This is a genomic window from Pseudomonas sp. KCJK8993, assembly GCF_046230915.1.
In the GTDB taxonomy this organism is placed as follows: domain Bacteria; phylum Pseudomonadota; class Gammaproteobacteria; order Pseudomonadales; family Pseudomonadaceae; genus Aquipseudomonas; species Aquipseudomonas piscis.
In genome coordinates this window covers 54,103-107,398 of sequence record NZ_JBJJLO010000005.1, presented here as the reverse complement: position 1 = coordinate 107,398, position 53,296 = coordinate 54,103, and the positions used below count along the sequence as shown (strand labels likewise).

The 53,296-nt window shown below is 63.9% G+C and carries 51 protein-coding genes (1 of these 51 cut by a window edge); 33 read left to right on the top strand and 18 right to left on the bottom strand.

Annotation, left to right across the window (positions count from 1 at the left end; translation table 11 throughout):
* Positions 1-91 precede the first annotated feature (91 nt).
* Positions 92-1,312, bottom strand: a complete 1,221-nt coding sequence (locus ACK6AU_RS03485) for a CaiB/BaiF CoA-transferase family protein (protein ID WP_185696656.1) — start codon at positions 1,310-1,312, stop codon at positions 92-94.
* 13 nt (positions 1,313-1,325) lie between these two features.
* A complete protein-coding gene (locus tag ACK6AU_RS03480) occupies positions 1,326-2,507 on the bottom strand; it encodes an acyl-CoA dehydrogenase (protein ID WP_022642742.1) in 1,182 nt (393 codons plus the stop codon).
* Between the two features lie 157 nt (positions 2,508-2,664).
* Between ACK6AU_RS03480 and ACK6AU_RS03475 the strand changes: the two genes are divergently transcribed.
* From ACK6AU_RS03475 to ACK6AU_RS03420, 12 genes are all read left to right on the top strand, one after another.
* Complete coding sequence (locus ACK6AU_RS03475; protein ID WP_185696657.1) at positions 2,665-3,564, top strand: LysR family transcriptional regulator; 900 nt, start codon at positions 2,665-2,667, stop codon at positions 3,562-3,564.
* Between the two features lie 447 nt (positions 3,565-4,011).
* Positions 4,012-5,133, top strand: a complete 1,122-nt coding sequence (locus ACK6AU_RS03470; RefSeq protein WP_185696658.1) for a Re/Si-specific NAD(P)(+) transhydrogenase subunit alpha — start codon at positions 4,012-4,014, stop codon at positions 5,131-5,133.
* Between the two features lie 15 nt (positions 5,134-5,148).
* Positions 5,149-5,469 (top strand): NAD(P) transhydrogenase subunit alpha, encoded by a 321-nt coding sequence (locus tag ACK6AU_RS03465; protein WP_003233786.1) that lies wholly within the window; start codon positions 5,149-5,151, stop codon positions 5,467-5,469.
* Entirely contained in the window at positions 5,469-6,905 is a 1,437-nt protein-coding gene (locus ACK6AU_RS03460) for an NAD(P)(+) transhydrogenase (Re/Si-specific) subunit beta (RefSeq protein ID WP_263013848.1), read from the top strand. Before ACK6AU_RS03465 ends, ACK6AU_RS03460 begins: the two co-directional genes overlap by 1 nt.
* 179 nt (positions 6,906-7,084) lie before the next feature.
* Entirely contained in the window at positions 7,085-8,578 is a 1,494-nt protein-coding gene (locus tag ACK6AU_RS03455; protein ID WP_185696660.1) for an acetyl-CoA hydrolase/transferase family protein, read from the top strand.
* A 320-nt stretch (positions 8,579-8,898) separates the two neighbouring features.
* Entirely contained in the window at positions 8,899-9,114 is a 216-nt protein-coding gene (locus ACK6AU_RS03450) for a DUF1127 domain-containing protein (RefSeq protein ID WP_022642737.1), read from the top strand.
* Between the two features lie 278 nt (positions 9,115-9,392).
* Positions 9,393-9,581, top strand: a complete 189-nt coding sequence (locus tag ACK6AU_RS03445) for a DUF1127 domain-containing protein (protein ID WP_409297749.1) — start codon at positions 9,393-9,395, stop codon at positions 9,579-9,581.
* Between the two features lie 159 nt (positions 9,582-9,740).
* Positions 9,741-10,061 (top strand): DUF2388 domain-containing protein, encoded by a 321-nt coding sequence (locus ACK6AU_RS03440; protein WP_185696662.1) that lies wholly within the window; start codon positions 9,741-9,743, stop codon positions 10,059-10,061.
* Between the two features lie 103 nt (positions 10,062-10,164).
* Positions 10,165-10,473, top strand: coding sequence for a DUF2388 domain-containing protein (locus ACK6AU_RS03435; protein ID WP_185697245.1), 309 nt, complete (start codon positions 10,165-10,167; stop codon positions 10,471-10,473).
* A 27-nt stretch (positions 10,474-10,500) separates the two neighbouring features.
* A complete protein-coding gene (locus ACK6AU_RS03430; protein ID WP_022642733.1) occupies positions 10,501-10,821 on the top strand; it encodes a DUF2388 domain-containing protein in 321 nt (106 codons plus the stop codon).
* The gene (locus ACK6AU_RS03425) at positions 10,818-12,779 is read left to right on the top strand and encodes a DUF4105 domain-containing protein (RefSeq protein WP_185696663.1); all 1,962 of its coding nucleotides are present in this window, start codon (positions 10,818-10,820) and stop codon (positions 12,777-12,779) included. The genes ACK6AU_RS03430 and ACK6AU_RS03425 overlap by 4 nt, the downstream gene beginning before the upstream one ends.
* Positions 12,780-12,876: 97 nt before the next feature.
* Complete coding sequence (locus ACK6AU_RS03420) at positions 12,877-13,251, top strand: DUF2388 domain-containing protein (protein ID WP_409297746.1); 375 nt, start codon at positions 12,877-12,879, stop codon at positions 13,249-13,251.
* A gap of 71 nt (positions 13,252-13,322) precedes the next feature.
* Here the strand turns inward: ACK6AU_RS03420 and ACK6AU_RS03415 are convergent, their stop codons facing one another.
* Positions 13,323-13,724, bottom strand: a complete 402-nt coding sequence (locus ACK6AU_RS03415) for a GFA family protein (RefSeq protein ID WP_409297744.1) — start codon at positions 13,722-13,724, stop codon at positions 13,323-13,325.
* Between the two features lie 318 nt (positions 13,725-14,042).
* Here ACK6AU_RS03415 and ACK6AU_RS03410 point away from each other — a divergent pair, with 318 nt between their 5' ends.
* The 9 genes from ACK6AU_RS03410 to ACK6AU_RS03370 all read left to right on the top strand — a co-directional run bounded on the left by ACK6AU_RS03410 (position 14,043) and on the right by ACK6AU_RS03370 (position 24,271).
* Positions 14,043-15,350 (top strand): CitMHS family transporter, encoded by a 1,308-nt coding sequence (locus ACK6AU_RS03410; protein ID WP_185696665.1) that lies wholly within the window; start codon positions 14,043-14,045, stop codon positions 15,348-15,350.
* 68 nt (positions 15,351-15,418) lie between these two features.
* Positions 15,419-16,183, top strand: a complete 765-nt coding sequence (locus ACK6AU_RS03405; protein ID WP_185696666.1) for a TerC family protein — start codon at positions 15,419-15,421, stop codon at positions 16,181-16,183.
* 224 nt (positions 16,184-16,407) lie between these two features.
* Entirely contained in the window at positions 16,408-18,066 is a 1,659-nt protein-coding gene (locus ACK6AU_RS03400) for a Na/Pi cotransporter family protein (protein WP_409297741.1), read from the top strand.
* 58 nt (positions 18,067-18,124) lie between these two features.
* Positions 18,125-19,528 (top strand): M16 family metallopeptidase, encoded by a 1,404-nt coding sequence (locus tag ACK6AU_RS03395; protein WP_409297739.1) that lies wholly within the window; start codon positions 18,125-18,127, stop codon positions 19,526-19,528.
* Positions 19,529-19,667: 139 nt separating this feature from the next.
* Positions 19,668-20,711, top strand: a complete 1,044-nt coding sequence (locus tag ACK6AU_RS03390) for a DUF5924 family protein (protein WP_185696669.1) — start codon at positions 19,668-19,670, stop codon at positions 20,709-20,711.
* Between the two features lie 54 nt (positions 20,712-20,765).
* Positions 20,766-21,914, top strand: a complete 1,149-nt coding sequence (locus ACK6AU_RS03385; RefSeq protein WP_185696670.1) for an ABC transporter permease — start codon at positions 20,766-20,768, stop codon at positions 21,912-21,914.
* Positions 21,911-22,714, top strand: a complete 804-nt coding sequence (locus ACK6AU_RS03380) for an ATP-binding cassette domain-containing protein (protein ID WP_185696671.1) — start codon at positions 21,911-21,913, stop codon at positions 22,712-22,714. Before ACK6AU_RS03385 ends, ACK6AU_RS03380 begins: the two co-directional genes overlap by 4 nt.
* Before the next feature lies 1 nt (position 22,715).
* Positions 22,716-23,654, top strand: a complete 939-nt coding sequence (locus ACK6AU_RS03375; protein WP_185696672.1) for an MlaD family protein — start codon at positions 22,716-22,718, stop codon at positions 23,652-23,654.
* Entirely contained in the window at positions 23,651-24,271 is a 621-nt protein-coding gene (locus tag ACK6AU_RS03370; RefSeq protein ID WP_409297735.1) for an ABC-type transport auxiliary lipoprotein family protein, read from the top strand. Before ACK6AU_RS03375 ends, ACK6AU_RS03370 begins: the two co-directional genes overlap by 4 nt.
* Before the next feature lie 30 nt (positions 24,272-24,301).
* Here ACK6AU_RS03370 and ACK6AU_RS03365 read toward each other — a convergent pair whose 3' ends face one another.
* The 5 genes from ACK6AU_RS03365 to ACK6AU_RS03345 all read right to left on the bottom strand — a co-directional run bounded on the left by ACK6AU_RS03365 (position 24,302) and on the right by ACK6AU_RS03345 (position 28,722).
* Positions 24,302-25,531 (bottom strand): nucleoside recognition domain-containing protein, encoded by a 1,230-nt coding sequence (locus tag ACK6AU_RS03365; RefSeq protein ID WP_185696674.1) that lies wholly within the window; start codon positions 25,529-25,531, stop codon positions 24,302-24,304.
* Between the two features lie 123 nt (positions 25,532-25,654).
* Positions 25,655-26,986: a glutamate/aspartate:proton symporter GltP gene (gene gltP / locus ACK6AU_RS03360; RefSeq protein ID WP_409297733.1), complete on the bottom strand. Its 1,332-nt coding sequence runs from the start codon at positions 26,984-26,986 to the stop codon at positions 25,655-25,657.
* Positions 26,987-27,713: 727 nt separating this feature from the next.
* Positions 27,714-28,178, bottom strand: a complete 465-nt coding sequence (locus tag ACK6AU_RS03355; RefSeq protein ID WP_053137930.1) for an inhibitor of vertebrate lysozyme family protein — start codon at positions 28,176-28,178, stop codon at positions 27,714-27,716.
* Between the two features lie 2 nt (positions 28,179-28,180).
* Positions 28,181-28,345 (bottom strand): DUF1328 domain-containing protein, encoded by a 165-nt coding sequence (locus tag ACK6AU_RS03350; protein WP_003170804.1) that lies wholly within the window; start codon positions 28,343-28,345, stop codon positions 28,181-28,183.
* Between the two features lie 92 nt (positions 28,346-28,437).
* Positions 28,438-28,722 carry a hypothetical protein gene (locus ACK6AU_RS03345; protein WP_185696676.1) on the bottom strand — a complete coding sequence of 95 codons (285 nt, stop codon included), beginning with the start codon at positions 28,720-28,722 and terminating at the stop codon, positions 28,438-28,440.
* Positions 28,723-29,156: 434 nt separating this feature from the next.
* Between ACK6AU_RS03345 and algB the strand changes: the two genes are divergently transcribed.
* Together algB and ACK6AU_RS03335 are read left to right on the top strand one after the other, a co-directional pair.
* Positions 29,157-30,503, top strand: coding sequence for a sigma-54-dependent response regulator transcription factor AlgB (gene algB, locus ACK6AU_RS03340; RefSeq protein WP_409297730.1), 1,347 nt, complete (start codon positions 29,157-29,159; stop codon positions 30,501-30,503).
* A 10-nt stretch (positions 30,504-30,513) separates the two neighbouring features.
* The gene (locus ACK6AU_RS03335) at positions 30,514-32,292 is read left to right on the top strand and encodes a KinB sensor domain-containing domain (protein WP_409297728.1); all 1,779 of its coding nucleotides are present in this window, start codon (positions 30,514-30,516) and stop codon (positions 32,290-32,292) included.
* A gap of 3 nt (positions 32,293-32,295) precedes the next feature.
* On the opposite strand, the gene ACK6AU_RS03330 is transcribed toward ACK6AU_RS03335, so the two are convergent.
* The 7 genes from ACK6AU_RS03330 to ACK6AU_RS03300 form a co-directional block, all read right to left on the bottom strand.
* The gene (locus ACK6AU_RS03330) at positions 32,296-33,918 is read right to left on the bottom strand and encodes an EAL domain-containing protein (protein WP_260497881.1); all 1,623 of its coding nucleotides are present in this window, start codon (positions 33,916-33,918) and stop codon (positions 32,296-32,298) included.
* A gap of 73 nt (positions 33,919-33,991) precedes the next feature.
* A complete protein-coding gene (locus tag ACK6AU_RS03325; RefSeq protein WP_409297726.1) occupies positions 33,992-34,774 on the bottom strand; it encodes an N-acetylmuramoyl-L-alanine amidase in 783 nt (260 codons plus the stop codon).
* Between the two features lie 86 nt (positions 34,775-34,860).
* Positions 34,861-37,059: a diguanylate cyclase gene (locus tag ACK6AU_RS03320; RefSeq protein WP_409297724.1), complete on the bottom strand. Its 2,199-nt coding sequence runs from the start codon at positions 37,057-37,059 to the stop codon at positions 34,861-34,863.
* Positions 37,056-37,934, bottom strand: coding sequence for an endonuclease/exonuclease/phosphatase family protein (locus ACK6AU_RS03315; RefSeq protein ID WP_185696681.1), 879 nt, complete (start codon positions 37,932-37,934; stop codon positions 37,056-37,058). The genes ACK6AU_RS03320 and ACK6AU_RS03315 overlap by 4 nt, the downstream gene beginning before the upstream one ends.
* 11 nt (positions 37,935-37,945) lie before the next feature.
* Positions 37,946-38,575, bottom strand: a complete 630-nt coding sequence (locus ACK6AU_RS03310; protein WP_185696682.1) for a thiol:disulfide interchange protein DsbA/DsbL — start codon at positions 38,573-38,575, stop codon at positions 37,946-37,948.
* A 196-nt stretch (positions 38,576-38,771) separates the two neighbouring features.
* Positions 38,772-39,377: a c-type cytochrome gene (locus ACK6AU_RS03305; RefSeq protein WP_409297721.1), complete on the bottom strand. Its 606-nt coding sequence runs from the start codon at positions 39,375-39,377 to the stop codon at positions 38,772-38,774.
* 45 nt (positions 39,378-39,422) lie between these two features.
* Positions 39,423-39,713 (bottom strand): cytochrome c5 family protein, encoded by a 291-nt coding sequence (locus ACK6AU_RS03300; RefSeq protein WP_068575391.1) that lies wholly within the window; start codon positions 39,711-39,713, stop codon positions 39,423-39,425.
* A 192-nt stretch (positions 39,714-39,905) separates the two neighbouring features.
* Here ACK6AU_RS03300 and yihA point away from each other — a divergent pair, with 192 nt between their 5' ends.
* Positions 39,906-40,547: a ribosome biogenesis GTP-binding protein YihA/YsxC gene (yihA, locus tag ACK6AU_RS03295; protein WP_185696685.1), complete on the top strand. Its 642-nt coding sequence runs from the start codon at positions 39,906-39,908 to the stop codon at positions 40,545-40,547.
* A 409-nt stretch (positions 40,548-40,956) separates the two neighbouring features.
* Here the strand turns inward: yihA and polA are convergent, their stop codons facing one another.
* Positions 40,957-43,743 carry a DNA polymerase I gene (gene polA, locus ACK6AU_RS03290; protein WP_409297718.1) on the bottom strand — a complete coding sequence of 929 codons (2,787 nt, stop codon included), beginning with the start codon at positions 43,741-43,743 and terminating at the stop codon, positions 40,957-40,959.
* 74 nt (positions 43,744-43,817) lie between these two features.
* Here polA and ACK6AU_RS03285 point away from each other — a divergent pair, with 74 nt between their 5' ends.
* Together ACK6AU_RS03285 and ACK6AU_RS03280 are read left to right on the top strand one after the other, a co-directional pair.
* Positions 43,818-44,105, top strand: coding sequence for a DUF2782 domain-containing protein (locus ACK6AU_RS03285; protein WP_185696687.1), 288 nt, complete (start codon positions 43,818-43,820; stop codon positions 44,103-44,105).
* Positions 44,106-44,170: 65 nt separating this feature from the next.
* Positions 44,171-45,121: a homoserine kinase gene (locus ACK6AU_RS03280; RefSeq protein WP_185696688.1), complete on the top strand. Its 951-nt coding sequence runs from the start codon at positions 44,171-44,173 to the stop codon at positions 45,119-45,121.
* 85 nt (positions 45,122-45,206) lie between these two features.
* Here ACK6AU_RS03280 and ACK6AU_RS03275 read toward each other — a convergent pair whose 3' ends face one another.
* Positions 45,207-46,136: a zinc ABC transporter substrate-binding protein gene (locus ACK6AU_RS03275; protein ID WP_409297715.1), complete on the bottom strand. Its 930-nt coding sequence runs from the start codon at positions 46,134-46,136 to the stop codon at positions 45,207-45,209.
* A gap of 57 nt (positions 46,137-46,193) precedes the next feature.
* Between ACK6AU_RS03275 and zur the strand changes: the two genes are divergently transcribed.
* Genes zur through ACK6AU_RS03255 form a run of 4 tightly spaced genes read left to right on the top strand, consistent with a single transcriptional unit; the run spans position 46,194 to position 48,996 of the window.
* The gene (zur, locus tag ACK6AU_RS03270; protein WP_185696690.1) at positions 46,194-46,676 is read left to right on the top strand and encodes a zinc uptake transcriptional repressor Zur; all 483 of its coding nucleotides are present in this window, start codon (positions 46,194-46,196) and stop codon (positions 46,674-46,676) included.
* Complete coding sequence (gene znuC / locus ACK6AU_RS03265) at positions 46,676-47,446, top strand: zinc ABC transporter ATP-binding protein ZnuC (RefSeq protein WP_185696691.1); 771 nt, start codon at positions 46,676-46,678, stop codon at positions 47,444-47,446. The genes zur and znuC overlap by 1 nt, the downstream gene beginning before the upstream one ends.
* Positions 47,439-48,227, top strand: coding sequence for a zinc ABC transporter permease subunit ZnuB (gene znuB / locus ACK6AU_RS03260; RefSeq protein ID WP_409297712.1), 789 nt, complete (start codon positions 47,439-47,441; stop codon positions 48,225-48,227). Before znuC ends, znuB begins: the two co-directional genes overlap by 8 nt.
* Before the next feature lie 37 nt (positions 48,228-48,264).
* On the top strand, positions 48,265-48,996 hold the full coding sequence (locus ACK6AU_RS03255) for a PA5502 family lipoprotein (RefSeq protein WP_409297710.1): 732 nt from the start codon (positions 48,265-48,267) through the stop codon (positions 48,994-48,996).
* A 36-nt stretch (positions 48,997-49,032) separates the two neighbouring features.
* On the opposite strand, the gene katE is transcribed toward ACK6AU_RS03255, so the two are convergent.
* Entirely contained in the window at positions 49,033-51,228 is a 2,196-nt protein-coding gene (gene katE / locus ACK6AU_RS03250) for a catalase HPII (RefSeq protein ID WP_409297755.1), read from the bottom strand.
* Between the two features lie 213 nt (positions 51,229-51,441).
* Here katE and ACK6AU_RS03245 point away from each other — a divergent pair, with 213 nt between their 5' ends.
* The 3 genes from ACK6AU_RS03245 to ACK6AU_RS03235 form a co-directional block, all read left to right on the top strand.
* Positions 51,442-52,449, top strand: coding sequence for a methionine ABC transporter ATP-binding protein (locus tag ACK6AU_RS03245; protein WP_409297708.1), 1,008 nt, complete (start codon positions 51,442-51,444; stop codon positions 52,447-52,449).
* Positions 52,449-53,123 carry a methionine ABC transporter permease gene (locus ACK6AU_RS03240; protein WP_085593931.1) on the top strand — a complete coding sequence of 225 codons (675 nt, stop codon included), beginning with the start codon at positions 52,449-52,451 and terminating at the stop codon, positions 53,121-53,123. The genes ACK6AU_RS03245 and ACK6AU_RS03240 overlap by 1 nt, the downstream gene beginning before the upstream one ends.
* Positions 53,124-53,184: 61 nt before the next feature.
* Positions 53,185-53,296, top strand: the 5' portion of a protein-coding gene (locus tag ACK6AU_RS03235; protein WP_185696696.1) for a MetQ/NlpA family ABC transporter substrate-binding protein. It continues 662 nt past the right edge of the window; 112 of the gene's 774 nt are visible here — the first part of the coding sequence; it begins with the start codon at positions 53,185-53,187; the stop codon falls past the right edge of the window.

The window sequence follows — 53,296 nt, the reverse complement described above, 5'->3', positions numbered from 1 at the left end:
CCATGAATAACGCCCGGAACGCCTTAAAAGGCTGTCCCGGGCAGCGTTACATGGAACGCAAAGCGCTTCTCTATATATAAGAAGGAAAGCCCTACAACACTCCCGACCGCTTCAAGCTATCCACGGCCTCGGCCTGCATGCCCAGCACGCGCTGCAGAACTTGCTGCGTATGTTCGCCCAGCAGAGGAGGGGCCTGACGATATTCCACCGGCGTCTCGGAGAGACGAATAGGACTGGCCACCTGGGGCACCCTCCCCGCCAAGGCATGCGGCAACTCCACGGCCAGGCCACGGGACACCACCTGCGGATCGGCGAACACCTGGGCCAGGTCGTTGATCGGCCCACACGGCACCCCAGCCTGCTCCAGCTGGCTGACCCACTGCGCCGTAGTCTTGAACACCGTCGCCTGGCGGATCAGCGGAATCAGCACCGCGCGATTGGCCACCCGCAGCTTGTTGGTGGCGAACCGAGGGTCATCCGCCCACTGCGGCTGGCCCGCCACTTCGGCAAACTTGCGAAACTGCCCGTCATTACCCACGGTAAGGATGAAGTCGCCATCCGCCGTCGGAAAATCCTGATAGGGCACTATATTAGGATGGGCATTACCCAGGCGCTTGGGCGCGACTCCCGTCGTCAGGTAGTTCATCGCCTGGTTCGCCAGGCAGGCGACCTGGACATCCAGCAGCGCCATGTCGATATGCTGCCCGCCACCGCCCTGGTCCCGGTGAGCCAGGGCAGCCAGGATCGCCACCGTCGAATAGAGCCCTGTCAGGATGTCGGTCAAGGCCACGCCGACCTTCACCGGCCCGGCACCTTCATCACCCTCGGGGCGACCGGTCAGGCTCATCAGCCCACCCAGCCCCTGGATCATGAAGTCATAACCCGCCCGCTTGGCATAAGGCCCCGTCTGGCCGAACCCGGTGATCGAGCAATAGATCAGGCGCGGATTGATCGCCTTCAGCGACTCATAGTCCAAGCCATAGGCCGCCAGGCCGCCCACCTTGAAGTTCTCGATGACGATGTCCGACTTGGCCGCCAGTTCGCGCACCAGTTGCTGGCCCTCCGGGCGAGTGAAGTCGATGGTCACCGATTGCTTGTTACGGTTGGCCGACAAGTAATAGGCAGCCTCCGTGGTGTTCTCGCCATAGGCGTCCTTGAGGAAGGGCGGGCCCCAGGCGCGGGTGTCGTCACCGTTGCCCGGGCGCTCGACCTTGATGACCTCGGCCCCCAAGTCCGCCAGGATCTGGCCGGACCATGGCCCGGCCAGGACGCGCGATAAATCCAGTACCCGCAGATGCGATAACGCGCCCATGGCCGCTCTCCTATCAATAGAACGCCTGGATACCGGTCTGCGCGCGCCCCAGGATCAGCGCATGCACGTCATGGGTGCCCTCATAAGTGTTGACCACCTCCAGGTTCACCAAGTGACGGGCGATGCCGAACTCGTCGGAAATACCGTTGCCGCCCAGCATGTCGCGGGCCATGCGGGCAATCTCCAGGGACTTGCCGCAGGAGTTGCGCTTCATGATCGAAGTGATTTCCACCGCCGCAGTACCTTCATCCTTCATCCGGCCCAGGCGCAGGCAGCCTTGCAGGGCGAGGGTGATCTCGGTCTGCATGTCCGCCAGCTTCTTCTGGATCAGCTGGGTCGCCGCCAGGGGACGGCCGAACTGCTGGCGATCCAGGGTGTACTGGCGAGCGGTGTGCCAGCAGAACTCGGCGGCGCCCAGGGCGCCCCAGGAAATACCGTAGCGCGCCGAGTTCAGGCAGGTGAAAGGACCTTTCAGGCCACGCACATCAGGGAAGATGTTTTCTTCCGGCACGAACACGTTATCCATGACGATCTCGCCGGTGATCGACGCCCGCAGGCCGACTTTGCCATGGATAGCCGGGGCGCTCAGGCCCTTCCAGCCTTTCTCCAGGACAAAGCCGCGGATATCGCCGGCATCGTCCTTGGCCCAGACCACGAACACATCGGCGATCGGGCTGTTGGTGATCCACATCTTGCTGCCGGTCAGGCTGTAGCCGCCATCCACCTTGCGCGCCCGGGTCACCATGGCCCCCGGATCGGAGCCATGGTTAGGTTCGGTCAGGCCGAAGCAGCCGATCCACTCACCGGAAGCCAGCTTCGGCAGGTACTTCTGCTTTTGCGCCTCGGTGCCGAACTCGTTGATCGGCACCATCACCAGGGACGACTGCACGCTCATCATCGACCGGTAACCGGAATCCACGCGCTCCACTTCACGGGCGATCAGGCCGTAGCACACGTAGTTCAGGCCACTGCCGCCGTATTGCTCGGGAATGGTCGCGCCCAGCAGGCCCACTTCACCCATCTCGCGGAAGATCGCCGGATCGGTCTGCTCATGGCGGAAAGCCTCCAGGACCCGCGGCATCAGCTTGCCCTGGGCAAACTGCTCGGCGCTATCACGCACCATGCGCTCTTCTTCGGTCAGTTGCTGATCCAGCAGAAGGGGATCGATCCAGTTGAAGCTTGCTTTGCCGCCCATGGGAGAGTCCTCGTGAAGTAGGCCAACTATCGTGAATTGATCCTAGGCCTGGTCGTCGCCCCGGGCAAACGAGGATTTCGCATACTGTTGTGCTAATTTCTCACTTCGAAATGGCGACAAGTGCCATTTACAGCATTCATTAGTGAGATTGCCGTACATGCGCAGAAAAATCCCCAGCACCGCCGCGCTCATCAGCTTCGAAGCCGCCGCTCGTCACGAGAGCTTCACCAAGGCCGCCCTGGAGCTTTCCCTGACCCAGGGCGCGGTATGCCGCCAGATCGCCAGCCTGGAGGAGTTCCTCGGCGTCGAGCTGTTCCGCCGCTCCCGACGCGGGGTCAAGCTGACCGAGGCCGGCCTGTCCTATAGCCGCCGGGTCGCCACCCAGCTGGATGCGGTGGAACGCGACACGCTATCAGTGATGGGGCAGCAGGGCGCCAACGTCATCGAACTGGCCGTGGTCCCGACCTTCGGCACCCAGTGGCTGCTGCCACGTCTCAAGGACTTCCAGCAACGGCACCCGGACGTCACGGTCAACCTGACCAACCGCACCCGGCCGTTCCTGTTCGCCGATACTCCCTTCGACGCCGCCATCTACTTCGGCGACGCCGACTGGTCCGGCACCCAGTCCCACCGTTTGATGGATGAACACCCCATGCCGGTATGCAGCCCGGCCCTGTTGGGCGGACTTCAACAGTTATCCCCCGAAGCCATTGCCGAGCTGCCCTTGCTGCAGCAGACCACCCGACCTTACGCCTGGCGCCAATGGTTCAACTCCCAACAGTTGAACGTCCCCCGCGACATGACAGGCCCACGCTACGAGCTATTCTCAATGCTCGCCCAGGCCGCCATGCATGACATGGGCATCGCCTTGATCCCGCCGTTCCTGATCCAGCGTGAACTGGCGGAGAAGCGCCTGGTGATCGCCAACCCCAAGGCCCTGTCGAGCATCAAGGCGTATTACCTGATGATTCCCGAGCGGAAGGTCGAATCAGCCTCGCTACGGGCATTTCGCGATTGGCTGGTACACCAGGCACACAGCTACACCCTGGAAAACTAAGGCCTCCAGCCTTACTTGACTTCGTAGTCAGAAAAATAAAAGCACTACAGATATAACTATTTGTCGCATATAGACAGACTGTACCGACATCGACCAAAAACCTTCTCCAAGCAGCTAACCACGTGGGTTGTAGGGTTTATTGGCAGACAATGTATGTGCATTCATGTCACCAATGCGAAAAAACTTAAATTTGCGGTAAAACCCTTGAAAGCCACGGCCTACAAGGCCTAAGCCCAGGGAGTTGCGACATTCGGTCACGGGGTGACTTGTAGTTAATTTTCCGTCACTAGTCAGAATGCCTTGAAGGCCTCAAAGTTCGCCTGCAAAATGCCGCGCCCCGCTGTGATTTCAGCGGGATCGTGCTGATCGGCCGCCCCAGCGCCCCTGCGTAGTGCGCTGGCCTTCTAAGAAAGATCGCAAGCAATAAGATCAAGCAGGAGATTTGACGTGCACATTGGTGTTCCTCTCGAAACCCAAACGGGTGAAACACGGGTTGCTGCAACCCCGGAAACCATCAAGAAGCTGATCGGCCAGGGTCATAAGGTCACCGTGCAAAGCGGCGCCGGCATCAATGCCAGCGTGGTGGACAGTGCCTACGAAGCGGCAGGGGCAACCATTGGCAGCGCCAGCGATGCCTTCGGCGCCGAGCTGATCCTCAAGGTCGTGGCCCCCAATGACAGCGAACTGGCCCTGATCAAGAGCGGGACCGTCCTGGTGGGCATGCTCAACCCGTTCAGCAATGAAACCATCGCCAAGCTGGCCGAGCGCGGGATCACCGCCTTCGCCCTGGAAGCCGCGCCGCGCACTTCCCGGGCCCAGAGCCTGGACGTGCTGTCGTCCCAGGCCAACATCGCCGGCTACAAGGCCGTGCTGCTGGCAGCCCACTATTACCCACGCTTCATGCCGATGCTGATGACCGCCGCCGGCACCGTGAAGGCCGCCCGCGTGCTGATCCTCGGCGCCGGCGTGGCTGGCCTGCAAGCCATCGCCACGGCCAAGCGCCTGGGTGCAGTGATCGAGGCTTCCGACGTACGTCCGGCGGTCAAGGAGCAAATCGAGTCCCTGGGCGCCAAGTTCGTCGACGTGCCCTACGAAACCGACGAAGAACGCGAGTGCGCCGAAGGCGTCGGTGGCTACGCCCGCCCCATGCCGGCCAGCTGGATGCAGCGCCAGGCCCTGGCCGTGCACGAGCGCGCCAAGCAGGCCGACGTGGTCATCACCACCGCGCTGATACCCGGTCGCAAGGCGCCGACATTGCTGAGCGCCGATACCGTGGCCCAGATGAAGCCCGGCTCGGTGGTCATCGACCTGGCCGCCGCCCAGGGCGGCAACTGCCCGCTGACCGTGCCAGACCAAGTGGTGGTCGAGCACGGGGTGACCATCGTCGGCCCGACCAACCTCGCCGGCGCGGTGGCCGCCGACGCGTCGGCCCTGTACGCCCGTAACCTGCTGGACTTCCTGAAGCTTGTCTTCACCAAAGAAGGGCAGTTCGACGTCAACCTCGAAGACGACATCGTCGCCGCGTGCCTGATGTGCCGCGACGGCCAGGTCATCCGCAAAAACGCCTAAGCAGGGATTCAGACGATGGAAGAACTCATCTCCCCCGGTATCTACAACCTGATCATCTTCGTGCTGGCGATCTATGTCGGTTACCACGTGGTCTGGAACGTCACACCCGCACTGCACACGCCGCTGATGGCGGTGACCAACGCCATTTCCGCAATCGTCATCGTCGGCGCCATGCTGGCCGCCGCCCTGACCGTGACCCCGCTGGGCAAGACCATGGGCACCCTGGCCGTGGCCCTGGCCGCGGTCAACGTGTTCGGTGGCTTCCTGGTCACCCGCCGCATGCTGGAAATGTTCAAGAAGAAAGCGCCCAAAGCCAAAGAAGAGGTGCAAAAGTAATGAGTATGAACCTGGTAACCACCCTCTACCTGATCGCCTCGGTGTGCTTCATCCAGGCGCTCAAGGGGCTTTCGCACCCAACCACGTCGCGCCGCGGCAACCTGTTCGGCATGCTGGGCATGGCCCTGGCGGTACTGACCACCGTCGGCCTGATCTACAAGCTGGGCGCCGAGCTGGCCACCGCGGGCATCGGCTATGTGATCGTCGGCCTACTGATCGGCGGCACCGCCGGCTCGATCATGGCCAAGCGCGTCGAAATGACCAAGATGCCCGAGCTGGTGGCCTTCATGCACAGCATGATCGGCCTGGCCGCGGTGTTCATCGCCATCGCCGCCGTGGTCGAGCCGCAGTCCCTGGGCATCGTCAAGCACCTGGGCGACTCGATCCCCACCGGTAACCGCCTGGAGCTGTTCCTCGGCGCGGCCATCGGCGCCATCACCTTCTCCGGTTCGGTGATCGCCTTCGGCAAGCTGTCGGGCAAGTACAAGTTCCGCCTGTTCCAGGGCGCACCGGTACAGTTCGCCGGCCAGCACAAGCTGAACCTGGTACTGGGCCTGGCCACCCTCGGCCTGGGCGTCACCTTCATGGTCACCGGCAACCTGGGCGCCTTCGCCCTGATGCTGGCCCTGGCCTTCGTCATGGGGGTGCTGATCATCATCCCCATCGGCGGTGCCGACATGCCGGTGGTGGTGTCGATGCTCAACAGCTACTCGGGCTGGGCCGCGGCGGGTATCGGCTTCTCGCTGAACAACTCGATGCTGATCATCGCCGGCTCCCTGGTGGGCTCCAGCGGCGCGATCCTCTCTTACATCATGTGCAAGGCGATGAACCGCTCGTTCTTCAACGTGCTGCTCGGCGGTTTCGGCAACAGCGCCGATGCCGGTGGTCCGGCAGGCGCCCAGGAGGCCCGCCCGGTGAAGTCCGGCTCGGCCGACGACGCGACCTTCCTGCTGACTAACGCCGATACCGTGATCATCGTGCCCGGCTACGGCCTGGCGGTGGCACGCGCCCAGCACGCCTTGAAGGAACTCACCGAGAAACTGGTCCATCGTGGCGTAACCGTGAAGTACGCGATCCACCCGGTGGCAGGGCGCATGCCTGGCCATATGAACGTGCTGCTGGCCGAGGCCGAAGTGCCGTACGACCAGGTGTTCGAGATGGAGGACATCAACTCCGAGTTCGGCCAGGCCGACGTGGTGCTGGTGCTCGGCGCCAACGACGTGGTCAACCCGGCGGCGAAGAACGATCCGAAGTCGCCCATCGCCGGCATGCCGATCCTCGAGGCCTTCAAGGCCAAGACCATCATCGTCAACAAGCGCTCCATGGCCAGCGGTTATGCCGGCCTGGACAACGAACTGTTTTACCTGGACAAGACCATGATGGTCTTCGGCGACGCCAAGAAGGTCATCGAGGACATGGTCAAGGCCGTCGAATAATCCTGCCGTAGCGCAATACCCAAGACCTCAGCCTTTAGTAGGCTGGGGTTTTTTATTTACTCCAGAAAGCCGACGGAAGGCTCTAGGACAGGGTCTTTCATTCGACCTTTGTCGCGGGGCGTTTTTTCTGGAAATCACTAGACTGCGCTTCTTGCTTTCGTTGCCCGAGATAACCATCCATGTACCGTGATCGTATCCGCTTGCCTTCGTTGTTGGATAAGGTGATGAGCGCCGCAGACGCTGCCGCTCTGATTGAGGACGGCATGACCGTCGGCATGAGCGGCTTCACCCGCGCCGGTGAAGCCAAGGCCGTGCCCCATGCCCTGGCCGAACGGGCCAAGGTGTCACCGCTTAAAATCAGCCTGATGACCGGCGCCAGCCTGGGCAACGACCTGGACAAGGAACTGACCGAGGCCGGCGTGCTGGCCCGGCGCATGCCGTTCCAGGTGGACAGCACCCTGCGCAAGGCGATCAACGCCGGCAAGGTGATGTTCATCGACCAGCACCTGTCGGAAACCGTCGAACAACTGCGCAACCAGCAGCTCAAGCTGCCGGACATCGCCGTGATCGAGGCAGTAGCCATCACGGAGCAGGGGCATATCGTGCCGACCACCTCGGTGGGCAACTCCGCCAGCTTCGCGATCTTCGCCAAGCGAGTGATCGTCGAGATCAACATGGCGCACAACCCGAACCTGGAAGGGTTGCACGACATCTATATCCCGACCTATCGCCCGACCCGCACACCGATCCCGCTGGTGAAGGTCGACGACCGCATCGGCAGCACCGCCATCCCGATCCCCGCGGACAAGATCGCCGCCATCGTCATCACCGACCAGTCCGACTCGCCGTCCACCGTCTCGACCCCGGACAGCGAGACCCAAGGCATCGCCAACCACCTGATCGCCTTCCTCAAGCGGGAAGTCGAAGCCGGGCGCATGAGCAACAAGCTCGGCCCGCTGCAGGCCGGTATCGGCAACATCGCCAACGCGGTGATGTGTGGCCTGATCGAGTCGCCCTTCGAAAACCTGACCATGTATTCCGAAGTGCTGCAGGACTCGACCTTCGACCTGATCGACGCCGGCAAGCTGAGCTTCGCCTCGGGCAGCTCCATCACCCTGTCGAGCCGGCGCAACGCCGATGTGTTCGGCAACCTGGAGCGCTACAAGGACAAGCTGGTGCTGCGCCCGCAGGAGATCTCCAACCACCCCGAAGTGGTACGGCGCCTGGGCATCATCGGCATCAACACCGCGCTGGAGTTCGACATCTACGGCAACGTCAACTCCACCCACGTCTGCGGCACCAAGATGATGAACGGCATCGGCGGCTCGGGTGACTTCGCCCGTAACGCGCACCTGGCGATCTTCGTCACCAAGTCGATCGCCAAGGGTGGCGCGATTTCCAGCGTGGTGCCCATGGTCAGCCATGTGGACCACACCGAGCACGACGTCGACATCCTCGTCACCGAGATCGGCCTGGCCGACCTGCGCGGCCTGGCGCCACGGGAGCGGGCACGGGTGATCATCGACAACTGCGTGCATCCGTCCTACCGCGACGCCCTCAACGATTACTTCACCAAGGCCTGCGCCCTGGGTGGCCACACCCCGCACATCCTGCGTGAAGCCCTGAGCTGGCACATCAACCTGGAAGAAACCGGGAAGATGCTCGCCGAGTGATGAATACAGTCGGCGGCTGACGCACGCACAGTTGCGCCAGCCCGCCGACTCCATCGCCAGAAAGCTGCAAAAACTGTACTGCTGTACCGGTCTTTTCCCCGCCTGAAATCGCCCCTCATCGATCAAAAACCTACGAAATGCACCAAAATAGTGCTGACAGGTACAGTTGCGCCATTTCGGAACAGTACAGCCCCTATAAACAGTTAACTGGTCTTTCACAATACACGTGAACTGTATCTACAGAGTCTTGCACCGGAAGAGGATCATGGGCACCAGTTAAACCACTACCTGATCCCGCCACAAGCGGAAGGATGTCAACCATGGAACGTACACTCAGTTCCGAACTGTTCTTCGAAGACAAGGCTGTTAAATCCCAGGCTTCCCTGCCTCTGCGCGTTCTCGCCAACCTGATGCTGTGGCAGCGCCGCATCTCCAGCCGCCACCAACTGGCTCGCCTGGATTCGCGTCTGCTGGCCGATGCCGGGATCAGCGAAGCACAACGCTACGAAGAGCTGAGCAAGCCGTTCTGGCGCTAACTCAGCGTCGCTGGCCCTGACCCACCGGGTCCACCGCCAGCACCCCGAATTGCATTAACAAGACCCGCCGCGGGAAACCGCGGCGGGTCTTGTCGTTTCTGGCCTGAAAAACCCTGGAGCCCTGCGTACAGCCTCGGTCGATAGCGACAAGTACAGTTTTAAATAAATAAAAACTGAACCAGTACAATTTTTCCTGGGTGTACCTGTCCGCGCCTACTGGCACTGCTCATCATGTGACCTACGGGAACAATGCCCGGCCTTTCATCGAGGATCGCATCATGAACTCATCAGTCAGGCACACCGGCCTCCAGGCCTTGCACACTTGGTTGGACGCCTTCAGGAACATGCAGGAACGAAGCAGGACCCGTCTGCTGCTGGCCCAACTGGATGAGCGACAACTGGCAGACAGCGGCATCAGTCATTGCGAAAGGGCAGCAGAACTGCGCAAACCTTTCTGGCGGACCTGAGCAGGTATGGGCGAACAGAACGGCTGAGCCTAATATCAACCCTGACGTGGCGATTCTCACTCGAGCTGCGTCAGGGCTATCAGACACAGCACCTCGCAGTGACTGCCCGGCGTCTCACTCAGCGCCCTTCATCTGTCTGTTCATCTACAGGAGTTATCCATGTCCCGTCTCCGCTTGCTTAGCGCTGCCGCACTGCTGGCCCTGGCCGCCAACGCCCACGCCACCAGCCTGATCGTGACCACCGATGCCATCGTCGGCGCGCTCAAGGCCACCTCCGATGCTACCTCCGACGCCACATCCTCCCTGCGCGACCACAAGATCGTCCGTGCTGCCCGGGATGATGCCGCCAGCTTCGTCGCCACCGATGGCGCCATTCGCGGCGTGAAACTGGAAAGCGCCTTCGCCCACATCCGCCAGCAAGCGCCACAGCTGCAACAAGCCACCGATACCCAGCTGGCCCAGGCCATCCTGGCGATCTGAGGTGCATACGGTTCAGGTGCGCCAGCGCGCCTGAACCGCTCTGCGCTGGTCCTGCGCGCCCCGTTGCGCTAGCCTTCGCGCTGGTTTTCAGCTGTCGGGATCCATAGGTTTGTTTCGCATTGCGCTTTCCGCTCCAGTACTGCTCCTGATCTGTTGGGCCAACCCGGCCCAGGCGTTCGACGTGATCACCCAAGGCTCGGTCGTCAGCGTCTACGCCACAAGCCAGGTGACCTCCGCGCCCTTCGACCATAAACTGCTACTCGCCGCCCAGGATGATGCCGCCGCCTTCGTTGCAACCGACGGCCAGCTGCGTGGCGCCCGCCTGGAATCCGCGCTGAAATACCTGCGCGCGACCCCGGCGAAACTGCATGCCGGCGACCTTGAACTGGCGCAGGCAATTCTCGTCCAATAGCCACCCCTGTCATTCCGGAGTCGTTCCATGCGTAGCCCACTGATTGCCGCCACCCTCGGCCTGTTGTTGTTGGCCGATGTGGCCCAGGCACATACCCTGGTGGCCACCAGTAACATCATTGTCCGTGCCTTCGGTCGCACCATCGATTTCACCTCGGACACCACCACCTCGATCCGTGACTCCAAGCTCGTGCGCGAAGCCCATGACGATGCCGCCAGCTTCGTCGCCAGCAACGGCGATATCCGTGGCGCCCAGCTGGAAGCCGCCTTCGACACCCTGCGGGCCCGCGTACCGGAAGCCCGCGATGCCAGCGACCAGGTACTGGCCGAAGCCATCCTCGCCCTGTGAAGCCGCTGCGCGCCTGGCTGCTGGCCGCGACCCTGGGTCTGCTCTGCGGCACCGCCCAAGCCGACCTCCAGCTGCGCCTGAAGACCGATGGCCTGACCCCGCAGCAGCAACAAGCCAGCCAGGCCCTGCTGGACGAAGCGATGCAGGCATTGCCGCCGCGCTTCATCCAGCAGCTGGATCGCACCATCGCCGTCGGCTGGACCGACCGCATGCCCGACAACGCCTACGGTGAAGCCTCCCTGGTAGCGGAGCTGGACCTCAACCGGGCGCTGCTGACGAGCCTGGCCGACGGTTCCGCCGCGACCCAGAAAACCAGTCGTCCCCATGGCACTGTGCGCCGGGAACTGCTCGCCACCGTGCTCCATGAGCTGACCCATATCTATGATCGGGCGCGCCTCTGGCCCAGCGCCGAGCGCCGCCTGATCCAGCGCTGCACCCGCAACAACGGCACCACCGGCCTGGTGGGCCTGCCGGACGCCTGCCGCGGCCAGAACGATCGCCGCTTCACCCTGAGCGACGACCCACGCTTGCTGGACCTGGCCGGCTGGCAGCAGTACGTCGGCCGCCGCGGGGAGCGCGAGCAGCACAACCGCCAGGTCGCCCGCAGCCCCGACCTCTACGAAACGACCAACCCCAAAGAGTTCGTCGCGGTGAACATGGAGTATTTCCTCCTGGACCCGAGCTACGCCTGCCGGCGTCCGGCGCTCTACCGCTACTACCAGGAACATTTCGGCTGGGCGCCCGCCGCCAAGGACACCTGCGCCAAGTCCTTCGCCTTCCTCAATGCCGGCAACGACTTCGCCAAGACGCCCCTGGGGAAGGTCGACCCGGAGCGGGTCTACGCGGTGGACTACCTGCTGGCCGAAGCCAACCAGAACTGGGTCAGCCGCTGGGGCCACAGCATGCTGCGCCTGGTGATCTGCGCACCGGGCCGGCCTCGTGGGCCGGATTGCCGACTGGACCTGGACCAGCACCTGGTGCTGTCCTATCGCGCCTTCGTCGGCGACGTGCAGCTCTCCAGCTGGGATGGCCTGGTAGGCAAGTACCCGTCGCGGCTGTTCATCCTGCCGCTGGCCCAGGTGATCGATGAATACACCAAGACCGAGCTGCGCAGCCTGGCCTCGGTGCCCCTGAAACTCTCGCGCAGCGAGATCGAGGAAGTGGTGGAACACGCCGCCGAGATGCACTGGAGCTACGACGGCAACTATTACTTCCTGTCCAACAACTGCGCCGTGGAGAGCCTCAAGCTGCTGCGCAGCGGCAGCAACAACAAGCAACTGGTCGGCCTGGACAGCATCATGCCCAATGGCTTGCTGGAAGTGCTCAAGGGCAGGGGGCTGGCCGATACCAGCGTGCTCGACGATCCCCGCGAGGCCCTGCGCCTGGGCTATCGCTTCGACTCGTTCCGCGACCGCTACCAGGCGATGTTCGAAGTCATCAGGAAGAACCTGCCGATCAAGCAGGCCAACGTCGAGGACTGGCTATCGCTCAGCGCCGAACAACGCCGCCAGTGGTTCGCCCAGGCCGACCTGCGCACCAGCGCCGCCTTGCTGCTCCTGGAGCAGGCGAGCTTTCGCCGCCAGCTGTTGCTGGCCCAGGACGAGGTCAAACAACGCTACCTGGGCGCCCGCGAGCTGAAGAATGGCGGTATGGAGAAGGCCAACCAGACCCTGCAGCAGATTCTTGCCAACAGCGGTTTCCTCAGCCGCCCGGCGGAGCTGCTGGGCAGCAGCGGCTATGGCTTGCCGCAACCTGGAGAATGGCAGCGCCTGGAGGCCGAGAGCAGCCAGCGGCAGAAGCAACTGCAGTCCTTGACTGGTGACCTGGACAAGGAAGTACGGGCGTTGCTCGAACCAGCCCGGGCAGCCGAGATCGCCGCCAACGAGGCCAACCTGAAACAGGTGGGCGAGCACCTGCGGGCCTTGCACAAGGCTGCAGGCGGCCTGGAACTGCCTTGACTCCCTGATCCACATTCGGTGCTTTGTGCCTGCTAGCCGCCAGAAAGCACCTCGTTTGCAGCAGGTCCGCACCTACGGCTACAGGATGCATGTCACCATGAAAAGCCCCAAGACTATCGCCGCGCGTTTAGGCTTCAGCATTCTAGGCACCCTGGCATTTAGCCCCCCTGCCCAAGCCATCAAGGTAGTCCCCGACTTCGATACAGAGCCTGGCATGGCCACGGTGTTCTGGGGAGCCCTCACCACAACCGGCCCATTTATCGGCACCACAGTGACATTCAACGAACTGAGTGACCGCGATCGGAAGCGACTGCTGCTGGCCCGCGATGACGCCGCGGCCTTTGTCGCCACCGACACCGCCGTTCGTGGGGCGCTACTGGAGTCTGCCCTGCTGATGCTGCGTCAGAAGGGCAACCTGGATCACTACGATGATCTTGCCCTGGCTTGCGCCATCCTGGCTTCCACCCACTGAAGCCCTCAAGGACGGACCTGCCCGAACCTTGCCAGGAACCTTCTTCTCGATTGAAGAGAGGGCCCAAGGCCCTATAACGTCTCTTGCGCCTCACCTAGCAACTGCTCATCCAGGTGCAGCCAGGGCAGGCGGCTGTCGGTCCAGATATGCCGCTGCGCCGGGGCCTGTTCCGGATGGTCCAGGGTGGCGATGGTGACATCGATGCTGTCCGGACTCAGTTGGGTGATGAGTGCCAGGTGCGCCCCGCAAGTACTACAGAAATACCGGGCGCAACTGGCGGACGAGTCATAGCGGGCCGGGCTGCCCGCCAGCCACCTGAAAGCCGAGGCGGGCAGGGTGATCCAGGTCGTCACCAAGCCGCCGCTGACCCGGCGACAGATCGAACAATGACAATGGGCAATGTCCCGCAAGGGCCCGCTGAACTCATAACGCAGCCGCCCACAGTGGCAGCCCCCGCTGTGCAACTGCTCCATATCTCTTCTCCTTTATCGTCATGCCTTGCACTTTAGGCCGCTTGTCGGGCGATGACACATCCACTGATTCCTTTCTCCGGCGAAAGCTGGCTGAAAGCTTGCCCCATTAGCATCGCCTCCCACCGCCGGCGACAGACCGGCTGGCCACAGCGGGCGCTCGCGCGCTCCCGGCCCAATTAACAACAACAATGGTGATTCTGATGTCCGCTCGTACCCGCCTGTTCGCTATCCCTGCTCCCGTACGCCTAGTGCTTGCCGTCCCGCGCTGAACCCACCCGTTCCGCCATTCCCTAGCCGCGCTACGCCTGGAGTATTCCCATGCTGACTTTCCTTGGCTTCGCCATGGTCATCACGTTCATGTTCCTGATCATGACCAAGCGCCTGTCCGCGCTGATCGCCCTGATCATCGTGCCCATCCTGTTCGCCCTGTTCGGCGGCTTCGCACCGAAGATCGGCCCGATGATGCTCGAAGGCATCACCAAGCTGGCGCCGACCGGCGTGATGCTGATGTTCGCCATCCTGTACTTCGCCCTGATGATCGACTCCGGCCTGTTCGACCCGGCCGTGCGCAAGATCCTCAAGCTGGTCAAGGGCGACCCGCTGAAGGTCTCGGTAGGCACCGCGGCACTGGCCCTGGTGGTATCGCTGGACGGTGACGGTGCCACCACCTACATGATATGCGTGGCCGCCATGCTGCCGTTGTACAGCCGCATCGGCATGAGCCCGCGGATCATGGCCGGCCTGATCATCCTCGCCGGCGGGGTGATGAACATGACCCCATGGGGCGGTCCCACTGCCCGCGCCGCCAGTGCGCTGCACGTGGACCCTTCGGATATCTTCGTGCCGATGATCCCGGCGATGCTGGCCGGCGTGGTGGCGATCCTGGCCATCGCCTACCTGTACGGCAGGCGCGAGCGCGCCCGCCTGGGTGAACTGCACCTGGTCGGCGACGAGGTGGAGCATAGCGAAATCAGCGTCTCGCAGTTCCCCGACGCCCGCCGGCCGAAGCTGATCTGGTTCAACGGTGCCCTGACCTTGGCCCTGATGTGCACGCTGATCGCCGGCTTGCTGCCGCTGCCTGTGCTGTTCATGGTGGCCTTCAGTATCGCGATGATCGTCAACTACCCTTGCCTGCAGCAGCAGAAGGACCGGGTCGCGGCCCACGCCGGCAGCGTGCTGGCGGTGGTCGGGCTGATCTTCGCCGCGGGGATCTTCACCGGCATCCTGTCCGGCACCGGCATGGTCGACGCCATGTCCAAGAGCCTGCTGGCGGTGATCCCCGAGGCCCTGGGCCCTTATCTCGCGGTCATCACCGCGCTGGTGAGCATGCCGTTCACCTTCTTCATGTCCAACGATGCCTTCTACTACGGGGTCCTGCCGGTACTGGCCGAGGCTGCCAGCCACTACGGCATCACCGCGGTGGAGATGGCTCGCGCGTCGATCGTCGGCCAGCCCGTGCACCTGCTCAGCCCGCTGGTACCCTCGACCTACCTGTTGGTGGCCCTGGCCGGCATCGAGTTCGGCGATCACCAGCGCTTCACCCTCAAGTGGGCAGTGCTGGTCTGCCTGTGCATAATGCTCGCCGCCTTGCTGATGGGAATATTTCCCCTGTTCAGCACTCTATAAAAGACCACAGATTCTGCGCCCTGGCCGATCGTCGGACGGGGCCATAACCCTCGCTCAAAGGAACACACATGGAATGGCTGACCAACCCGGAGATCTGGGTTGCCTTCTTCACCCTGACGGCCCTGGAGATCGTCCTGGGTATCGACAACATCATCATGATCTCGATCCTGGTCAGTCGCATGCCCAAGCACATGCAGGCCCGCACCCGGATCTTCGGCCTGGCCCTGGCGATGATCACGCGGATCATGCTGCTGCTGTCGATCACCTGGGTCATGCGCCTGACCGACGACCTGTTCACCGTGCTCGGCCAGGGTATCTCCGGGCGTGACCTGATCCTGTTCTTCGGTGGCCTGTTCCTGCTGTGGAAAAGCTCCCAGGAGATGTACCACGCCCTGGAAGGCGAGGATGAGTCCAACGACGAACCCAAGGGCAAGGGCGGCAACTTCATCTACACCATCATCCAGATCGCGATCATCGACATCGTGTTCTCCCTGGACTCGGTGATCACCGCGGTGGGCATGGTTTCCCACGTACCGGTGATGGTGGCGGCGATCGTCGTCGCGGTGCTGGTGATGATGCTGGCCTCGGGCACCATCAGCGAATTCATCGACAAGCACCCATCGCTGAAGATGCTCGCGCTGTCGTTCCTGCTGGTGGTCGGTACCGTACTGATCGCCGAAGCCTTCGACGTGCATGTGCCCAAGGGCTACGTATACTTCGCCATGGCCTTCTCCCTGGCGGTTGAGGTCATCAACATCAAGCTGCGCACCAACCTGGCGAAGAAGAAACAGCAGGATCCAGTGAAACTGCGCAAGGACATTCCCGGTCAATAAGCCGAATGCGCTGGAATCGCTGAAATGAAAAAGGGGCTTTCGGGCCCCTTTTGCTTACCTGAAACATGACGATTTCATAACAGTTATGTTTCAGTCACCAGAACAGCTATGCGATGCTGGCGCCCTGTGCGTTACCCGACTAAAGCTTACATACATAACCTAGAACCGCGCGCAGCAACGTCCACTGGCCCCACTTGGGGCTCTTCACCCCAGGGGGGCCGTGCATGCTGACCCTGCTCAATCTGCTTTCCGCCGTGGCCCTGCTGGTGTGGGGCACGCATATCGTGCGTACCGGGATCCTGCGGGTCTACGGTTCCAACCTGCGGCACGTGATCGGCCAGAACATGAGCCGCCGGCCGCTGGCGTTCATCGCCGGGATCCTGGTAACGGCCATGGTCCAGAGCAGCAACGCCACGGCCATGCTGGTGACCTCCTTCGTCGGCCAGGGCCTGATGGGCCTGACCCCGGCCCTGGCCACCATGCTCGGCGCCGACGTCGGTACCGCCTTGATGGCCCGGGTGCTGACCTTCGACCTGTCATGGCTGTCGCCGCTGCTGATTTTCATCGGGGTGATGTTCTTCCTCTCGCGCAAGCAGACCCGCGCCGGCCAGCTGGGCCGGGTCGGCATCGGCCTGGGCCTGATCATCCTGGCCCTGCAACTGATCGTGGAAGCCGCCGCGCCCATCACCCACGCCCAAGGCGTGAAGGTACTGTTCGCCTCGCTCACCGGCGACATCCTGCTGGATGCGCTGATGGGCGCGGTGTTCGCCATGGTCTCCTATTCCAGCCTGGCCGCCGTGCTGCTCACCGCCACCCTGGCCGGAGCCGGGGTCATTGGCCTGCCAGTGGCCATCGGCCTGGTGATCGGGGCCAATATCGGCAGCGGCGTGCTGGCCTTTCTCAGCACCAGCATGCAGAACGCCGCCGGGCGCCAGGTGGCCCTGGGCAGCCTGCTGTACAAGCTGATCGGCCTGCTGCTGATCATCCCGGTCCTCGATCCGCTGGCCCACTGGATGGACAACCTGGATTTCAGCGCCCAGGAAGTGGTGATCGGCTTCCACCTGCTCTACAACACCGCCCGTTGCCTGTTGCTGTTGCCCAGCGTCGGCCCCATGGCGCGGCTCTGCACCTGGCTGCTGCCCGAGCGCGCCCAGGAGAATGGCCGGGCAAGACCGCGCCACCTGGACCCCACCGCCCTGGTCACGCCCAGCCTGGCCCTGGCCAACGCCGCCCGGGAAACCTTGCGCATCGGCGACCTGGTGGACAGCATGCTCGAAGCCATGGGCGACGTACTGCGCGGCAAGCAGACCGCCATCACCCAGGAACTGCGGGCCCTGAGCGACGACGTCGAGGCGCTGTACAGCGCCATCAAGCTGTACCTGGCACAGATGCCCCGCGAAGACCTCAGCGAGCAGGACAGCCGGCGCTGGGCGGAAATCATCGAGCTGGCGATCAACCTCAAGCTGGCCAGCGACCTGATCGAGCGCATGTTGCGCAAGGTCCAGCAGCAGAAGACCTCCCAGCGCCGCTCCTTCTCCGAGGTCGGCCTGGAGGAGCTGACCGGCCTGCATGCCCAGCTGATCGCCAACCTGCGCCTGGGGCTCTCGGTGTTCCTCAGCGCCGATCCGGAAAGCGCCCGGCAACTGCTGCGCGAGAAGCGCCGCTTCCGCGCCCAGGAGCGGCGCCTGGCCCACGCCCACGTCAGCCGCCTGCAACGCAAGATCGTCCAGAGCATCGAGACCAGCTCCCTGCACCTGGAACTGATCGCCGACATGAAGCGCTTGAACTCGCTGTTCTGCAGCAGCGCCTATGTGGTGTTGGAAACCTCGGATACCGGCGCGCTGGAAGTCGAGGACATGGTCGACATCACCCACTCGCCCTGAACGTCCAGGGTCATGTGCAGTCTCTACAACTTGCGCACGCCGTAAGGAAGTTCTTGTTATGCGTTGTCTGTTACTCGCCTGCCTGCTGCTGGGCAGTGCACAAGGATGGGCCCTGGATCGCTTCCAGGTCGAAGACTACACCCTGCCCAATGGCTTGCAGGTGCTGCTCAAGCCCGGCAGCGAACGCGGCCATGTGGCGATCCGCCTGGTAGTCGGCGTAGGCCTGGATGACTTCCCCTGCACCGACAAGGAACTGCCGCACCTGCTCGAGCACCTGTTGTTCAGCGGCATCGACGCCAGCGGCGAGGGCGGCCTGGAAGAACGCATGCAAGCCCTGGGCGGCGAATGGAACGCCTATACCAGCAACGCCGATACCACCTTCGTGATCGAGGCCCCGGCGCGCAACCAGCGCAAGGTCCTCGACCTGCTGCTGTCGCTACTGACCCACACTCGCCTGGACGACAAGGCCCTGGCCAGCGCCAAGCGCGTGGTGGAGCGTGAGGACGGCGGCCATTACTCGCACCTGCAACGCTGGCTCGACCGCCAGGACCTGGGCCACAAGGCCAGCAACCAGCTGGCGGTGGAACTGGGGCTCAAGTGCGCCGAGCGAGCCGAAGTCAGTCACCTGACCCTGGCCCGGCTGGAGCAGGTGCGCAAGGATTGGTACGCCCCCAACAACATGAGCCTGATCGTGGTGGGCGAACTGGATCGCCTGCTGCCCGCCTATCTGGAGCGCACCTACGGCGCCCTGGAGCCGGTGGAGCCCAGCGAACACCCGCAGCTGCCGCAAATGCAGGGCCATGCCGCAGCGGTGCGCAGCCTGATCCGTGGCTGGGTGGGGCAGAGCGCCCAATTGCACTGGCTGTTCCCCGAGCCGGTGCTGGAGCGACAGCACAGCCAGACCTTCGACCTGCTCAAGGACTACCTGGACTGGGCCCTGTACCGCCAGCTGCGCCTGGAGCATGAACTGTCCTACGGCCCCTGGAGCGATCGCGAAGTCTTCGGTGGTGTCGGGTTCCTCAGCCTCAACGCCGACCTGGAACGCGATGACCTGGACGAAGCACGGCAGGTGGTCGAGCAGTTGCGGGCACATTTGCTGAAGGACGGCCTGGACCCCGCCGCCTTCGCCCGCCTGAAGCAGGCCGCCATCGACCGCCAGGCCTGGGCGGTGCAGGGCAATAGCGCCCTGGCGGACTACTACTGGAGCGCCCTGGGGGATCTCGACGATGGGCGTTTCAGCGACCCGGCCAAGGCCCTGCGCGCCGTGACCCTGGCCCAGGCCAACCAGGCCCTGCGCCAGCTGCTGGAACAACCGGGTTACCTGCGGATCGAAAAACCCCTGCTGAGCGACGAGCAACTGCTCTGGCTGCTGGGCGGCCTGCTGGTCCTGATAGTCCTGGGTGGCGCGGGCGCCGGCCTGTGGCGCCGGCGCGCCAACCGAGCCTGGCAGGGCGCTGCATGACAGCCTGAAAAACGGCGCCGCCATGCCATCGGCCGGGTCGACCCGCCCCCATCCGGGAGCGGGTCGACTCCCTCGCCACGGGCCGCCGCCGACGTTATCCTGTCGCGCTTTTTCCCACCCTGACCGTGACCTGCAGCCGATGCCCGACTGGAACCGACACATACAGCGCCTGCTGGAGCTGATCAAGCGCTACCCCGGGGTCATCGCACTCGGCGGCTTCATCTCGGGGGTCTGCAGTTTCATCCTGGTGGACCGGCAACAGGGCCTGGCCTCATGGATCGCCGTCATCATGCTGGTGAGCTGGGTCTGGCTGATGCTGGAAAACAGCCTGACCCAGCTGTTCGCCCAGGTTTTCAAGCGCGAGATCCCGCAGCCGCTGCTGCGCTATGCCACGCAGATGATCCACCAGGAGAGCCTGTTCTTCGTCCTGCCGTTCTTTTTCATCACCACCAGCTGGAACAGCGGCCAACTGGCGTTCACCGGGCTGCTGGGCGCTGCGGCGCTGGTGTCCATCACCGACCCGCTGTACTACAAGTGGCTGGCCCCGCGCCGCTGGTTGTTCCTGGCCCTGCATACGCTGACACTGTTCGCCGTACTGCTGACGGCGCTGCCGCTGATCCTGCACCTGACCACCGCCCAGAGCTTCAAGCTGGCCCTGGGCACCGCCATGTTGCTGTCCTTCCCGAGCCTGGCCTCGATCCTGCCGATCCGCAGTGTGCGCAGCGCCCTGACCGTGCTGTGCATCACCCTGGCCATCGGCGGCACCGGCTGGCTGCTGCGCTCCTGGGTACCACCGGCCACCCTGTGGCTGACCGAGGACGCCATCAGCACCCAGCTCCAGGACCGTACTCCAGGCGCCAGCCTGGAAACCCTCAGCGCCAGCCAGGTGCGCGGCAATGGCCTGTACGCCTACACCGCGATCAATGCGCCACGGGGCCTGGACGAGCGCATCTACCATGTCTGGCAGTTCAACGGCAGCGAGGTGGACCGCATCGCCCTGGACATCCACGGCGGGCGCAAGGAGGGTTACCGCGCCTGGTCCCGCAAGCAGAACTTCCCGGCCAACCCCGCCGGCAAATGGCAGGTCCGGGTCGTCACCGAGGACGGCCAGGTGATCGGCGTGCTGCGTTTCCAGATCGACGATCCAGATCAACAGGCGGCCAAGCCCGGCGAGGCAAAGTAATGCGGATCGTGCTATTACGTAGCACTGCAAAATGGCCATACAAGCTTGGAGCTTATGACTACCAGCGTGACGCCCGGCACCGCTCAACTGGATCTTGCCCACTCTCCGGCGCAATTGCGCATCCACGGCGACTGGACGCTGGCGCACTACAGCGACCTCAAGCGCCTCAGCCAATCCCTGGCCGGGCGCTACGATAGCGATACCCATATCGACCTCAATGGCCTCGGCGCCCTGGACACCGCCGGCGCCTCGCTGCTGGTGGAACTGCTGGGAGCCGAGCGCCTGGGACGCAGCGCCGAGCATCCGGATTGCACCCTGTCCGCCGCCGACCGCGCCCTGCTGCAAACCGTCTACAGCTCGCTGAACGACTTCTGCGTGCCGGTCAAGCAGCCGGAAGTCCCGGTGGGCATACAACTGCTCTCGCGCATCGGCGGCTCGGTCTACACCGTCTGGCACGACACCTTGAAGGCCCTGGGCTTCATCGGCCTGATCCTCGAAACCCTGGCCCGCGGCCTGTTGCATCCCAGGCGCTGGCGCATCACCCCGATGGTCGCGCATATCGAGCAGACCGGCCTGGACGCCGCGCCCATCGTCGCCTTGCTGACCTTCCTGGTGGGGGCGGTGGTGGCCTTCCTCGGCGCCACGGTGCTGGCTGGATTCGGCGCCAGCATCTTCACCGTGGACCTGGTGGCGTTTTCCTTCCTGCGCGAATTCGGCGTGCTGCTGACCGCCATCCTCATGGCCGGGCGTACCGCCAGCGCCTTCACCGCGCAGATCGGCTCGATGAAGGCCAACGAGGAAATCGACGCGATCCGCACCCTGGGCCTGGACCCCATGGAATTGCTGGTGCTGCCTCGGGTCCTGGCGCTACTGGTGGCGCTGCCGATGCTGACCTTCCTGGCGATGCTCTCGGGCATCATCGGCGGCGGCGTGGTCTGCGCGCTGTCGCTGGACATCTCACCGGCGATGTTCCTCTCGCTGCTGCATTCGGATATCGGCGTAAAACACTTCCTTCTGGGCCTGGTGAAGGCCCCGATATTCGCCTTCCTGATCGCCGCCATCGGCTGCCTGGAGGGCTTCAAGGTCAGCGGCAGCGCCGAGTCGGTGGGGGCGCACACCACGTCCGCGGTGGTGCAGTCGATCTTCGTGGTGATCGTCATCGACGCCGTGGCCGCGCTGTTCTTCATGGAGATGGGCTGGTGAGCCGCCCGCCGCGCGCGCCCGCCGAGGCGGTGATCGAGGTTCGCGGGCTGTGCAACCGCTTCGGCCAGCAGAGCGTGCACGAGAACCTCGACCTGGACGTGTACAAGGGCGAGATCCTCGGCGTGGTCGGTGGCTCGGGCAGCGGCAAGTCGGTCTTGCTGCGCAGCATCGTCGGCCTGCGCCAGCCCAGCGAGGGTTCGGTGCGGGTATTCGGCCAGGACCTGCCGAGCTTGCCGGAGCAACAACGCTCGCTGGTGGAACGACGTTTCGGCGTGCTGTTCCAGAAGGGCGCGCTGTTCACTTCGCTGACGGTGACCGAGAACGTCGCCCTGCCACTGATCGAACACGCCGGCCTGTCGCGCGCCGACGCCGAGCACCTGGCGGCGGTGAAGCTGGCCCTGGCCGGCCTGCCGCTGTCGGCGGCGGACAAGTACCCGGCGTCGCTGTCCGGCGGCATGATCAAGCGCGCCGCCCTGGCCCGCGCCCTGGCCCTGGACCCGGACATCCTGTTTCTCGACGAGCCCACCGCCGGCCTGGACCCGGTGGGCGCCGCCGCCTTCGATCAACTGATCCTGACCCTGCGCGATGCCCTGGGCCTGAGCGTGTTCCTGGTCACCCATGACCTGGATACCCTCTACACCATCACCGACCGGGTGGCGGTACTGGCGCAGAAGAAGGTGCTGGTGGCCGATGCCATCGATATCGTCGCCGAGACGGCGGACGCCTGGATCCACGAATACTTCCACGGCCCCCGGGGCCGCGCGGCGTACCAGGCCGCGACACCGACCAACGAGGGATGATATGGAAACCCGAGCCCATCACGTACTGATCGGCCTGTTCACGGTGATCTTGGTGGCCGGCGCCTTGCTGTTCGGCCTGTGGCTGGCCAAGTCCAGCGTCGACAGCGCCTTCCAGGACTACGAGATCGTCTTCAACGAAGCGGTCAGCGGCCTGTCCCGGGGCAGCTCGGTGCAGTACAGCGGGATCAAGGTCGGCGACGTGGTCAACCTGCGCCTGGACCCCAAGGACCCGCGCCGGGTGCTGGCGCAGATCCGCCTGGGCGGCGACACGCCGATCAAGGAAGACACCCAGGCCAAGCTGGCGCTGACCGGCATCACCGGCACCTCGATCATCCAGCTCAGCGGCGGCACCCCGCAAAGCCCGCCGCTCAAGGGCAAGAACGGCCATCTGCCGAGCATCACCGCCTCGCCATCGCCCATCGCCCGGCTGCTGAACAACAGCGACGACCTGATGACCGGGGTCAACCAGCTGCTGCACAACGCCAACCAGTTGTTCTCCCCGGAGAACGTGGACCGGGTCGGCAGTACCCTGGATAACCTGCAGAAGACCACCGCCAGCATCGCCGAGCAGCGCAACGACCTGCGCCAGCTGATGCAGCAACTGGGGACCATCACCAGGCAGACCAGCGCCATGCTCGAGCAGACCACCGCGCTGATGCGCAACGCCAACGGCCTGCTCAACGACCAGGGCCGGCAAATGTTCGGCAGCGCCCAGCAGGCCATGCGCTCCCTGGAGCAAAGCAGCGCCACCCTCAACCAGCTGCTGAACGACAACCAGGACTCGCTGAGCAACGGCATGCAGGGCCTCAATGGCCTGGCGCCGGCCGTGCGCGAACTGCGCGAGACCATGAGCTCGCTGCGGGCCATCACCCGCCGCCTGGAAGCCAACCCCGGTGGTTACCTGCTGGGTAACGAGAAGAGCAAGGAGTTCACCCCATGATGCGTGCCAGCCGCCTGTTTGCCCCCCTGGCCCTGGGGACCGTCCTGGCCCTGGGTGGCTGCTCGATCCTGCCCCAGAGCGAGCCACTGGATGTCTACCGCTTGCCGGTGGGCCAGGCCAGTACTCCGGGCAAGGCCCTGCCGTGGTCGCTGCAACTGCTCAAGCCCCAGGCCAGCGACGCCTTGAACAGTGCGCGGATCGCGGTGATTCCCCAGGGCGACCTGCTCAGCAGCTACAAGGCCTCGCGCTGGACCGACCCGGCGCCGATCCTGCTGCGCAACCGGCTGCTGGACGGGTTCCAGCGCGATGGCCGGGTCCAGCTGTTGAGCACCGACGACAGCAACCTGCAGACCGACCTGGCCCTGGGCGGCGACCTGCAAGCGTTCCAGAGCGAATACCAGGGCAAGGCCGCCCAGGTGGTGATACGCCTGGATGCGCGGCTGATTCGGGGTGCCGACCAGAAGATCCTCGCCAGCCGGCGCTTCGAGGTACGCCAGCCGCTGGCCGAGACCCGGGTGCCGGCAGTAGTGGCCGGGTTCGGCCAGGCCAGCGACGTGCTGGCCCGCCAGGTGGTGGACTGGGCCGTGGGGCAGGGCAACCAGGTGAGGAAACGCTGAGGTCCGTGGCGCCGGCAGGCCGGCGCAGGATCAGCCGAAGAACCAGTAGCAGACGGCGATCGCCGCGACCACGCCGGCGAACTCCGCCAGCAGGGCGCAGCCCACGGCGTGCCGGACCCGCTGGATGCCCACCGCACCGAAATACACCGCCAGCACATAGAAGGTGGTTTCGGTGCTGCCCTGGATGGTCGCCGCCGCCAGTGCCGGGAAGCTATCCACACCCTGGCTCTTCATGGTCTCGATCAGCATCGCCCGGGCCGCACTGCCCGAGAACGGCTTGACCATGGCGGTGGGCAGGGCATCGACGAAGCGCGTATCCCAACCGGCCCAGGCCACCAGGTGGCGGATTCCGTCGAGGCCGAAGTCCAGGGCGCCGGACGCCCGCAGCACGCCGATGGCGCACAGCATGGCCACCAGGTATGGCAGCAGGTTCCTGGCGACGTCGAACCCCTCCTTGGCACCCTCGACGAAGGCCTCGTAGACCTTGACCTTGCGTAGCGCGCCGACCACCAGGAACAGCATGATCAGGCCGAACAGCGTCAGGTTGCCGAGGATCGACGACAGCGATGCCAGGGCCGCCGCCGACAGGCTCGCCAGCAATGCCATGAAGGCTCCCAGGGCCAGGGCACCGGGAACCAGGTAAGCCAGCACCACCGGGTCCCACAGTTTGAGGCGCTGCATCACCGCCACCGACAGCAGGCCCACCAGGGTCGAGGCGCTGGTGGCCAGCAGGATCGGCAGGAACACCAGGGTCGGGTCCGCCGCGCCTTGCTGGGCGCGGTACATGAAGATGGTCACCGGCAACAGGGTCAGGGACGAAGCGTTGAGCACCAGGAACAGGATCTGCGCGTTGCTCGCGGTGGTGGCGCTGGGGTTGAGCTCTTGCAGGGCGCGCATGGCCTTGAGGCCGATGGGCGTGGCGGCATTGTCCAGGCCCAGGCCGTTGGCGGCGAAGTTCAGGGTGATCAGGCCCAGGGCCGGATGACCCGGCGGCACTTCCGGCATCAGGCGCTTGAACAGTGGGCCGAGGACCTTGGCCAGCCACTCGACGATGCCGGCCTTCTCGGCGATCCGCAGGAAGCCCAGCCACAGGGTCAGGGTACCGAACAGCAACACCATGACCTCCACCGACAGCTTGGCCATGGCGAAGATGCTTTCCACCATGGCGGCGAAGATCCCGGCGTTGCCCCCCACCAGCCACTGCGCCAGGGCGGAAACGGTTGCAACGATAAAGAAGCCAAGCCACAGGCCATTGAGCATCGGTCATATCCCTCGGAAGATGCGGCGAATGATAGCGGGGGCTGCAGAAACGACAAACCCCGGATCGACCGGGGTTTGTCTGTTGCGCGGGCCCACCGGGTTGGTGGGCGGGCGTCAGGGGTCTCAGCCCTTGGAGATCTCGCCGGCTGGCAGCTTCTCCTTGCTGCGCCAGTGCGGCAGGGAGTTCCAGTAGCGCTGGCCCTTGGCCTCGTCGTACATGCCTTCCCAACGAGCGATCACCAGCACCGCCAGGGCGTTGCCGATCACGTTCAGGGCGGTACGCGCCATGTCCATCACACGGTCGACACCGGCGATGAAGGCCAGGCCTTCCAGCGGGATGCCGACGCTGCCCAGGGTGGCCAGCAGGACCACGAAGGACACGCCCGGAACCCCGGCGATGCCCTTGGAGGTGACCATCAGGGTCAGGACCAGCAGCAGCTGCTGGCTGATGGACAGGTCGATGCCGTACAGCTGGGCGATGAAGATCGCCGCAATGCTCTGGTACAGGGTCGAACCGTCGAGGTTGAAGGAGTAGCCGGTAGGCACCACGAAGCTGCAGATCGCCTTCGGCGCGCCGTAGGCTTCCATCTTCTCGATCACTCGCGGCAGCACGGTTTCTGAGCTGGCGGTGGAGTAGGCGAGCACCAGCTCATCCTTGAAGATGCGCATCAGCTTGATCACCGAGAAGCCGAACAGGCGTGCGATCAGGCCCAGGACCACGAAGGCGAAGAAGGCGATGGCCACGTAGACCAGGATCACCAGCTTGGCCAGCGGCAGCAGCGAGGCGAAACCGAAGTTGGCGACGGTCACCGCGATCAGTGCGAATACGCCGATGGGGGCGTAGTTCATGATCATGTGGGTGACTTTGAACATGGTTTCCGAAACGCCCTGGAACATCTTCACCAAGGGCTCGCGCAGGTCGGCCTGCAGGCTCGACAGGCCCAGGCCGAACAGCACCGAGAAGAAGATGATCGGCAGCATCTCGCCACGGGCCATGGCCGCGAAGATGTTCGACGGAATCAGGTTGAGGATGGTCTCGATGAAGGCGTGTTCATGCTGCACTTCGGCCGCGGTGGCCTGGTACTTGGAGATGTCCACGGTGCCCAGGGTGCTCATGTCGATGCCTGCGCCCGGATGGAACAGGTTGGCCAGCAGCAGGCCGACGACGATGGCGACGGTGGTCACGATCTCGAAGTAGATGATGGTCTTGAGGCCGATGCGGCCCAGTTTCTTGGCGTCGCCGACACCGGCGATGCCGACCACCAGCGAGGAGATGACGATCGGGATCACGATCATCTTGATCAAGCGGATAAAGATATCGCCCGCAGGTTGCAGGACGTTGCTAATCCACCAGGCCTTTTCAGCGCTGAAATGATTGAGCAGTGCGCCGATCGCAATACCCAGGACCAGACCGATGAGGATCTGCCAGGCGAGGCTTATTTTGGCCTTCTTCATATCATTACCCTTACTTAAGTTGGTCTCGGGCAGATGCGCGAACTGCAACGCTCAATGGCGGAAAAGTCTGTGCATCGGCCCCCGTATAAGGTCATCCCGAGCGAGCAATGACGACTCTGCGCGGGCGAAAAAAGGCGCAACTATTCCGATGCAAGGGGGGCGCGTCTAATGCCGTAAACGCCTACCCTATGCCGAATCGGCATGAGTTTTTCGAAACAAAATGAGCGTCCCAACCGGTTCGAATACGACATTTCGGCAGGCCAGAATGCCGTGAAACGGCCATTTCAGGCGGTGTCCGGGCTTGTCGGAAGGGTCAGGAAAGGTCTAAAAAAATTTAGGAATCTTCTGTTTCGGGTGCCCTCGAGCCTTCCGGATTTTCCGGAAAGTTTCTCGATATACGGTCGCAGAGAAACACCAGGTAACGTTTGACCGGCGTCAAAGGAAGATTTTTCAGTTCGCACTGTGGGTTTTCTTGCCAAGGGCTCTAGCTCGGGTCTTTTTTTCGTTCAAGCACGCCGCAAGCTCGTCAGGTCGATGCCGACCCGGGAGCTTGCGCCGCCGCTTTTTCCTGACCCGGCCCCTGCGGAGGCACTCCCTGTACCCCTAGGTCACTCCGATCTCCAGTGGATCAGAACGTCCCGGCCCCCTGGTCATGCACAAGCCCTCCTCGGGTCGTGCAACAGCCGAAAGCGCACCTGGCCCTTTCGTCTATTCGACTGACCCGGACTCAATACCAGTTCGGGTCCTTTCTCAGCTGCTCTTTAAGCAATTCCTGCATACCGGGCTCGGGCTTGCCGAGAAACCGGTAGTTGGCATGCCGGGTGGGCGACTTGTCGGCGGGCAGCCCCGCAGGCACTTCCACCAGCAAGGCGTAGGCATGCTTTTTATCGAAACCGAAGGCCACGATCAGGCGCTGGTTGCGGCAACTCTGGGCGGTTTCGCACAGGGGGCCCACCAGGTACTTGTCGCCATCCTCCTGCACTGCATTCATTTGCTCGGCCTCGCCCGACAGGTTCATCACCCACTCGGGGAGGCGCTCTTCCTTTTGCACGACGTCTTGCCAGGTCTTACGGAACTGTGGATCCGAGTTCAGCAGTTGGTTGGCGCGTGCCTGGCCGTCGTTGGCTGCGCTCGCCAGGGTACTGGCGCCCAGCAGCACGACAGCGGCCAGGGTCTTGTAGGAGAACCCCATGGTCAGCCCCGGCCGCGACGGCCAAAGAAGAACGAAGCGATGAACATCACCAGGAACACCACGAAGAGGATCTTGGCGATCCCGGTGGCAGTACCCGCAATACCACCGAACCCCAGAACGGCAGCGACGATGGCGATGATCAGGAATGTGATTGCCCAACTCAGCATGATGATTCTCCTTACTTTTCTCTATTGGAAACGCTACCTGCATGGCAGTCGACGCCGCCGCAGGGCAGGCACCACCGTGGTGCCCAGGCCGTCTAGAACACCCAACGCTCGTCGCGGGACAACTCGAGCACCGGCTGCGCCTGGTCGACGGTCATCAGGTGTGCAAGGGGGGCTTCGGCGAACGGGCTGTTCACCGGGGCGAAATGGGTCTGGGCCATATGCTGGACCACCACACGGGGAGCCTGCGCTTCGCTGTCTTGCCAGCGCTGCAATTGCTGCCCGGCAATCAGGGTGACCAGCAGGGCAAGGCTGGCGAACAGGCCTTGTTGCAAGTGCCGCGGCGCGATACGCATTTGGGCGAGACGTTGGCGATTCATCCTGAAATACCTCCCACAGCGGTTGAGATGTTGTTATGCGACTTGGGAGAGGTATTGCAGGCGGCATGCCAGCTTTGTGACAAATGAAAATACCAATAAAATCATATAGTTATTAATATTCATCGAAACCTGATGAGACGCATCCTGCACGATGCCCGCTTGCCGGGCCGTGCGAAATGCACGATCTACTCGTGCAGAATCGAATACCTTCCAGCTTGCGATGGGAACTTTGCCGAATGGCGAGCGGCCTGATACAGACCGATATCTGAGCGGTACCGCCCCATTATTGAAAACATCATTTGTTTCAGTGGGTTAGCTATTCGTCTCGCAGAGATCTAACCTGCAAGCCACAGAATGGATCAGAATCAACCTTGCAACTTGCCCGATTTTTCCGGGACTAAATAAAGATCGTTCATTTAAGGAGCCTGGGAAAAATGGAGTCAGCGCCGGAAAATCAAGGCCGCATCCTGTTGGTGGATGATGAATCCGCCATCCTTCGCACCTTTCGTTATTGCCTGGAGGATGAGGGTTATACCGTCGCCACCGCCAACAGCGCGGCCCAGGCGGATGCCTTGTTGCAACGCCAGGTGTTCGACCTGTGCTTCCTCGACTTGCGCCTGGGCGAAGACAACGGTCTCGACGTCCTGGCCCAGATGCGCATCCAGGCTCCCTGGATGCGGGTGGTGATCGTCACCGCCCACTCCGCCGTGGATACCGCGGTGGACGCGATCCAGGCCGGCGCGGCCGACTACCTGGTCAAGCCCTGCAGCCCCGATCAATTGCGCCTGGCCACCGCCAAGCAGCTGGAGGTGCGCCAGCTCTCGGCGCGCCTGGAAGCCCTGGAAGGCGAAGTGCGTAAATCCAGCGATGGCCTGGACTCCCACAGCCCCGCCATGAAGGTGGTGCTGGAAACCGCTCGCCAGGTGGCCAGCACCGACGCCAATATCCTCATCCTCGGCGAGTCCGGCACCGGCAAGGGCGAGCTGGCCCGGGCCATCCATGGCTGGAGCAAGCGCGCGAAGAAATCCTGCGTAACCATCAACTGCCCGTCGCTGACCGCCGAACTGATGGAAAGCGAGCTGTTCGGCCACAGCCGGGGGGCTTTCACCGGCGCCAGCGAAAGTACCCTGGGCCGGGTCAACCAGGCCGACGGCGGAACCCTGTTCCTCGACGAGATCGGCGACTTCCCGCTGACCCTGCAACCCAAGCTGCTGCGCTTCATCCAGGACAAGGAATACGAGCGCGTCGGCGATCCGGTGACCCGTCGGGCCGACGTACGCATCCTCGCCGCCACCAACCTCAACCTGGAAGACATGGTGCGCGACGGGCGCTTTCGCGAAGACCTGCTGTACCGCCTGAACGTCATCACCTTGCACCTGCCGCCGTTGCGCGAACGCAGCGAGGACATCCTGACCCTGGCCGATCGTTTCCTTGCACGCTTCGTCAAGGAATACTCGCGGCCGGCCCGCGGCTTCAGCGACGAGGCCCGGGAAGCGCTGCTCAACTACCGCTGGCCGGGCAATATCCGTGAACTGCGCAACGTGGTGGAACGCGCGAGCATCATCTGCCCCCAGGAGCGGGTGGAAATCAGCCACCTGGGCATGGCCGAGCAGCCCACCAACAACGCCCCGCGGATCGGCGCCGCGCTGAGCCTGGATGAACTGGAGAAGGCCCACATCGGCGCGGTACTGGCCACCAGCGACACCCTGGACCAGGCCGCCAAGACCCTGGGCATCGATGCTTCGACGCTGTATCGCAAACGCAAGCAGTACAACCTGTGAACGGGACCCCATGAAGCTCGCGATAAAACTGCGGACCCGGCTGTTTCTCAGCATCTCCGCCCTGATCACCGTGGCCCTGCTCGGCCTGGTGCTGGGGCTGGTCAGCGTGATGCAGATGGCCAGTACCCAGGAATCGCTGATCCGCAACAACTTCATCACCCTGGACCTGGGGCTCAAGCTGCGCCAGACCCTCGGCGACCAGCTGATCCTCATGCTCGGCAACAAGCCCGATCCGGCGGCTCTGCAAGCCTCCCGGCAGCACTACCTGGAATTGCTCGACCAGGGCATCGCCCATGAACAGCAACAAAAGGGACAGAGTGGCTTCCAGCAGGCGCGCCGCGACTACGTCAGCTTCTTCGAGGCTTTCGAGCACAGCACCTCCAGCCTGAGTAACAACGACGAGTTGACCGAACGCTTCAATACCTTGCGCGGTGGCTTGATCAACGAACACAAGCGCGCCCTGGACAACATCAGCGAAGTGGAGCACCAGACCCGTGGCCGGGCGCTGCTGGTGGCCGGCCTGCTGGGGCTGGTGGGCCTGGCGGTGCTGATCATCGGCTTCATTACCGCCCACTCCATCGCCCGGCGCTTCGGCGGTCCGATCGAGGCCCTGGCCAAGGCGGCGGACAAGATCAGCCAGGGCAATTTCGACGTCACCCTGCCAATCTCCGGGCCGGCGGAAATGAACCTGCTGGCGCGGCGCTTCGGGATCATGGCCGAAGTCCTGCGCCAGCATCAGGCCACCAATGTCGATGAACTGCTGGCCGGCCAGCAACGCCTGCAGGCGGTACTCGATAGCATCGACGACGGTTTGCTGATGATCGACCGCCAGGGCCGGCTGGAGCACCTCAACCCGGTGGCCCAGCGCCAGCTCGGCTGGGACCAGGAGCGCCTTGGCCAAGGCTTGGGAAGCGCCTTGCAACGCCCGGAGCTGGACGAGCAGCTACAGCTGGTGCTGCGCGGCGGCAACCTGGAACGGGCGCCGGAGGACCTGGATATCGAGGTCGACGGCGAAGCACGCCTGCTGACCTACAGCCTGACTCCGGTGTGCCATACCCAGGGGCATATCCTCGGAGCGGTGATGGTGCTGCACGATGTCACCGAGCAGCGGGCCTTCGAGCGCGTGCGCAGCGAGTTCGTGCTGCGCGCCTCCCACGAGCTGCGCACCCCGGTCACCGGCATGCACATGGCCTTCGGACTGCTCCAGGAGCGCCTGCACTTTGCCGAGGAGTCCCGGGAAACCGACCTGCTCAATACCGTCAACGAAGAAATGCAGCGCTTGATGCAACTGATCAACGACCTGTTGAACTTCTCCCGCTACCAGAACGGCCTGCAAAAACTGACCCTCGCGCCCTGCTCCCTGGACGAGTTGCTGGAGCAGACCCAGTGGCGCTTCAGCGAGCAGGCACAACAACAGGATATAGCGCTGCTGCTGGAGATCCAGGCACCGCTGCCGCGCCTGCATGCCGACCGCCCGCAACTGGAACGGGTCCTGGACAACCTGGTGGGCAACGCCTTGCGCCACACCGCCAGCGGCGGGCAGATCCGCCTGCAGGCCCGGCGCCACGGCGAACGGGTGATCATCAGCGTCGAGGACAACGGCGAAGGCATCGCCTATGGCCAGCAGGGGCGGATCTTCGAACCTTTCGTCCAGGTGGGGCGCAAGAAGGGCGGCGCCGGCCTGGGGCTGGCGTTGTGCAAGGAAATCGTCCAGCTCCATGGCGGGCGCATGGGCGTTTACTCACGGCCCGGGCAGGGCACCCAGTTCTACCTGGCGCTGCCGCTCTAGGGCTCAGGCTTCATCGTCCAGGCGCCTGGCCACCAGGCGTCGGCCACGGGTGATCAACTCGGTGAACTGCAAGGCGCTCAGGGCATGGGCGAACAGCCAGCCCTGGCCGAAGCTCACGCCTTCGCTGCTCAGCAGCACGGCCTGCTCCTCGCACTCGATGCCTTCGGCGATCACCTTGAGTTTCAAGGCATGGGCCATGCGGATGATGTGCGGCGCCACACCGCTGCTGGCGGCGTCGTGGCCAAGGGCGTCGACGAACGCCTTGTCGATCTTCAGGCAATCCACCGGCAGGTTCTGCAGGTAGGCCAGGCTGCAGTATCCCGTGCCAAAGTCATCGATCAGCACCTTGTGCCCGACATCCCGCAGGGCTTGCAGGTTGTTGCGCGCCACCACCACGTCGATCAACCCACGCTCGGTCACCTCGAAGGCGATCTGCCGCGCCGCGACCCGGTGCAGCGCCAGCAGCCTGGCCATGACCCGGCCGACACGCGGCACCATCACGTCACAGGCCGCCAGGTTGACCGAGATATACAGCTGCGGATTGGCCCGCAGCACATGCCCCAGTTGCTCCAGCAGGCGTTGCAGGACGAAATCGGTGATCTGGCGGATCTGCCCGGTGTTTTCCGCCAAGGGGATGAACAGGTCGGGGCTGGTCAAGGTGCCGTCCGGACGCCGCCAGCGCAGCAGCGCCTCGGCCCCCACGCACAACCGGCTGTTCAGGTCGAAGATCGGTTGGTACAGCACCTGCAGCTCGCCACGGTGCAAGGCCCCCTGCAATTCGGCCCCCAGGGACTGGCGCTGGCGCGCCAACTGATACACCAGGGCACCGATGAACAGCGCCAGCAGCAGGCTGGTCGGCAGCAGCCACCACCAGCCATCGAGCAACTCGGCCTGCATGCTGGCCCGTGGCGTGATCAGCACCAGTTGGTATTCGGGATTACGGGTCGGCATGCGGTACACCAACAAGTCGCGGGTCACCTGCAACGGCCGGCTGCGATCGTCCTGCCAGGGTTGCGCCGGCGGCCAGGAACGGGCCTGGCCCAGTACCGGTATGGCCCGGGCACCGTGGTCGACCACCACCATCAGGCTACCGCCGGGCGGCAGGTCGACCACGTCGGTCAGGTGTCCGCGTGAGGTGGCGACGCGGAAATTGCCCCGGCCGAGCATCAGCGCCGCCAGGTTTTCGTTGGGCTGGGCGGAGGTATTGAGCCAGTAGCTGTAGGTGGGTCCGCGGATGTCCGCCGGCCGGGGAGAAGTCGCAAGGTTCTGCCGCGGCCAATTGGAGCAGGTCTGGTCGGCATCCATGTAGGCCGCCTCGTAGATGAAGCGATAGTTGAAGCTGACCTGTTGCAGCACGGCAGTCATGTCCGCGCTGCACCCACGCAGCGGCTGCGCTTCCAGGGTGTCCAGGCCCTCGCGCAGTTGCCTGAAGAGCTGCTCCAGGCGCTCCAGGAACCGCCGGCCCTGGGCGTTCATCTGCTCGCTTTCGCGCTGCTGGACCTCGTGCATGGCCACCCCGATGCTGCACAGCATCAGCACCGCCGCGCTCAGGACAGCCGCCAGCATCGCCAGCAACCAGGGGCGATAAAACCAGGTGCGCGGGGTCTCGCGGGCGGCCGGCATCATGGAAGATCCGAAGGATTACCAATGAGTTATAGCAACTGATTGGGCCATCGGCGCGGACCGTCCGGCGGCGTCATTATTTTGTCTGGTTGAGGACCTGCAGGATCGCCGCGCTCTCGGCGTCCGGGGTGCCATCGAAACGACCTGGCCGGTAGTGCATCTGGAAGGCCGCCAGGACATGCCGGGTGGCCATGTCCAACTCGCCGGTCTGCGGGGTGGCATAGCCCAGCCGCGCCAACTGTTGCTGGAACCAACCGATGCTCGGCAGGTTGACCGCATAGAACGCTTGCTGGCGTGCCACGGCCTGGGCATCGGGCCACAGGCCCAGGCCAGCTTCGGCCAGGCGCTTCCAGGGGAACAGCGGGCCCGGGTCGAGCTTGCGTAGCGGCGCGATGTCGCTGTGGCCGATGATGTGCCGCGGGGAAATATTGTTGCGCTTGCTGATGTCCTTGAGCAGCACGATCAGGTTCTGGATCTGCGCTTCGCTGTAGGGGTACCACAGGCGCCCATTGGGGCCATCGCGAAAACCCGGGTTGACGATCTCGATGCCGATGGAGCTGGAGTTGAGCCAGGTCCGGCCTTGCCACTGACTCTCACCGGCATGCCAGGCGCGGTATTGCTCGTCCACCAGCTTGTAGATGGTGGCGGACTTGTCGTCGCCGATCAGGTAGTGGCTGCTGACCTGCCCGTGGGTCAGCAGGGCCAGGGAGCGCTCCATGGATGCCGAGGTGTAGTGGACGATGATGAACTGGGCACGCTGGTCGTAATTGACCGAGGGGTGGCTGGTGTCGATACGCGGGCCGCTGGCGCAGCCGGCGAGCATCAACAGGAAGCAGAAGGCAAGGACAGGGACTTTCATGGGAGCAATACGCTTGGGACATTAATGCAACAGTGTAACGTACTGCTCCCCAGATCATGGGCAAAACTGCGCAGGCAAGTGGCGCCTTAGCCGGCCTCGACCCGGTTGCGACCGGCATCCTTGGCCCGGTACAGCGCCTGATCGGCTCTTTTGATCACCAGTTCGCTGCGATCTCCCGCCTTGAAGGCGCTCAAGCCGATGGAAACCGTGACCGTCACCGGCTCGCCCTTGAAGTGAAACGGGCAGGCCTCGATCGCCGCCCGCAGGGTTTCCACCAAACGCGTTCCCACTGCCCATGGGGTGTCGGGCATCAGCAGGACGAACTCCTCGCCGCCGAAGCGGGCGATGAAGTCGGTGCCACGCAGGCGCTTGCGCAGCACATTGGCGATGATCTTGAGCACTTTGTCACCCGCCAAGTGGCCATAGCTGTCGTTGATCCGCTTGAAGTGATCCAGGTCGAGCATTGCCAGCAACAGGCTGTTGCCGTGGCGTTGCCATTGGCCGACCTCATGTTCCAGGCGCTCGCTCCAGGCCGCACGGTTGGGCAGGCCGGTGAGCGGATCGACCAGGGCCTTCTGCCGCTGCTCTTCCAGGTGCTCGCGATAACCCTGGGCTTCCTGTTCCATGCTCGACACCCGTGCCGCCAGGCTTTGCAGGCGGGTGGCCATGTCCTTCTCGCGCTGGTCGCGTTGCTTCTGGTGCTGGTCCATGGTGCCCAGCAGGCCTTCGAGATGGCTTTCCAGGACCTGCTTGAGGTCATCCAGGTCGGCCGCTTCCTGCATGCTGCTTTGCAGGCCGTCGACTTGCTCGCGGATCTGCGAGTCCATGGCACGCGCCGCCGAACTGATGTCGGCATGCCCGTCGCTGGCAGCCTGCAGGTTGCTCTGGAAGGCCTCCAGGCGCTCGTTGAGCTGCTTGAGGTAATCCTCGAACTCATGCTGGCCGGAGTCGGTGATGGCCAGCATCAAGACCGCCAGATCATCGAGGATCGGCAGCAGTTCATACCAGTTCAGCCCATGCTGCAGGCGGTCACGCATGGCCTCGGCCTGGGGGCGGTGCCGCTCCGGCAGGCTCAGGTCATCGAGCAGGCCCAGCAGGGTGTGCTCGATGTGCTTGGCCACCGAGCTGTAGGACGGCTCGGGGGAGTCCGGCAGGGCATAGAGTACGTCCTGCTCTGGCTGCTCGGGATCGATGGCCGCCAGGGCCTCGGCCATGGCCACCGGCAACGGCAGGCTGTCGAGCAACGCCGCTGCGGGAATGGGCAACAGCTCATCGGGATTGCTGGTCTCAAGTGTGCTGGCGGCCTGGGCCTCGGCTAACGGCTCAGGCGCCCTCTCGATTGAGGGTGCCACGGGTGCTGCATCCGCTTCAGGTTCTTGGGCCTGGGGTTCCACTGCTTGTTGTGGTGCGGCATCTTCCCGAACCAGGACCGGCGGCACAAAGGCCGCCACCGCAGGCTGGGCCGCAACCTCGGCGTCAGTGTCGGCAACTGGCTCTGGCTTGGACTCGACACTCGCGACAGGCTCGAAGGCAGGCTCGGGCAGGACATGCCCCGGCGCCGGTTCCGCCGCTGCAACGGCGGGGACCTGGGTAGCGGCACCGGTTGCGGGGGCAGCAGAAGTGGGTGTGGGAGCAGGCGTTGGCTCATGCTCCGGCGCCATGTCATCCGCAGTGTCTTGTGGCTGGAGTGTCTGCTCCGGCGCTGGAGCGGACACCGGCGGCGCACCGGCTTCGCTCGCAGGTGCAGCTTCTGCGCTGGCATCTCGCGTTCCGAACAAGCGTTGCAGCAGGCTCGGACGCCCCGGTTCCACCGGGTTTTCCAGCTGGCTCAGGGCCTTGCCCTGCAGGGCGCTCAGCTCGCCGAGCAGTAGTGGGATCTCCCGCGCTTGGCCGACCCGGCCATCCAATTGCTTGGCGAAGGCCTTGAGCGGACGACTGACCTCACGGGGCAGGGGCAAGGTCTGCAACTGGGCGACCAGGGCCGTCAGGGCGCTGCTCATCTGGTCGATGCGGGTCTCCCGGCGCTGCTCGGAATCCAGCACGGCCTTTTCCAGGCGCGGAATCAAGGCCGCGAGGCCGGCGTCCATATCATCGGTGCGCACGACCTCGCGCATTTCCTTCATGCACTGGTCGACCGCGCGGTCGGTGCCTTCAGCCGCCAGGGTGCTGCGCACCAGGCCACGGCGCAGCAAGTCGAGGCGGGCAGCCCAACGACGCTCGAGCTTTTCCTGTTGCTCGATGCTCTTGAGGTATTTTTCTTTCCAGCGTTGGGCGTCGTCGCTCATTCATCGGTTCCGCGAGGGGCAGGACTCAACGCGGGCAATGCATCAGCCGTGAGCGAACCCGGCAGACGAATCTCTACCGCGACCGGCAGGTGATCGGAAATGGGTTGGGCCAGGACTTCGACACGCTCCAGCGCCAGGCCGGGGCTGAGCAGGATGTGGTCCAGGCAGCGTTGCGGACGCCAGCTAGGGAAGGTCGCCTGCAATTGCGGCGCCAGCAGGCCGAGGTCACGCAGGGGAGAATGCTCCAGCAGGTCGCTGGCGTGGGTATTCATGTCCCCCATCAGCACCTGGTACTTGTAGCCACCGATCAACTCGCGGATATATGCCAGTTGCCGGGTCCTGGCCCGGGCGCCGAGCGCCAGGTGCATCATCACCACCACCAGCGCTTCCGGACCTTCGCCAAAACGCAGGAGGATCGCACCGCGACCCTTGGGGCCTGGCAGGGGGTGGTCTTCGATGGCCCAGGGACGCATGCGGCTGAGTACACCGTTACTGTGCTGGGCCAGGCGTCCGAGGTTGCGATTGAGTTGTTGGTACCAGTAGGGGAAGGCACCCAGCTGGGCCAGGTGCTCCACCTGGTTGACGTAGCCCGAACGCAGGCTGCCGCCATCGACCTCCTGCAGGGCCACCAGGTCGAAATCCGCCAGCAGGCTGCCGATCTTCTGCAGGTTGTCCGCCCGGCCGTTGTGGGGCAGCAGGTGCTGCCAGCCGCGGGTGAGGTAATGCCGATAGCGTTCGGTACTGATGCCGACCTGGATGTTGAAACTGAGTAAGCGCAGGCGGCTGTCAGCCGGCAAGCCGGTCGACGCCAAATGGTGTTCGTTGACCTGCGGATCATGCAGGCCAACGATGCGTTCCGAGCCCCAGCGCGGCATGGCGGCGGCGCTTACTTGGCTGCGCGCTCTTTGGCGATCAGCTGGTCGGCCACGCTCAGCGCGCCTTCAGGACCACCGGAGGTACCCAGGTCGAAGCGATACTTGCCGTTGACCACCATGGTCGGTACGCCGCTGATCTGGTAGGCCTGGGCCTTCTTCTTGGCGTCCTCGACCTTGCCCTTCACGGCGAAGGAGTTGTAGGTGCTGAGGAACTTGTCCTTGTCGACGCCTTCGCCAGCCAGGAAGTCGGCCATTTCTTCAGGAGTCGCGAGTTTCTTGCCACCGTGGATGGCCTCGAAAACGGCCTTGTGCACCTTGTGCTCGACACCCATGGCTTCCAGGGTGATGAACAGCTGGCCGTGAACGTTCCAGATGCCGCCGAACATGGCCGGGATCCGCACGAAGTTGACGTCGGCCGGAAGCTTCTCGACCCATGGGTTGATGGTGGGTTCGAAGGCGTAGCAGTGTGGGCAGCCGTACCAGAACAGTTCCACCACTTCGATCTTGCCAGGCACGGCAACCGGAACGGCGCTGCTCAACTCGACATATTGTTTACCGGCTTCAAGCGGCTCGGCGGCTTGAGCGGTCACGCCAAACAGGCTGGCGGTAACGAGAGCGGCGCTGAGGATCAGATTACGCATGCTTTACTCCTGGACGATTTAGGCGCCTCGCGCGACCTGATTTCAGACAGATCATGGCGGGCTTGAGTTCGCTAGTGTAGCGGCTGGCGCCATAAAAAAGGGCGGCCTGAGCCACCCTTTATGCTTGCACCGTCAGATTAATCGATCATTAACCTTGCCGTGGCCATGCACCTGCCGGCCACTGATCGCAGCGGCCTCAGTGCAGGCCCTGAATATAGCTGGACACGGCTTCGATGTCCTTGTTGCTCAGCTTGCTGGCAATGCTGCGCATGACCATGGTGTCGCCGTCGTTGGTACGGACGCCTTCGCGGAAGTCGGTCAGCTGCTTGGCTACGTATTGAGCGTGCTGGCCGCCCAGGTGCGGGAAGCCGGCGGCTGCGTTACCCACGCCGTTCGGCGAGTGGCAACCGGTGCAGGCAGGCATGCCCTGGTCCAGCTTGCCGCCGCGGAACAGCTCTTCGCCACGGGCCACGACCTTGGGATCGGCGGCGCCGACGCTGCCTTTCTGGCTGGCGAAGTAGGCGGCGATGTCGGCCAGGTCCTGATCGCTCAGGTTGGTCAGCAAGCCGGTCATTTCCAGTACTTGCCGCTTGCCGGACTTGATATCGTGCAGCTGCTTGTCCAGGTACTTTTCCCCCTGACCCGCCAGCTTGGGAAAGTTTGGCGCCATGCTGTTCCCATCAGGGCCGTGGCATGCGCCACAGACTGCGGCTTTCGCCTGACCGGCAGCAGCGTCGCCTGCGGCATGGGCAACACCGGTGATGCCCAGGGTCAACAGCAGACTCACGAGTAATTTGTTCATCAGCTAATCCAACTACGGCTAAGGGTTAAGAGTTATGGACCGGGATCACTCGCTCATCCAGTGGATGATGGCTCGGTAATCCTCGGCACTGCAGTCCATGCACAAACCACGCGGCGGCATCGCCTTGAAACCCTGGGTCACGTGTTGCACCAGCGTCTCCATACCTTGCGCCAGCCTCGGCGCCCAAGCTTCCTGGTCGCCCTTGCGGGGCGCCGTGGGTAGTTGGCCGGAATGACATGCCCCACAAACACGGTTGTACACAGCTTCCGGATCCTGTGTAGCCTGCGCGCTGTAAAGCGGCATCAAGAGACCGGTAGCCAGCAGCCATTTCGTCATAAAACGACCTTTTCAGGGTTGAGAGCGTGCTGCGTTCTAATGCGCATACAAGGTTTATCGCTCTCGTGAGCTTCATCCTACGCTGGGACAAAGCGCACACAAAATCTGCGGCATTATATACTGGCGTTACTGAAACGGAAACGACACCGCTCGCCGCACCCATCCCCGGCATCGCCCCTATTCGGAAATCCCATGCAACTGAAGAACCCCATCCTCGGTCTGTGCCAACAGGCCACTTTCATGCTCAGCGCCGCCAAGGTCGACCAATGTCCCGATGACGCCGGCTTCGAAGTGGCCTTCGCCGGGCGCTCCAACGCCGGCAAGTCCAGCGCCCTGAACACCCTGACCCACGCCAGCCTGGCACGCACCTCGAAGACCCCGGGCCGCACTCAATTGTTGAACTTTTTCAAGCTAGACGACGATCGCCGCTTGGTCGACCTGCCGGGCTACGGCTACGCCAAGGTACCGATCCCGCTCAAGCAGCACTGGCAGCGCCACCTCGAGGCCTACCTGGGCAGCCGCGAGAGCCTCAAGGGGCTGATCCTGATGATGGATATCCGTCATCCAATGACCGACTTCGACACCCTGATGCTGGATTGGGCCGTGGCCAGCGGCATGCCGATGCATATCCTGCTGACCAAGGCCGACAAGCTGACCTATGGCGCGGGCAAGAACACCCTGCTCAAGGTCCAGTCGCAGATCCGCAAGGGCTGGGGCGACGCCATCACCATCCAGCTGTTCTCCGCACCCAAGCGCATGGGCCTGGAAGAGGCCTACACCGTGCTGGCGGGCTGGCTGGAATTGGCCGACAAAGGCGCCGAGATCGAGGCCTGAGAGAGATAAAAATTGTCTGCGCGGTGATCAGGCAAGGCAAAAAGCGGCGGGAAAGCGGAGTTTAGGGGCCTAAATGAGCATTTCCCGCCGCTTTTTAACGCAGCATGGTCGCCACCCAGGCAATTTTCAGGCAAAAAAAACCCCGGACTTCATATGGGGAGGGGGAAGTTCGGGGTTCAAGTTCTAGACCGCTAGGGCGGGGTCCAGATATCTGCCAACACTTAACACAACATAGGAGCATTGAAGGGCTTCACCAGCCATTCAGTAACTCTGAGTGGGCGTTTCCCGGTTTAGTTCCAGCCACGAACAAAAACTATTGGCGATAAGTGCTGAAATTTTTCGTGCTAATGGTTCTTCAGGCATGTTTGCCGCGACACTATGCCGCGGCAAAAATCGGTAAAAAGTCCCCTTAATGGGCCTCATCCCAGTTATTTCCCACCCCGACCTCTACCAATAGCGGTACATCCAGGGTCGCGGCGCCACTCATGTAACCGCGAATGTCCTCACGCACCTGGTCCACCAGGTCCTCGCGGACTTCCAGGACCAGTTCGTCGTGCACCTGGAGGATGACCCTGGCATCCAGGCCCGAGGCCTGCAGCCAGTTGTCCACCGCCACCATGGCCTTCTTGATGATGTCCGCGGCGGTGCCTTGCATCGGTGCGTTGATCGCGGTGCGTTCGGCGCCCGCCCGCTCCTGGGGTTTGTTGGAGTTGATCTCCGGCAGATACAGGCGACGACCGAAGATGGTTTCCACGTAGCCCTGGTCGGCCGCCTGGGCGCGGGTGCGGTCCATGTACTCGCGCACCCCCGGATAACGGGCGAAGTAGGTGTCGATATAGGCCTTGGCCTGCTTGGTATCGACGCCGATGTCCTTGCCCAGTTTCTGCGCGCCCATGCCGTAGATCAGGCCGAAGTTGATGGCCTTGGCACTGCGGCGCTGCTCGGAAGTAACGTCCCCGAGCTCGACCTTGAACACTTCCGCGGCCGTGGCGGTGTGCACGTCCTGGTTGTTGCGAAAGGCCTTGAGCAGGCCTTCGTCCTGGGACAGGTGGGCCATGATCCGCAGCTCGATCTGCGAGTAGTCCGCGGCCAGCAGCTTGTACCCGGCCGGAGCGACGAAGGCCTGGCGAATGCGCCGCCCCTCTGCCGTGCGCACCGGGATGTTCTGCAGGTTCGGGTCGCTGGACGACAGGCGCCCGGTGGAAGCCACCGCCTGGTGATAGGAGGTGTGGATCCGCCCGGTACGCGGGTTGATCTGCTCCGGCAGGCGGTCGGTGTAGGTGCTCTTGAGCTTGCTCATGGAGCGGTACTGCATCAGCACCCGGGGGAGCGGGTAGTCGTCCTCGGCCAGCTTGGCCAGGACCTCTTCGGCAGTGGATGGCTGGCCCTTGGCGGTCTTCTTCAGCACCGGCAGGCCCAGCTTGTCGTAGAGGATGCTGCCCAGCTGCTTGGGCGAGCCCAGGTTGAACTCCTCGCCGGCGATCGCGAAGGCCTCACGCTCCAGGGCCACCATCTTGTCGCCCAGCTCGATGCTCTGCACGCCCAGCAGCTTGTCATCCACCAGCGCGCCCTGGCGTTCGATGCGCGCCAGCACCGGCACCAGCGGCATCTCGATATCGGTCAGCACGCTGGCCAGGCTCGGGATGGCGCTGAGTTTCTCGAACAGGGCCTGGTGCAGGCGCAGGGTCACGTCGGCGTCTTCGGCGGCGTAGGGGCCGGCCTGCTCCAGCGGGATCTGGTCGAACGTCAGCTGCTTGGCGCCCTTGCCGGCAATGTCCTGGAAACTCACCGTGGTGTGGTCCAGGTACTTCTGCGCCAGGCTGTCCATGTCATGGCGGGTGGCGGTGGAATTGAGCACATAGGACTCGAGCATGGTATCGAAGGCCACGCCGCGCATGCTGATGCCATTGGCCGGGTCGCCACCGATGGCGCAATTGGCCAGGATGTTCATGTCGAACTTGGCGTGCTGGCCCACCTTGAGCAGCTTCGGGTCTTCCAGCAACGGCTTCAGGGCTAGCAGCACCGCGTCGCGATCCAGCTGCTGCGGTGCATCGAGGTAGCTATGGGCCAGGGGGACATAGGCCGCCTCGCCCGCCTGGACCGCGAAGGACAGGCCCACCAGTTGCGCCTGCTGTGCATCGATGCCGGTGGTCTCGGTGTCGAAGGCGATCAGCTTGGCGCCCTTGAGCTTGTGCAGCCAGGCATCGAAACGCGCCTGGTCGAGGATGGTTTCGTACTGCAGTTCCAGCGGCGCCTGCTCGGTCGCGGGTTGCTCGGCAGCGACCGGAGCCGCAGCCAAATCGAGCTCGACACGCTTGGCATCACGCTGCAGCTCGTCGAGCCAGCTCTTGAATTCCATCAGGCTGTAGAGCTCTGCCAGCTTCTCGCGGTCCGGCTCGCGCAGGTGCAGGTCATCCAGCCCCACCTCCAGCGGTACGTCGACCTTGATAGTGGCCAGCTGGTAGGAAAGGAACGCCATTTCCTTGTGCTCTTCGAGCTTGGCCGGCAAGGTCTTGGCCCCGCGAATCGACAGGGTAGGCACGATATCGAGTTGCTCGTAGAGCTCCTTGAGGCCGCCGTTGACCCCCACCAGCAAGCCCGAGGCGGTCTTCGGGCCGATGCCCGGGACACCAGGAATGTTGTCGGAAGAGTCGCCCATCAGCGCCAGGTAATCGATGATCTGCTCGGGAGCGACACCGAATTTCTCCTTCACGCCCTCCACGTCCATGCTGCTACCGGACATGGTGTTGACCAGGGTAATGTGCCCATCCACCAACTGCGCCATGTCCTTGTCGCCGGTGGAGATGACCACCGGCCGGGACGCCGCCGCGCTGCTGCGGGCCAGGGTGCCGATCACATCGTCGGCCTCCACGCCCTCGACGCACAGCAGCGGGAAGCCCAGGGCGATCACGCTGGCGTGCAGGGGTTCGATCTGCACCCGCATGTCGTCGGGCATGCTCGGGCGGTTGGCCTTGTACTCGGCGTACATTTCATCGCGGAAGGTTCCGCCCTTGGCGTCGAACACCACGGCGAAGGGGCTTTGCGGATATTGTTTGCGCAGGCTCTTGAGCATGTTCAGCACGCCCTTGACCGCGCCGGTCGGCATGCCTTTGGAGGTGGTCAGCGGCGGCAGCGCATGAAAGGCGCGGTACAGGTAGGACGAACCGTCCACCAGGACGAGGGGGGCTTGGCTCATGAGTAGGATCAACCTTTTGGGCGGGTCCGGCGCTAGAATAGCGGGACCGTTGACGACAAAGGGACAAGGTTATCATGCGCACACTAAATCGCTTGCTGCTGGCCGGCTTGATTGCAGTCTCCTCCATGGCAGCGATCGCCGCGCAAGACGCGCCTTCGGCCGACCCGGAAGTCACCATTCGCACGGAAGGCGACAAGACCATCCAGGAATACCGGCAAAATGGCTTCCTGTATGCGATCAAGGTCACGCCAAAAGGTGGCAAGCCCTACTTCCTGGTGCGCGCCGATGGCTCCGACGGCAACTTCATCCGTTCGGACCAGCCGGATATGCTGATCCCTTCGTGGAAAATCTTCGAGTGGTAAGCCACTCCCATTTCAACTCAATGGCGCCGTCTCGATAGCGGCGCCGGTACTGGCAGTTCTCAACCATGTCTGTGTTCACCCCCCTGGCTCGGCCCGAGCTGGAAACCTTTCTCGCCCCGTATGGGCTCGGCCGCCTGCTTGACTTCCAGGGGATTGCCGCTGGTAGCGAAAACACCAACTTCTTCATCAGCCTGGAACAGGGCGAGTTCGTCCTGACCCTGGTCGAGCGCGGCCCGGTCCAGGAAATGCCGTTCTTCATCGAACTGCTGGACGTGCTGCACGAAGCCGACCTGCCGGTGCCCTACGCGCTGCGCACCACCGACGGCATCGCCCTGCGGGAACTGGCGGGCAAGCCGGCGTTGCTGCAACCGCGCCTGGCCGGCAAGCACATCAAGCAGGCCAACGCCCAGCACTGCGTCCAGGTCGGCGAGCTGCTGGGCCACCTGCACGTGGCCACCAAGGACAACATGATCCAGCGCAAGACCGATCGTGGCCTGGACTGGATGCAGGAAGAGGGCGCCAAGCTGCTGCCGCGCCTGGACAGCGCCGCCCAGGACCTGCTGCAACGTGCGCTGCAAGAGATCGTCGAACACCAGGCCAGGATCCTCGCCCTGCCGCGGGCCAACATCCACGCCGACCTGTTCCGCGACAATGCCATGTTCGAAGGCACCCACCTGACCGGCCTGATCGACTTCTACAACGCCTGCTCGGGGCCGATGCTGTATGACGTGGCCATCGCCCTGAACGACTGGTGTTCCGATGCCCAAGGCGTGCTCGACGGCCAGCGCGCCCGGGCCCTGCTCGGTGCCTACGCGACCTTGCGACCATTCACCGCCGCCGAGGCCGAGCTGTGGCCAACCATCCTGCGGGTGGCCTGCGTGCGCTTCTGGCTGTCGCGCCTGATCGCCGCCGAGACCTTCGCCGGCCAGGACGTACTGATCCACGATCCGATGGAGTTCCAGCGCTACCTGGCCCAACGCCAGCAGGTCAGCGTGGCCCTGCCGTTCGCCCTCTGAAACGCATCGCGGGCCAGCCGCCCCTGCCATGAACGAGCAGGAGCGGACTGGCCCGCGAAGGATCAAGCCCGTGCTGGAAACCCGGTTACAACTGCTCCAGGCAGCCGGCCAAGTCGTTGCCTAGTTTCTCCAGCACCTGCTCATAGCCTGTCGCCGAAGCCGGGGTGTAGCCACCCAGGGCATCCAGTTCGGCCAGCTTTACCGGCAGGCCGGCCACCAGGGTTTCCGCCAGCCGCGGACGCAGCGGCGGCTCGCTGAACACACACGTCTTGCCCACCTGCTGCAGGCGCGCGCGCATGGCCGCCACATGCTGGGCCCCCGGCTGCACCTCGGCAGCGACGCTGAACACCCCGGCGTGCTTGAGGCCATAGGCGTCCTCAAAATAGTCGAAGGCTTCATGGAAGACGAAATACGGCTTGCCGGCGATGCCAGCCAGGCGCGCCTTCAAGCGGGTATCCAGGGCGTCCAGGCGCTCGCTGAAAGCCTTCAGGTTGTCCTGGTAGCGCGCGGCGTTGGCCGGATCGGCGGCGCTCAGGTCGGCCGCCATGCGAGTGGCGATCACCCGGGCGTTGACCGGCGACAGCCAGAGATGGGCGTCCAGGGTGCCCGGGCGATGATCGTGGTCATGCTCGTCGGCCTCCTCTGCGTGGGAGTGGCTGTCTTCGGCAAAGCGCCGAAGCTTCATGCCTGGCAGGTCCTGTACCGCCACCGAGGGCAGGCTGCGGCCCTTCAGTACACGCGGCAGGAAGCCTTCCATGTCCGGGCCGATCCAGTACAAGAGATCCACGCTCTGCACCTTGCGCACATCGGATGGGCGCAACGCGTAGTTGTGCGGCGAGGCGCCCGGCGGCAGCAACACCTCGGGAATCGCCACGCCGTCCTGCACGGCCGCGGCGATCAATTGCAGCGGCTTGATGCTGGTCAGCACCCGGACCTCGGCCTGGGCCGAACCGATCGCGAACAAGCTGAAGGTAAAAGCGACAAAAAGACGAAAAAGTCGGGGCACGATGGACACTCGAAGAGGCGATAACGGGTAACATAATAACGTCTCTCACCAACCTCGTCGCCGCTCATGCCTAAAACACCCCTCGCCAGCCGACCACACGACCACTCTCACTGCGTGCACAACGCACTGTCTGAGGCCGATGCCCTGTGCACGCGGCAGGGACTGCGCCTGACCGCCCTGCGCCGGCGGGTGCTGGAGCTGGTCTGGCAAAGCCACAAGCCCCTGGGCGCCTATGACATCCTGGCGGTACTCAGCGAGCAGGATGGCCGCCGCGCCGCGCCGCCGACCGTCTATCGGGCACTGGATTTCCTCCTGGAAAACGGCTTGGTGCACCGCATCGCCTCGCTCAACGCCTTCGTCGGCTGCAACCACCCGGAACACGCGCACCAGGGCCAGTTCCTGATCTGCCGCGAGTGCCACGCGGCCATCGAGCTCGAACAGAAATCCATCAGCGACGCGATCATCGGCAGCGCCCGCGACGTCGGCTTCGTGGTCGAAGGCCAGACCGTGGAAGTGGTCGGGCTCTGCTCGGGCTGCCAGGGGGCTTGATGGGCACTGCATTGATCCGCCTCGAGCAGGTCGGGGTGACCTTTGCCGGGCAGCCAGTGCTGGACAACATCCAGCTCAGCGTCGAACCCGGGCAGATCGTCACCCTGATCGGCCCCAATGGCGCCGGCAAGACCACCCTGGTGCGTGCCGTGCTCGGCCTGCTCAAGCCCGATACCGGCAGCGTCTGGCGCAAGCCCCGGCTGCGGGTGGGCTACATGCCGCAAAAGCTCCATGTCGACCCGACCCTGCCGCTGTCGGTACTGCGCTTCCTGCGCCTGGTGCCCGGGGTGGACCGCGCCCGGGCCCTGGCGGCACTCAAGGAAGTGGGCGCCGAGCAGGTGATCGACAGCCCGGTGCAAAGCATTTCCGGCGGCGAGATGCAGCGCGTGCTGCTGGCCCGGGCGCTGCTGCGCGAGCCCGAGCTGCTGGTCCTCGACGAGCCGGTTCAGGGTGTCGACGTGGCCGGCCAGGCCGAGCTCTACAGCCTGATCACCCGCCTGCGCGACCGCCATGGCTGCGGCGTGTTGATGGTTTCCCACGACCTGCACCTGGTGATGAGCACCACCGACCAGGTGGTCTGCCTCAACCGCCACGTCTGCTGCTCCGGGCACCCCGAGCAGGTCAGCGGCGACCCGGCCTTCGTCGAGCTGTTCGGCAAGAACGCACCGAGCCTGGCGATCTACCACCACCATCATGACCACGCCCACGACCTGCACGGCTCGGTGGTGGTCCAGCCCCATGTGCACGGAGAAAACTGCAAGCATGGCTGATTTCCTGCTGTACGCCCTGCTCGCAGGTTTGTCCCTGGCACTGGTCGCCGGCCCCCTGGGCTCCTTCGTGGTCTGGCGGCGCATGGCCTATTTCGGCGACACCCTGTCCCATGCCGCGCTGCTGGGCGTCGCCCTGGGGTTCCTGCTGGATGTCAGCCCGGCGGTGGCGGTCACCGTCGGCTGCCTGTTGCTGGCGGTGCTGCTGGTCACCCTGCAACAGCGCCAGCCCCTGGCATCCGACACGCTGCTGGGAATTCTTGCACCCAGCACCCTGTCCCTGGGCCTGGTGGTACTAAGCTTCATGCATGAGGTGCGCATCGACCTGATGGCCTACCTGTTCGGCGACCTGCTGGCGATCAGCCCCGGCGACCTGGCGTGGATCCTCGGCGGCAGCGCCGCTGTCCTGTTGCTGCTGGTGGCGCTGTGGCGGCCATTGCTGGCCATCACCGTGCACGAGGAACTGGCCAGGGTCGAAGGCTTGCCCGTGGCCTCGCTGCGCATGACCTTGATGCTGCTGATCGCAGTGGTGATCGCCGTGGCGATGAAGATCGTCGGGGTGCTGCTGATCACCTCCCTGCTGATCATCCCGGCCGCTGCGGCACAGCGGCACGCCCGCTCGCCGGAGCAGATGGCCCTGGGCGCCAGCCTGCTGGGCATTCTGGCCGTGGGCGGCGGGCTGGCGTTGTCCTGGTTCAAGGACACCCCGGCCGGGCCGTCGATCGTGGTCACGGCGGCCGCACTGTTTCTGCTGAGTTTTGTTCTGCCCCGTCGAGGGGTGTAGACTTGCTCGCTTTTTGCGCAATTAGAGAGTCGCAGGAATGAAGCCGTTCGCCTCCCGTTATCTGCTCCTTGTCGCATTTTTCCTGCTGCTGGGAGCCTGCCAAAGCACGCCACCGGCGGCCACCGAGGTCCCCGATGCGCGGGCCACGGCCATCGCACAGCTGCAACAAAGCATCGCCAGCAACGAACTGGCGACCGCCGAGGACCAGCTCGCCGCGATGCAGGGGCAAACGCCGGACGATCAGCAATTGGTGCAGTACCAGCGCCAGTTGGCCGAGGCCTATCTGCAACGCAGCCAGATCGTCCTGCAAAAAGGCGATGTGAATGCCGCGGCCACTGCCTTGAGCCGTGCCCGGGCGCTGATGCCCAAGGCGCCGGCGCTGACCGGTGGGGTCAACAGCGCCATCGCCCACGCCCGCAAAGCCGAGCTGGACAAGGCCGAAGCCGCGCTGAAGGCTGCTGAAGCACGCCCTGCCGCCAAGTTGATCGACCCCTCGGCGCCCAGCAGCACCATCGCCTTGAACGTCACCGACATTCGCAAGCTGCGCCGGCAGCTCGATGCCTTGGCCGCGGATGTGGTGAATTACCAGTGCGATGTGACCATCCAGGTACCGCGCCGCGAAGACTACCCCTGGCTCTCGACCCTGCTGGGCAAGCGGGTGAAGAAGCTCGACCCCGACTTCCAGCAGCAGATCGGCCGGCAGATCGGCCGGCAGATCGTGCGCCATGTGCCGGCGCAAATGGTCCTGACCCCACGCCAGGCGCAATGACCGTGGCCGGCAGCCCGCAGGCTGCCGGCAACCACCTCAGGCCGGGATCGCCCTGGCCCTGGGTTCGCGACTCCATACCCGATGCTGGGCGATAGCGGCGAAGAACGCTTTCAGGGCCTTGGCATCGCCACCGACGATCAAGCCCTCGTCCACCTCCAGCCCAAGACGCTGCAACAACTCACGGGCTTCGCCGTGCAAGGCGATGGCCTTCAGGTGCCGATAAGCCTCGAGCAGGTAGTGCAGGGCGACCCCATCGCCGGCCAGGGCCTTGATCGACTGGGCGCCACCCGGCACGAACACGGCGTCAAACGTCACCGACGGCAAACCCTCCATCGACGCATCCACTGCCAGTGGCTTGCCTTGGGCAGTCGTCACCGCGGCCGAAGTCGGCCCCAGCAGCTTGGCGTGGGCGCCTTCGGCCTTGAGCGCCTTTTGCAGCGCAGCGATTGCCGCGCCGTCGACACCATTGGCCACCAGCACCGCGACCTTGCGAGTCTTGATGTCTCCGGATAACAAATTGGCCTGGCTCAGGGCCGGCGAGCGCGACAGCGACATCTTGCGCTCGGCCACCGTGCCCTTGGTCGGGGCCGGCAGGCCGAGGTTCTCGGCCACCCGCTTGGCCAGCTGCAAATCGATGTTGGCCAGGATCTGCTGCACCTGCCGCTCGCGAATCTGCGGCCGGTCGACCTTGCCCAGCTCGAAGCTGTAGGCGGCGATGATGTGTTCCTGCTCATGCTTGCTCATGCTGTTGTAGAACAGCCGCGCCTGGGAAAAGTGATCGCTGAACGACTCACTGCGCTGGCGGATCTTGTGCGCATCGATACGTTCGTTGTAGCTCTCGAAACCGCCGTTTTCCGGCGCCGGCGGGGTCTCCCTGGGCCAGCCGCCGTCGATCGAGTTGGGCTCGTAGGAAGCCCGCCCCTTGTCGATGGTGGAGCGATGCATGGCGTCGCGCTGGCTGTTGTGGAACGGCGCTACCGGCCGGTTGATCGGCAACTCGTGGAAGTTGGGCCCGCCCAGGCGGCTGATCTGGGTATCGGTGTAGGAAAACAGCCGGCCCTGCAGCAATGGGTCATTGGAAAAGTCGATGCCGGGCACGATATGCCCAGGACAGAACGCCACCTGCTCGGTCTCGGCGAAGAAGTTGTCCGGGTTGCGATTGAGCACCATCTTGCCCAGCGGCGTGATGGGCACCAGCTCTTCGGGAATCAGCTTGGTCGGATCGAGAATGTCGAACTCGAACTTGTGCTCGTCCTCCTCGGCGATGATCTGCACGCCCAACTCCCATTGCGGGTAGTCGCCGATCTCGATGGCCTCCCAGAGATCACGGCGGTGGAAGTCGGTGTCCTTGCCCGCCAGCTTCTGCGCCTCGTCCCAGAGCAGCGAACAAGTGCCCACCGACGGATGCCAATGGAACTTGACGAAGTGCGAGCGCCCCTCGGCATTGATGAAACGGAAGCTGTGCACACCGAAACCCTGCATGCTGCGCAGGCTCTTGGGAATGGCCCGGTCGGACATGGCCCAGATGACCATGTGCGCCGACTCCGGCACCAGCGAGACGAAGTCCCAGAAAGTGTCATGGGCCGAACCGCCGGTGGGAATCTCGTTGTGCGGCTCGGGTTTCACCGCATGCACGAAGTCGGGGAACTTGATCGCATCCTGGATGAAGAACACCGGCATGTTGTTGCCCACCAGGTCGAAGTTGCCCTCGTCGGTGAAGAACTTCACCGCAAAGCCGCGCACGTCACGCACGGTATCGCCGGAGCCTCTTGGTCCCTGGACCGTGGAAAAGCGCACGAACACGGGTGTTTTTTTCCCCGGATCACGCAGGAAACCGGCCTTGGTCAGCGCCGAATGATCGGCATAACTCTGGAAGTAACCATGGGCGCCAGTGCCGCGGGCATGGACGATGCGCTCGGGAATCCGCTCGTGGTCGAAGTGAGTGATCTTCTCCCGCATGATGAAGTCTTCGAGCAGCGAAGGGCCGCGGGCACCGGCTTTCAAGGTGTTCTGGTTATCGGCGATCTTCACTCCCTGGTTGGTGCGCAGGGCCTGTCCGGTGGCGTCGCTGCGAAACCGCTCCAGGCTTTCGAGCTTGGCGTTGCTGTTGCCCCGGTCCAGGGTGTCGGTTCCCGCGGCCTGGCTGTTCGAGCGGGTGGTTTTCTGGGTACTCATCAGACACATACTCCTCGTTGGCGAAATCCCGGGCGTGCCTGGGCTTCGCGGGCGGATGCGCCAAGGCACGGCACCTGGGCGCTTTCGAGTGGCTTAGGTAGTGACTGGGGATTCGCCGCGAGCGTTCCTTTTTTATGACCTTTGATCGCGTTATTGCCAAATGGCAGGATGATTACGAAATAAATGCTAAGAACCTCTATACGGACAGGCTAAAATGCGCGCCCGGCTAACCGCTGACCCCTTTCTAACGCGCCTCACAAGGTTCGCTACGTGATCGAGTTTCAAAACGTCCATAAAACCTACCGGGTCGCCGGTAGGGATATTCCCGCGCTGCACCCGACCAGTCTTCGGGTCGAGGCTGGCCAGGTCTTCGGCCTGATCGGCCACTCCGGCGCGGGCAAGAGCACCCTGCTGCGCCTGATCAACCGCCTGGAGAACCCCAGCGGTGGCAGGATCATCGTCGACAACGAGGAAATCACCGCGCTGGACGCCAGCGGCCTGCGCCGCTTCCGCCAGCAGGTCGGGATGATCTTCCAGCACTTCAACCTGCTGGCCTCCAAGACCGTGGCCGACAACGTGGCCCTGCCGCTGCAGCTCTCCGGCGAGCTGTCACGGACCGAGATCGACCAGCGCGTCACCGAACTGCTGGCCCGCGTGGGCCTGGCCGACCATGCCCGCAAGTACCCGGCGCAGCTGTCCGGCGGCCAGAAGCAGCGCGTCGGCATCGCCCGCGCCCTGGCCACCAAGCCCAAGATCCTGCTGTGCGACGAGGCCACCAGCGCCCTGGACCCACAGACCACGGCGTCGGTCCTGCAATTGCTGGCCGAGATCAACCGCGAGCTGAAGCTGACCATCGTCCTGATCACCCACGAGATGGACGTGATCCGTCGCGTCTGCGACCAGGTGGCGGTGATGGACGCCGGCATGATCGTCGAGCAAGGCGATGTAGCCCAGGTGTTCCTGCATCCCAAGCACCCGACCACCAAGCGCTTCGTCCAGGAAGACGAGCAGGTCGACGAGAACGAACAACGTGACGACTTCGCCCACGTACCGGGGCGCATCGTGCGCCTGACCTTCCAGGGCGAGTCCACCTATGCACCGCTGCTGGGCACCGTGGCCCGGGAGACGGGGGTCGACTACAGCATCCTTGCCGGACGCATCGACCGCATCAAGAACACCCCTTACGGGCAACTGACCCTGGCCATCACCGGCGGCGACATGGAAGCGGCCTTCGCCCGCTTCACCGCGGCGGATGTCCACATGGAGGTGCTGCGCTGATGCAAGGCCTACTGAGTTACTTCGACAACATCGACTGGGTCGACATCGGCATCGCCACCAGCGACACCATGATCATGCTCAGCACTTCGCTGTTCTTCACCGTGCTGGTGGGCCTGCCACTGGGGGTCCTGCTGTTCCTGTGCAGCCCCAAGCAGTTGCTGGAACAGAAAGGCGTGTATTCGGTGCTGGGCTTCGTGGTCAACGCCATCCGCTCGCTGCCATTCATCATCCTGCTGATCGTGATGATCCCCACCACCATCCTGATCACCGGCACCTCCCTGGGAGTGGCTGGCGCGATCCCGCCGCTGGTGGTGGGGGCCTCGACCTTCTTCGCCCGCCTGGTGGAAACCGCGCTGCGCGAAGTGGACCGGGGCATCATCGAGGCGACCCAGGCCATGGGTGCCACGACCCGGCAGATCATCATGAACGCCCTGCTGCCGGAAGCCCGTCCGGGCATCATCGCGGCCATCACCGTCACCGCCATCGCCCTGGTCGGCTATACCGCCATGGCCGGCGTGGTAGGTGCGGGGGGCCTCGGCGACCTGGCCATCCGTTATGGCTACCAGCGCTTCCAGGACGACGTGATGTCGGTCACCGTGGTACTGCTGATCGTGCTGGTTCAGGTTCTGCAGATCATCGGCGATAAGCTGGTAGTGCACTTTTCCCGTAAATAAACGCAATCGCCGGCTGGCCGGCAGGCGCCCGGGGTCGGGCGACTTACAAGGAGCTTGTTCGATGAAAAAACTACTCGTCGCTTTCGCAGCCATGGCCGCGTTCTCCGCGCATGCCGCCCAAACCCTGACCGTGGCCGCCACGCCGGTGCCCCACGCCGAGATCCTGGAGTTCG

Excerpts from the sequence above, each read along its gene's own strand:
- ACK6AU_RS03485 (WP_185696656.1), bottom strand. The coding sequence starts at position 1,312 with ATGGGCGCGTTATCGCATCTGCGGGTACTGGATTTATCGCGCGTCCTG.
- ACK6AU_RS03480 (WP_022642742.1), bottom strand. The coding sequence starts at position 2,507 with ATGGGCGGCAAAGCAAGCTTCAACTGGATCGATCCCCTTCTGCTGGAT.
- ACK6AU_RS03475 (WP_185696657.1), top strand. The coding sequence starts at position 2,665 with ATGCGCAGAAAAATCCCCAGCACCGCCGCGCTCATCAGCTTCGAAGCC.
- ACK6AU_RS03465 (WP_003233786.1), top strand. The coding sequence starts at position 5,149 with ATGGAAGAACTCATCTCCCCCGGTATCTACAACCTGATCATCTTCGTG.
- ACK6AU_RS03460 (WP_263013848.1), top strand. The coding sequence starts at position 5,469 with ATGAGTATGAACCTGGTAACCACCCTCTACCTGATCGCCTCGGTGTGC.
- ACK6AU_RS03455 (WP_185696660.1), top strand. The coding sequence starts at position 7,085 with ATGTACCGTGATCGTATCCGCTTGCCTTCGTTGTTGGATAAGGTGATG.
- ACK6AU_RS03450 (WP_022642737.1), top strand. The coding sequence starts at position 8,899 with ATGGAACGTACACTCAGTTCCGAACTGTTCTTCGAAGACAAGGCTGTT.
- ACK6AU_RS03445 (WP_409297749.1), top strand. The coding sequence starts at position 9,393 with ATGAACTCATCAGTCAGGCACACCGGCCTCCAGGCCTTGCACACTTGG.
- ACK6AU_RS03440 (WP_185696662.1), top strand. The coding sequence starts at position 9,741 with ATGTCCCGTCTCCGCTTGCTTAGCGCTGCCGCACTGCTGGCCCTGGCC.
- ACK6AU_RS03430 (WP_022642733.1), top strand. The coding sequence starts at position 10,501 with ATGCGTAGCCCACTGATTGCCGCCACCCTCGGCCTGTTGTTGTTGGCC.
- ACK6AU_RS03420 (WP_409297746.1), top strand. The coding sequence starts at position 12,877 with ATGAAAAGCCCCAAGACTATCGCCGCGCGTTTAGGCTTCAGCATTCTA.
- ACK6AU_RS03415 (WP_409297744.1), bottom strand. The coding sequence starts at position 13,724 with ATGGAGCAGTTGCACAGCGGGGGCTGCCACTGTGGGCGGCTGCGTTAT.
- ACK6AU_RS03410 (WP_185696665.1), top strand. The coding sequence starts at position 14,043 with ATGCTGACTTTCCTTGGCTTCGCCATGGTCATCACGTTCATGTTCCTG.
- ACK6AU_RS03405 (WP_185696666.1), top strand. The coding sequence starts at position 15,419 with ATGGAATGGCTGACCAACCCGGAGATCTGGGTTGCCTTCTTCACCCTG.
- ACK6AU_RS03400 (WP_409297741.1), top strand. The coding sequence starts at position 16,408 with ATGCTGACCCTGCTCAATCTGCTTTCCGCCGTGGCCCTGCTGGTGTGG.
- ACK6AU_RS03395 (WP_409297739.1), top strand. The coding sequence starts at position 18,125 with ATGCGTTGTCTGTTACTCGCCTGCCTGCTGCTGGGCAGTGCACAAGGA.
- ACK6AU_RS03390 (WP_185696669.1), top strand. The coding sequence starts at position 19,668 with ATGCCCGACTGGAACCGACACATACAGCGCCTGCTGGAGCTGATCAAG.
- ACK6AU_RS03385 (WP_185696670.1), top strand. The coding sequence starts at position 20,766 with ATGACTACCAGCGTGACGCCCGGCACCGCTCAACTGGATCTTGCCCAC.
- ACK6AU_RS03375 (WP_185696672.1), top strand. The coding sequence starts at position 22,716 with ATGGAAACCCGAGCCCATCACGTACTGATCGGCCTGTTCACGGTGATC.
- ACK6AU_RS03370 (WP_409297735.1), top strand. The coding sequence starts at position 23,651 with ATGATGCGTGCCAGCCGCCTGTTTGCCCCCCTGGCCCTGGGGACCGTC.
- ACK6AU_RS03365 (WP_185696674.1), bottom strand. The coding sequence starts at position 25,531 with ATGCTCAATGGCCTGTGGCTTGGCTTCTTTATCGTTGCAACCGTTTCC.
- gltP (WP_409297733.1), bottom strand. The coding sequence starts at position 26,986 with ATGAAGAAGGCCAAAATAAGCCTCGCCTGGCAGATCCTCATCGGTCTG.
- ACK6AU_RS03355 (WP_053137930.1), bottom strand. The coding sequence starts at position 28,178 with ATGGGGTTCTCCTACAAGACCCTGGCCGCTGTCGTGCTGCTGGGCGCC.
- ACK6AU_RS03350 (WP_003170804.1), bottom strand. The coding sequence starts at position 28,345 with ATGCTGAGTTGGGCAATCACATTCCTGATCATCGCCATCGTCGCTGCC.
- ACK6AU_RS03345 (WP_185696676.1), bottom strand. The coding sequence starts at position 28,722 with ATGAATCGCCAACGTCTCGCCCAAATGCGTATCGCGCCGCGGCACTTG.
- algB (WP_409297730.1), top strand. The coding sequence starts at position 29,157 with ATGGAGTCAGCGCCGGAAAATCAAGGCCGCATCCTGTTGGTGGATGAT.
- ACK6AU_RS03335 (WP_409297728.1), top strand. The coding sequence starts at position 30,514 with ATGAAGCTCGCGATAAAACTGCGGACCCGGCTGTTTCTCAGCATCTCC.
- ACK6AU_RS03330 (WP_260497881.1), bottom strand. The coding sequence starts at position 33,918 with ATGATGCCGGCCGCCCGCGAGACCCCGCGCACCTGGTTTTATCGCCCC.
- ACK6AU_RS03325 (WP_409297726.1), bottom strand. The coding sequence starts at position 34,774 with ATGAAAGTCCCTGTCCTTGCCTTCTGCTTCCTGTTGATGCTCGCCGGC.
- ACK6AU_RS03320 (WP_409297724.1), bottom strand. The coding sequence starts at position 37,059 with ATGAGCGACGACGCCCAACGCTGGAAAGAAAAATACCTCAAGAGCATC.
- ACK6AU_RS03315 (WP_185696681.1), bottom strand. The coding sequence starts at position 37,934 with ATGCCGCGCTGGGGCTCGGAACGCATCGTTGGCCTGCATGATCCGCAG.
- ACK6AU_RS03310 (WP_185696682.1), bottom strand. The coding sequence starts at position 38,575 with ATGCGTAATCTGATCCTCAGCGCCGCTCTCGTTACCGCCAGCCTGTTT.
- ACK6AU_RS03305 (WP_409297721.1), bottom strand. The coding sequence starts at position 39,377 with ATGAACAAATTACTCGTGAGTCTGCTGTTGACCCTGGGCATCACCGGT.
- ACK6AU_RS03300 (WP_068575391.1), bottom strand. The coding sequence starts at position 39,713 with ATGACGAAATGGCTGCTGGCTACCGGTCTCTTGATGCCGCTTTACAGC.
- yihA (WP_185696685.1), top strand. The coding sequence starts at position 39,906 with ATGCAACTGAAGAACCCCATCCTCGGTCTGTGCCAACAGGCCACTTTC.
- polA (WP_409297718.1), bottom strand. The coding sequence starts at position 43,743 with ATGAGCCAAGCCCCCCTCGTCCTGGTGGACGGTTCGTCCTACCTGTAC.
- ACK6AU_RS03285 (WP_185696687.1), top strand. The coding sequence starts at position 43,818 with ATGCGCACACTAAATCGCTTGCTGCTGGCCGGCTTGATTGCAGTCTCC.
- ACK6AU_RS03280 (WP_185696688.1), top strand. The coding sequence starts at position 44,171 with ATGTCTGTGTTCACCCCCCTGGCTCGGCCCGAGCTGGAAACCTTTCTC.
- zur (WP_185696690.1), top strand. The coding sequence starts at position 46,194 with ATGCCTAAAACACCCCTCGCCAGCCGACCACACGACCACTCTCACTGC.
- znuC (WP_185696691.1), top strand. The coding sequence starts at position 46,676 with ATGGGCACTGCATTGATCCGCCTCGAGCAGGTCGGGGTGACCTTTGCC.
- znuB (WP_409297712.1), top strand. The coding sequence starts at position 47,439 with ATGGCTGATTTCCTGCTGTACGCCCTGCTCGCAGGTTTGTCCCTGGCA.
- ACK6AU_RS03255 (WP_409297710.1), top strand. The coding sequence starts at position 48,265 with ATGAAGCCGTTCGCCTCCCGTTATCTGCTCCTTGTCGCATTTTTCCTG.
- ACK6AU_RS03240 (WP_085593931.1), top strand. The coding sequence starts at position 52,449 with ATGCAAGGCCTACTGAGTTACTTCGACAACATCGACTGGGTCGACATC.